Genomic DNA, 56,401 nt, shown 5'->3' with positions numbered 1-56,401 from the left:
GGACTACCTGACCCTGCGCAAGCTGATCGAGGCTGGCGCCCTGGGTACTATCACCCGCTTTGAATCCAGGGTAGAGCGCTACAGCCCGCAAGCGGTGGGCAACGCCAGCGGCGGCGGGTTCCTGCGGGATCTGGGCAGCCATCTGGTGGACCAGGCCTTGCAGCTGTTCGGTCCGGTAGAGCTGGTGTATGCGCAATTGCAGTACAGCGCCGAGCATCCCACGGTCGATCATGGCTTCTTTGTCTGCCTGACCCACGCCAACGGGGTGATTTCCCACCTGTGGGGCAGCGCCCTGCAAAACAGCCAGGCCCCGCGTTTTCGAGTGAACGGCACGGCGGGCTGCTACACCGTCGAAGGCCTGGATGGCCAGGAACAGGCGCTGCTGGCCGGCAAGAATCCGAAGACCGAAGGTGAACACTGGGGCGCCGAAGACCATCGCCGCTGGGGCTGGTTCGAACAAGGCGCGGAACGCGAGCGGATCCCTTCGCAAAAGGGCGCCTGGAACCAGTTCTATCGCCAATTGCAAAGCGCAGTCCAGGGCCAGGGCGAACTGCCGGTGCAGGCCAGGGATGCCTGGGAAGCCACCTGCGTGCTGGATGCCGCCAGGCTCAGCGCCGAGCGCCGGCAAGTGGTGGAGATGGCCACGCTGGAAGGGGTAGAGTGGAAATAGAATAAAATTCTAAAATGAGTTGATATGGAAATTATTTTCCAATAAAGTCATTTCCAGGTTGCTGAAAGTCTGTCCCGGCCTTCCTTTATAAAGGACGCGGTGGGCTCAACAAAAACAAGATAAAAAAACAACCAGGTACCGTCAGATGAAAATCTTCAACGCTGTACTGCGAGTGTTACGTACTGCCTTCCCGCCCCGCGCACGGCCCTTCTATTTCTCTTTTCTCAATGTCCTTTGCATCGAAAGCAAGGGCGCCCTGGTGTGCTGCATTCCGGGGGCGCCCGTGGTACGGCTGCCTGCTGCCAACTCATCGCTCTGATAAACGCTACGTCCAGAAAACCAACAAGAAAGTGGAGACAGACCGTTCATGAAGACCCAGATCCGTTTCGCCTCGCTGGCCTTGTCGATGCTGCTTGCCAGCGGCGTGGCCGCGGCCGCCGATATCAAGATTGGCGTCAGCATGTCGCAGTTCGACGACACCTTCCTCACCTACCTGCGTGAGGATATGGACAAGCAAGCCAAGTCCTACCCCAAGGGCGACGGCGTGCAACTGCAGTTCGAAGATGCCCGCGCCGACGTGGTCAAGCAACTGAGCCAGGTCGAGAACTTTATCAGCCAGAAAGTCGATGCCATGGTGGTCAACCCGGTGGACACCGCCTCCACCGCACGCATTACCAAGGCCGCGGTGGCAGCCGGTATCCCGCTGGTCTACGTCAACCGCCGCCCGGATCAGACCGACCTGCCCAAAGGGGTGGTGACGGTGACGTCCAATGACGTCGAGGCCGGCAAACTGCAAATGCAGTACCTGGCCGAGAAACTGGGCGGCAAAGGCAAAATCGTGATTCTGCTGGGTGACCTGGCCAACAACTCGACGACCAATCGCACCAAGGGCGTCAAGGAGGTCCTCGGCAAATACCCGGACATCAAGATTGAACAGGAGCAGACCGGGATCTGGCTGCGGGACAAGGGCATGACCCTGGTGAACGATTGGCTGACCCAGGGCCGCGAGTTCAATGCGGTCGTGGCCAACAATGACGAAATGGCGATTGGCGCGGCCATGGCCTTGAAAACCGCGGGCGTCAAACCGGGCAGCGTGTTGATTGGCGGCGTCGATGGCACGCCCGACGGCTTGAATGCGATTACCAAGGGCGAGATGGCGCTCTCGGTGTTCCAGGATGCCAAGGGGCAGGCGGTCGGTTCGGTGGAGGCGGCGGTGAAAATGGCCAGGGGCGAGGCGGTCGAGCAAAACGTCGTGGTGCCGTTCCAGTTGATCACCCCGGACAATGTCGCGTCGTTCAAGTAGCGTTCAATAACAACAATAAGCCCGCAGGGCGGTCGCAATCGCCCTGCCGATGGAGCCCCGATATGCTCGCTCAAGCGACTGCTTTGCAGCCCGCAGGTCTAGAAGAGCCTTACCTGCTGGAAATCGCCCATATCAGCAAAGGTTTTCCCGGCGTCGTGGCCCTGGACGATGTGCAACTGCGGGTGCGCCCCGGCTCGGTCCTGGCGCTGATGGGAGAGAACGGTGCCGGCAAGTCGACGCTGATGAAAATCATCGCCGGCATCTACCAGCCCGACGCCGGCCAAATCCGCCTGCGGGGCAAGCCGGTGGTGTTTGATACCCCCCTGGCCGCCTTGCAGTCGGGCATCGCGATGATCCACCAGGAACTCAACCTGATGCCCCATATGAGCATCGCCGAGAACATCTGGATCGGCCGCGAGCAGCTCAATGGCCTGCGCCTGGTCAATCACCGGGCCATGCACCGTTGCACTGCGCAGTTGCTGGCGCGGCTGCGGATCAACCTCGACCCCGAGGAGCAGGTTGGCAACTTGAGCATTGCCGAGCGGCAGATGGTGGAGATTGCCAAGGCGGTGTCCTACGACTCCGACATCCTGATCATGGATGAGCCGACGTCGGCGATTACCGACAAGGAAGTGGCCCACCTGTTTTCGATCATTGCCGACCTCAAGGCCCAGGGCAAAGGCATCATCTATATCACCCATAAAATGAATGAAGTGTTTGCCATTGCCGATGAGGTGGCGGTGTTTCGCGATGGCGCCTATATCGGCCTGCAACGCGCCGACAGCATGGACAGCGACAGCCTGATCTCGATGATGGTCGGGCGCGAATTGAGCCAACTGTTCCCGGTGCGCGACAAACCCATCGGCGAGTTGCTGCTGTCGGTGCGCGACCTGCGCCTGGACGGGGTGTTCCAGGGCGTGTCCTTTGACCTGCATGCCGGCGAGATCCTCGGCATTGCCGGGCTGATGGGCTCGGGCCGCACCAATGTGGCGGAAACGATTTTCGGCATTACCCCAAGCGACGGCGGCGAGATCCGCCTCGACGGCCAGGTGCTGCGCATCAGCGACCCGCACATGGCGATCAAGCAGGGTTTTGCGCTGTTGACCGAGGACCGCAAGCTCAGTGGCCTGTTCCCGTGCCTGTCAGTCCTGGAAAACATGGAAATGGCCGTGCTGCCCCATTACTCGGGCAAGGGCTTTATCCAGCAAAAAGCCCTGCGGGCCTTGTGCGAGGACATGTGCAAGAAGCTGCGGGTAAAAACCCCCTCCCTTGAGCAGTGCATCGACACCCTGTCGGGCGGCAATCAGCAAAAGGCCCTGTTGGCCCGTTGGTTGATGACCCAGCCACGGCTGTTGATCCTCGATGAGCCGACCCGTGGCATCGATGTCGGGGCCAAGGCCGAGATCTATCGCCTGATTGCCTTCCTGGCCAGCGAGGGCATGGCGGTGATCATGATTTCTTCGGAACTGCCGGAAGTGCTGGGCATGAGTGACCGGGTGATGGTGATGCACGAAGGCGAGTTGATGGGCACCCTGGACCGGGCCGAGGCCACCCAGGAAAAAGTCATGCAGTTGGCTTCCGGTATGACGGCAGTCCACTAACGAATAAAAAAGGTGACGGGTAATGAACGCAATACTGGAAAGCAAACCCGAGGAAAAAAAGCCCGCTGCGGCACCGGTCAAGAGCCGGCGGCGGTTTCCTACCGAGCTGAGCATTTTCCTGGTGCTGATCGGTATCGGCCTGGTGTTCGAAGTGTTTGGCTGGATCGTGCGTGACCAGAGCTTTTTGATGAACTCCCAGCGCCTGGTGCTGATGATCCTGCAGGTGTCGATCATCGGCTTGCTGGCGATTGGCGTGACCCAGGTGATCATTACCACGGGGATCGACCTGTCGTCGGGCTCGGTGCTGGCGTTGTCGGCAATGATTGCCGCGAGCCTGGCGCAAACCTCGGACTTTTCCCGCGCGGTGTTTCCATCGCTGACGGACTTGCCAGTGTGGATCCCGGTGGTGGCCGGCCTGGGCGTGGGCCTGCTGGCGGGGGCGATCAACGGCAGCATCATCGCCATTACCGGCATCCCGCCGTTTATTGCGACCTTGGGCATGATGGTCTCGGCCCGTGGCCTGGCGCGTTATTACACCGAAGGCCAGCCGGTGAGCATGTTGTCGGATTCCTACACGGCCATCGGCCATGGCGCGATGCCGGTGATCATCTTTCTGGTGGTGGCGGTGATCTTCCACATTGCCTTGCGCTACACCAAGTACGGCAAGTACACCTACGCCATCGGCGGCAATATGCAGGCGGCGCGTACCTCGGGGATCAACGTCAAGCGGCACCTGATCATTGTCTACAGCATTGCCGGGCTGCTGGCCGGGTTGGCGGGTGTGGTTGCCTCGGCTCGGGCGGCTACCGGGCAGGCGGGGATGGGCATGTCTTATGAGCTGGACGCGATTGCCGCTGCGGTGATCGGCGGCACCAGCCTGGCGGGCGGGGTAGGGCGCATCACCGGCACGGTGATTGGCGCGCTGATCCTCGGGGTGATGGCCAGCGGGTTTACCTTCGTGGGGGTGGACGCGTACATCCAGGACATCATCAAGGGCCTGATCATCGTGGTGGCGGTGGTGATCGACCAGTATCGCAATAAACGCAAGCTCAAGCGCTGAGCGAGATTTGAATCAAAAAGTGGGGCTTGTTTGTGTGGGAGCGGGCAAGCCCGCTCCTACATTTATGCACCGCCAACCGTTTGTCTTCTATATAGCTCCACAACACTGAATTTCTTGCTATAAACGCACTCCGATAACCACCTGCCGAGCCCGTCCTGGTGCCTTTTGGGGGAATGTCGGACAAATTGCCTGTCATTTCAGTTGCTGCGCCCTCAAGTCAGCCGTAGACTGCCGCCCCTCGTAAATTGAGTGCCGGGTGGCGCTTGGAATGGACGGCGTCTTTCCCCGACCTGCAGAGGTTGGCCGGAACGCTCCCTTATTCGCCTTAATGCACGTATTTTTTATAGAGAAATCAATGACAAAGGAAAAGTTGCTGGCCATGCCGGCGGATGACTACATGAATGCCGAGCAGCACGCTTTTTTCGAGCAGTTGTTGCAAGACATGAAAGTCGAGCACCACGAGCGCATTGAGCAGAACCGCATCGCCATTGAAAGCCTGGACACCCCGGCTGACCCTGCTGACGCTGCTTCGGTAGAAGAAGAGCGCACCTGGCTGGTCAACGCCATCGACCGCGACCAGCGCATGCTGCCGCAACTTGAACAGGCCCTGGGCCGTATCAAGGAAGATTCCTTTGGCTGGTGTGATGACAGCGGCGAGCCTATCGGCCTCAAGCGCCTGCTGATCAGCCCGACCACCAAGTACTGCATCGAAGCGCAAGAGCGCCACGAGCAAATCGACAAGCATCAGCGCCAAGCCTGATCTGTTTGATTGTGTAGGGAGCTGGCTTGGCGAAGGCGGTCGATCAACACCGCTATCGCCAGCAAGCTGGCTCCTGCAGTGATCCTGCGCGTGTCATCCCCCCGTCTATTGATCTGCTGCAAGCCCTAACACCAAAGGCCCATAGATAATGGCCAATTAGTGGCGTTTAATGCAGAGACAATAATGACAAGCAGTGGGGTAACAAGCATGGCTGGGGATGGATCTCTGATGGGCGCCGCCGTGGTGCCGCACGCGGTGAGCCGCCAACTGCCTGGCTGGGTCACACCGTTCCTGCAAAGCATCGCCCTGGTGCTGGTATTGTCGGGCCTGGCGTTTGCCGACCTGTCGATGTACCTCTGCGTGCCCGTGGCCCTGTTGCTGGTCTGGCTACCGCTGCTGAAAAAGCCGGCCCGCAGCCTTGCGCCGGCTGTCGTCGAGGATGCCATTGGCGCGTTGACCCGCGATCTGTCCTACACCACCAGCCATAACGCGCTGTCAGCCGCCGGCGTGGCCTATTCGGTCAAGCAACTGGCGGCCCGCCTGCAATCGCAATTGGGCGCCGCCCAGCAAATCGTCAGCAGTGCCGAAGTGATGATTGGCACTGAGCAACTGACGTCCCAGCTCAGTCGTGAAGCCCTCGGCGCGGCGGGCCAGGCCCATCAGCGCAGCACCGAGGGGCGCGCGGTGCTCGGAGAGTCCATCAGCCGCATGCATCAACTCAGCCAGCGCGCCAGCGACAGCCGGCAATTGATCGAGGCCCTGAGCCAGCGCAGCGAAGAGATCCAGCGCGTGACCCTGGTGATTCAGTCGATTGCCAGCCAGACCAACCTGCTGGCCTTGAATGCCGCCATTGAAGCCGCCCGGGCCGGTGAGCATGGGCGCGGGTTCGCCGTGGTGGCCGATGAGGTGCGCGGCCTGGCCGGCCGTACGGCGACTGCCACCGACGAAGTCGGGGTGATGGTGGCGGACATCCAGCAGCGCACCGCCCAGGTGGTGGAGCAAATCCGCCAGTTGTCCGTGGATCTGCAGGCCGGTGTCGAGCAAGTGGAGCACGCCGGCGAGCAACTGGAGAGCATTGCCACGTTGGCGGCGGGGGTGGAAGGCCAGGTCAACGCGATTGCCCAGGGCACCGAGACCAATCGGGTGCAGCTCGACAGCCTGTTCCATGCGGTGGAGCAGATGCGCAGCGACCTGACCGTCAGCGACCAGCAGACCCAGCAGTTGGCCGAGGCCGCCATACAAATGGAAGGGCAGGCCGAAACGATCAGCGAGCGCCTGGCCGAAGTCGGCCTGGACGATTATCACCAGCGCATCTACGACCTCGCCCGCGAAGGCGCGAGCCGCATCGCCGCGCAGTTCGAGGCGGATGTCCAGCAGAACCGCATCAGCCTCGATGACTTGTTCAATCGCAGCTACACACCGATTGCCAACAGCCAGCCGACCAAGTACCACAGCCGTTTCGACGGCTACACCGACCAGGTATTGCCCGCTATCCAGGAAGCCTTGCTGCCCCGGCACGAAGGCCTGGTGTTCGCGATTGCCTGCACGCCACAGGGCTATGTGCCGACGCACAACAAGGTGTTTTCCCAGGCGCTTACCGGAGATGTTCAGGTGGACGCGGTGAACAATCGCACCAAGCGCAAGTTTGAAGACCGCACCGGCATCCGCTGCGGCAGCCACCAGCAGGCTGTGCTGTTGCAGACCTATACCCGTGATACCGGCGAGTTGATGCACGATCTGTCCGTGCCGATCATGGTCAGCGGCCGGCATTGGGGCGGCTTGCGCCTGGGCTATAAGCCTGAGGGGCAGGCTGGCGCGCACTAGGCCCAGGCACGGATTGTTGCGTGTTATGCAAGGAAGCTTTTACGCCGATAGCTTTTTCCGGCGTGAGGAACAGCTTAAGATGCTGCACATTGTTAGCTAGCTAACTAATCCTGCGGAGAACTTCCATGCAAAGCAAAGTCGATGTAGCGGTGATGATTGGCAGCGGTGTGCCACAGACCCTGCGTGCGCTGGGCCTGAGGGCCTGCTGGGTGGTGTTGCTCAACGGTGAACAGCGCGGCACGGCCTTCGCCAGTCGCGACGAAGCCCAGGAATGCCGCGCGGCCTGGCAGGCGCTGCTGGACCTGGAGCGCTCAGACCGCCTGCACTGACTGCAGGTTATACGCTCTGGTGCAGGCGCTGGTTCAGCTCATCCACGGCAATCGCCCAGTCCGCGTCTTCGCGCAGTTCTTCCTTGAGGAACTGCGCCTGTTGCGGGGTCCAGAAGGGCGCGTCGATCAGCTTCACAGTCTCTGCCAGGGGATGTTCACCGATAAACGTGTCGATAGCAGCAGGCGAGGCCTCCAACCCCAACTGTTCGAACAGGTCTTGCAAGGTATGCGTTGGCGCGTCCATGTCATTCTCCACGATAGTTAAGTCTCTACTCCCATGGGAGGCGTGCCAGCGCGCATAGTTCGATTTTGCTTGAGTCACGTGTCAACGGGCATTGATGCAGAGGAGGGCTTCCAACTCCTTGGCCAGGGCGCAGGCCTTGTTATGGTCACTGCGAAAGCCCTTGATCCGACCGCTGGGCACTTCCAGGATATGGAAAAAATTCTTGCCCGCCGGGACGACCCGATACAGGGCGAAATCCGGGCACGCGTTGTGGGCATACACGCTGTAGAATAGCGCGCTATCCTTGCGCGATAAGGTGTCGCGAGTCAGTGTCGGTTCGCGATGAAGTCTTTGCATGGCGAGCTCCTGTTGATCTGTTGACCTGCTTGCAGCATTTCGGGTGGTTTTAAGCCGCGTTGCTGTTCTAATATTGTTGTCGGCAGCCCGCGTTCGGTTCCATCCAACGTTTTTCCTTGGTTTTTGGCTGTCGGAAAACCACCCTTTCAAATGGGGTATTCTCTGAAGTGGGGCGTCCAGTATTCTCTGGCCGATAAACCTGTGATTTCCTGCACCGCCTGACGACCTTGTACAAGGGCTGTCAGGCACGGCTGTACGAGTCTGGCGGGAATCAACTTCAGTTTTTTAATGTACCGTGCCGTATCGGCCTTTTTTGTGCTGTCTGCCCTGGGCGGGCGGCGCTTTTTTAGATGTGGGGGCGTTTCCTTGGCAGTTAGTAATCTGGATATGCACGCATTGTTCGTGCTGGGTGATTTGCGCGCGAAGTTGGTTAAGCAGTTTCAGTCGCGGTTTGTTTACATCACGGAACAAACCCCGGAAGGCATTTACATTGCTGAAATCGATACCGAAACAGCGTTGGTGGTGGATGACAAACCTCGCCTGGAGCTCAAGGTCGGCGATCACTTTCGCGCCGCAGTCCTGCCCAGCCGTGAAGGTGGCAAGTTCGAGCTGAAGTTTCGCGATATCAAGTTGACGGTCTATGGCCTGGGTGACTACGCGTTTGTTTCCACGGCGCAGGGCGAGGGCATTGTGTTCAAGGAAGGTCACAGCGTGATGCTGGTGTTCGCCGCCAATGAACAACTGCAAGAAGGCCTGAGCAAGACCCTCAAGGCCGTGACCGGCAAGGCCGCCAAGTGGCGCAAGGGTGAACTGGTGACTTTCAAGGCCAGCGAGTAATAAGCGAGCGCACCGGCAATCGGTTGAACCTCTACTACAGTTGGGTGGACTTAATTATTCAGGGCTTTCGCATGACAGCAAAGCCATCCGCCATGGCTGTGTAAACGCGAGGTGCAAAGGCATGAAAGCAATACGAGCGCTGTTGGCAGCATCCCTTACCGCCGCGGGCCTGTCGATGGCGGCCGCACCGGTAGCGGCTGCCCAGGCGCCCATTCATTTTGCCGACCTGAATTGGGAAAGTGGCAGCCTGATCACCGAAGTACTGCGCTTTATTGTCGAGAAGGGCTACGACTTGCCCACCGATACCCTGCCCGGTACCACCATCACCCTGGAAACCGCCCTGGCCAAGAATGATATCCAGGTGATCGGCGAGGAATGGGCGGGCCGCAGCCCGGTGTGGGTCAAGGCTGAGGCTGAAGGCAAGGTGGTTGGCCTGGGCGATACCGTCAAGGGCGCGACCGAAGGCTGGTGGGTCCCGGAATACGTGATCAAGGGCGACCCGGACAAAGGGATCAAGCCACTGGCCCCTGAGCTGCGCAGCGTACAGGACCTGGCGCGCTATAAAGATGTGTTCAAGGAGCCGGAGGCCCCCGGCAAGGGACGGTTCCTCAACAGCCCTATCGGCTGGACTTCGGAGGTGGTCAATAAGCAGAAGCTCAAGGCTTATGGCCTGGAGGACAGCTACGTCAACTTTCGTAGCGGTTCGGGCGCGGCGCTGGATGCCGAGATAGCCTCGTCGATCCGCCGTGGCAAGCCAATCCTGTTTTACTACTGGTCGCCGACCCCACTGATGGGGCGCTACAAGTTGATCCAGTTGGAGGAACCTGCCTTCGACGCCGAGGCCTGGAAGACCCTGACGGATGCCGACAACCCCAACCCCAAGCCGACGCGTTCGTTGGCGTCCAAACTGAGCATTGGCGTGTCCACGCCGTTCCAGAAGGAATATCCGCAGATTGCCGGGTTCTTCGAAAAGGTCGAGTTTCCAATTGGACCGTTGAACGAAGCCCTGGCAACCATGAGCGAAAAGCACACCTCGCCGCGCGAAGTGGCACAGGCGTTTCTCAAAGAGCATCCGCAAGTGTGGAAGGCCTGGTTGACGGAGGATGTGGCTACAAAGGTCCAAGCCAGCCTGAAATAGCCACGCCGTCACTGCAAACGACGATCCAACTGTGGGAGCGGGCTTGCCCGCGATAGCGGTGTGTCAGTCAAGTATTTCTAACCTGATACACCGCCATCGCGGGCAAGCCCGCTCCCACAGTTTTGATTGCGCTCCCCTTAAAACTTGGTTTGCACCGCCAATTCAAAGGTACGCGGCGACCCCAGGTAATACGCCGGCGACACATGGGCAAACTGCGCATATACCTCGTTGGTCAGGTTACGCACCCGGCCCGTGACCGAGGTGTGTTGATCGACCTTGTAGGTCAGGAACGTGCCAAACAAGGTGTACGCCGGCACTGTCAGCGTGTTGGCATTATCGGCGTACACCTGCGCCACATACCGCGCATCCACGCCACCTTGCCAGGCCGGGGCGATGTCATAAGTCAGCCACAGGTTGCCTACGCGCTTGGGCACGTTGGTCGGCGTGTTGCCCTTGCGCGATACCACTGCGCCGCTGGCGATTTTCTCGTTGAAATCATCGTATTGCGCATCGACCCAGGCGAAATTGCCTTCGGCCAACAGCCTGGGGGTAATGCGCAACGAGCTGGCCAGCTCGATGCCCTTGGACGACTGCGCACCCACCGCAATACTGCGGGTGGGGTCTTGTGGGTCGGTCACGGCAAAGTCCTTGCGCTCGATGTGGTAGGCGGCCACGGTGGCTGAACCGCGCCCGTCCAGGTAATCGAACTTGCTGCCCACTTCCCATTGCTTGCCGGTGGAGACATCAAACACCTGGGTGGTGCTGGTGGGCTGTTCGGCTGCGGTGCTGTATTGCACATAGACATTGGCCGCCGGGATGAACTGATAGGTCAGGCCCACGCGCCCGGTCACCGGCTCCCAACGGCGCTTGACGTTACCCAGGTTGTCGCGGTGGCTGGTCACGTCCAGGTCGATGGCGTCATAACGCAGGCCGCTCAGCAGCGACAGCTTGTCGGTCAGGCCCAGGCGGTTCTCGACAAACAGCGCCTTGGTCGTCACTTCGGTGGTCTTGTCCTTGATAAATCCCGGCTTGGTGCCTGGCAGGTCGTAGAAATGCCCCGGATCGTAGTGGTTGGGGTCCACTGCGTTCTTGGCCGACACGTTCAGCGGGCTGGCGGTGGTGCTGTTGACCTTGTATTCGAAACCGCCGGACCAGGTGCTGGCCAGGCCGAACACGCTGCTGTCATGGCGCAGCTCGAACTGGTTGCCGTCCTGCTCGCCCTGATGGCGCACCTGATAGGCCGTCGAACGGTTCACCAGGCTGTTATCGGCGTTGTACTGGTAGGTCTCCAGGTTGCGGTAGTCGCGCTGGCTGTCCAGGTGATAGAGGGTGTTGCGCAGGGTGGTGCTGTCGTTGATCCGGTAATCGATGATCGACCGGGCCCAGATCGTGCGTTGTTCGTAGCGGCCATCGGCGACGTTGTAGTTGTTGAAGCGGTTGTGCCTGTCGATTTTCAGCTCGCCGGCCTTGGGATTGAGCACCGGGGTGCCCCAGTATGGGCTGTCCTCGTGTTCGTCCTGGTACTCCAGGGCCAGGGTATGGGACAGGTTGGGCGTGAGGTCGCTGAGCAGGGAAAAGGCCACGCTCCAGGCATCGCGTTGCTGGCGGTCGATATGGGTATGGTTGGTGTTGCGGCTGACATCCAGGCGCGCGTAGTGCTGGACCTCGGCACCGGGCTCGGTCAGGGCGTGGTTGAGGCCCAGGGCGATGCCGGTGGTGTCGTAGCTGCCGTAGTTGATCTGGCCTTCGACGGCCTGCTCCTCGCGGGTGGCCAGCTTGGTCACGTAGTTCAGCGAGCCGCCCACGGAGCCGGCGCCGTTGATCAACGAGGAGGGACCGCCCACCAGCTCCACCCGGTCATAAATCCATGCGTCCACGGGCCGTGCCAGGCCACCGGCGACGTTGATGCCATTGAACATCTGGGTGATCTGGCTGCTGGTAAAGCCCCGATAGGAAATAAACCCGCCAAACCCCGGCGGCGCACTGGCGTTGACCCCGGGCAGGGTGTTGGCCGCATCCTGGAAGGTCTTGGCGCCACGGCGCTCGATATCGTGGCGGTCGGCGATGCTGACCGAGGCCGGGGTTTCCCGCACGCTCAGGCCCAGGCGCGAGGCCATGCCGCTGGATTGGTCCAGGGCCAGGCCCGGCTCGTTGGCGGCGGCGCCGTCGATGGTGGTGGGGGCCAGCTCAAGGGCCCAGGCGCAAAAAGGCAGGCAGCCGAACAGGCCCGCCAATAGAGGTAAATGTTTCATCGATAAATCCTGAAAAGCAGGGCTTGAAAGCAACGCACAGCCGCCCGCGCTTCCCTGGGGAAGCCGCGCGGTGTGCGGATCAAAAAGCGCAGGTATCAGGCGTAGGTAGGCGGGGCGCGCGGATTAGCCGCAGGCCAGGTGAAGCGGGTGGGAATGTCAGCGGTGAGTACCACCGCCGGCGGTGGTGCGTGAGGCTGGGGCAGTACCGCAACGTTAAGGCTGGAGTTGAGCGCCGGGCCCATGCCGCCGGTGGAGCACAGCGGGCAACCGAAGGCCTTGGACAGCGTGGGCAGCGACTGATCGCCGGTGTTTACGGGGGCTGGCGCCTGGGTGCGGGGGTCTACGGTACAGAACTGGCCGCCAATGCCGTTGAGCTGCATGCCGACCATTTGCCCATGGCCAATACTGCAGGCGAACACGTTGAACAGGACGCAGCCATAGAGCATCCAGGCAATCAACGAGCGGTCGGCACGGGCGAGTTTCATGGGGCGGCACTTTATCACCAGACGACTAAATGCCTGCAAAAAATCTGAAAAGGACTATCCTCTTTCGCACTTTTCCAGGGGTATCCAACCATGAGCTTTGTCATTGCGAGGTGGGTCGTCGGGGTATTTGCGTTTATCAGCATGATCCATGTGTACTGGGCCGCAGGCGGCAAGCTGGGCAGCAGCGTAGCGATCCCGCAACTGCCCGGCGAATTCGCCAGCGGGCCACGGCCGGCGTTCAAGGCGTCGGCGCTGGGTACGTTCCTGGTGGCCGTGGGGCTGGTGCTGATTGCCGTGTTGGTGTGCCTGCGGGCGGGGCTGTTCTTCCAGCCGGTGGGGCATCAGGCCCTGCAATGGGGGATCAGCGCGATTGCCCTGATCATGTTTGGGCGGGCGATTGGTGATTCGGAGCTGGTGGGGTTTTTCAAGAAAGTCGGCGGGTCACGGTTCGCGCGGTTGGATACGTTTTTCTATTCGCCACTGTGCCTGGTGTTGGGGACGGGGTTGCTGGTCGTCGCCTGGACCTGACTGACGGTATGCAGGGCCAAATGTGGGAGCGGGCTTGTCGGATCGCCGCATCGCCGCGAAGACGTCGACCCAGCAAACATTGATGTTGACTGACCCACGGCTTTCGCGAGCAAGCCCGCTCCCACATTGTTTACCGCGTACATTCAGAGGGATCAGCTACCGCTGTCAGCCCTGCGGCTGCTGACCTCGGCCGGTACATTTTCCCCCGCCATGCGCTTGCGAAACAACGACGTGCGCGCCAGCAACAGGGTGGTTACCGGCACGGTGATCGACAGCAAAATCGGGATCAACCAGCCATGCAGCACCGGCCCGGACTTGAGGGTCGAGAAGTAGATAATCGACGCCAGCGCCACGCACCACGCGCCGAGGGTCGAAGCCAGCGCCGGTGGGTGCATGCGCTGGAAAAAATCCTTCATCCGCAACAGCCCGAGCGCACCAATCAACGCAAACAGGCTGCTGAGCAGCAGCAGGATCGCCACGATAATTTCCACCCACAGTGGCAGTTCACTGACATTGATCATTCGATCACCTCACCACGCAGCAGGAATTTGGCCAAGGCAAACGAGCCGACAAAGCCGAACAGCGCAATCAGCAGCGCCGCCTCGAAGTAGGTATCACTGGCATAGCGAATGCCCAGCACCAGCATCATCAGCATCGCCAGGATATACAGGTAGTCCAGGGCCAGGACCCGGTCCTGGGCCGAGGGGCCCTTGAACAGGCGCACCAGGGTCAGGACCATGGCCAGGGAAAACAGGAACAGGCTCAACAGGATCGCATTGGCGAGCAGGGCACTCATTCGAAGATCTCCATCAGGGGCCGTTCGTAGGCCTGCTTGAAGTGCTCGATAAACTGCGCTTCGTCATCCAGGTCGAACACGTGCAGCAACAGGATGCTGCGGTCCAGGGCCAGTTCCGACCACACGGTGCCGGGGGTCACGCTGGTGATCATCGACAGCACCGCCAGGCCGTTGGCGTCACGCAGGTCCAGGGGGATTTTGACAAAGCGCGAGCGCGGCGGCCGTGTACCGCAGGTCAAGACGCCCCACGCCACGTGCAGGTTGGAGATGATCACATCGCGCCCGACCAGGAAAAACAGGCCAATGATCACCCCTGGGCGGCGGATACGCACCGGCAGTGGGCGCAGCGGCGCCATCATCAGCGGCGCGAGCAGGCCCAGGAGCGCCCCCAGCAGCAGGTTGCCGGGGCTGATCGACAGGTTCAGCACCAGCCACAGCACCCACAACGCCAATGACAGTAACGGGGCAGGGAACAGGCGCTTCATGGCTGCACCTCCACGGCGGCGGCCTGGGCTTGCGGGCTGAGCACCGGGCGCGTGGCCATGACGGCCATGACGTAGTGCTCGGGGTTATTCAGGCTGGCGGCAGTGTCCTGGGTAAAGCGCATGAGCATTTCTGCCTTGAAGGTCAGGCCAATCGCCAGGCCAAGCAAGACGAAGATCGGGATGCACTCAAAGCGGCGCAGCAGCGGCGAGGGCCGCTCTTCTGGGGTCCAGAAGCGCTGGATGCCCAGGCGCGCAAAAGCGATCAGCGAGGCCAGGCCCGAGAATATCAACAACGCCACCAGGCCCCAGGCTGCCGGGCGAATCGGCGCATCCACGGCCTGGCCCAGGCCCAGCGGGTTGATCAGCGCGCTGAGCAGGCTGAGCTTGCCGATAAACCCCGACAGCGGCGGCATGCCGATGATCAGCAGGGCGCAGGCAATAAAGCTCAGGCCCAGGAACGCCATGGTCCACGGGATGACCTGGCCGACCACGGCCTTTTGCTCATCGTCCAGGTTGGTGCCCTTGGGCGGGTGCAGGGATTCGACTGGCCGTGGCAACACTTCGATTTCATCGTCCAGGGGCAGCTCGTTGGCCGAGCGCGAGCGTTCGACCAGTTCGGCCAGCAGGAACAGCGCGCTCAACGCCAGGGTCGAGCTGACCAGGTAGAACAGCGCGCCGGCCGTCAGGCTGGGCTGGGCGAAGCCTACCGCCGACAGCAGGATGCCCGCCGAGACCAGGATGCTCAGGCTGGCCATGCGCTCCAGGCGCTGGGCGGCGAGCATCGCCAGGGCGGCGCAGAGGATGGTGGCCATGCCGCCGTACACCAGCCAGTCGCCGCCAAACAGCGCCGAGGCGCCGGCTTGCCCGGAAAACAGTAGGGTCCACAGGCGCAACACGGTGTACACGCCGACCTTGGTCATGATCGCAAACATCGCCGCTACCGGCGCGCTGGCCGAGGAGTAGGCCGGCGCCAGCCAGAAGTTCAAAGGCCACATGCCGGCCTTGGCCAGGAACGCGGTGGCGAGGATCGCCGCGCCGGCATGCAGCAGGCCGCGATCGGCTTGCGGGACCAGCGGGATCTTGAGCGCCAGGTCAGCGAAATTCAGGGTGCCGGTGACCCCGTAGATCAGCGCCGCACCAATCAGGAACAGCGACGAAGCCAGCAGGTTGATCGAGATGTAATGCAGCCCCGACGACACCCGCGCCCGGCCCGAACCGTGCAACATCAAGCCGTAGGACGCGGCCAGCAGCACCTCGAAGAACACGAACAGGTTGAACAGGTCGGCGGTGAGGAAGGCACCGTAGAGGCCCATCAACTGGATCTGGAACAGCGCATGGAAACTGGTGCCGGCGCGGTCCCAGCGGGCCATGGCGAACAGCAGGGCGCTGACGCCGATGATCCCGGTGAGCACCAGCATCAGGGCCGACAGTTGATCCACCACCAGCACGATGCCGAACGGCACCTGCCAGTTGCCCGGCAGGTAGACGCCGATGGAGGCGGGGCCGCCTTGTTGCGTCCAGTACAGCATCAACATCGCGATGCCCAGGCCGGTCATGCTCGACAGCAGGTTGATCTTGGCCTTGAGCGGGCGGTGTTTCTCGCCCAGCATCATCATCAGCGCAGCGGTCAGCAACGGCAGCAGGATCGGCGCGATGATCAGTTGGTTCATCCAGCTCATTCCTTGGGCTCCCGGCCGTCCACATGGTCAGTGCCGGTCAGGCCCCGGGACGCCAGCAGCACCACCAGGAACAGCGCGGTCATGGCGAAGCTGATCACAATCGCCGTCAGCACCAGGGCCTGGGGCAGGGGATCGGTGTAATTGAGCAGGTCCTGGGGCACGCCGTCCTTGATGATCGGTTCCTTGCCGATAAACAGGCTGCCCATGCTGAAGATGAACAGGTTGACCCCATAGGACAACAGGCACAGGCCCATCACCACCTGGAACGTCCGTGGCCGCAGCACCAGCCAGACGCCGGAGGCCGCCAGGACCCCAATGGCAATTGCGATGACTTCTTCCATCAGGCAGCAGCTCCTTGTGGTGGCGTGGCGGCGGCTTTCGCCTGGTTGCCGGGTTTATGGGCCCGCACCGATTGGTGGCCGAGGGCGGTGAGCATCAGCAGGGTCGAGCCGACCACCATGGCGTACACACCCACGTCAAAAAACAGCGCGCTGGCGATATGGATGTCGCCCAGCACCGGCAAGCTGAGGTGCAGGGTGCTGGTGGTGAGGAACGGGTAGCCGAAGAACAGCGCGCCAAGCCCGGTCAGGGTTGCCGACAACAGTCCGAAGCCCATCCAGCGCATCGGCCGCAGGTTCATCTGCGCCTCGACCCACTGGGTGCCGGCGACCATGTATTGCAGGATAAACGCCACCGACATCACCAGCCCGGCGACAAAACCGCCGCCCGGCTGGTTGTGGCCGCGCATGAACAGGTAGAACGACACCACCAGGGCAATCGGCAGCAGCAGGCGCACCAGCACCGCGGGCACCATCATAAAGCCCAGGGCGGTGTCGCTGGCTTGGCGTGGGTTGACCAGGTCGGTGTCCACGTCCGGCGCCAACAGCCGCTGTTGCGCGGGCAGTTGCTCGCTTTCCTTGGGCGGGCGGAAGCGCCGTAGCAGCGCATACACCGTCAAGGCCACCGCGCCCAGCACGGTGATTTCGCCCAGGGTATCGAAACCCCGGAAGTCCACGAGCATCACATTCACCACATTGCTGCCGCCGCCTTCAGGCAGGGCGCGGCTGAGGTAGAACGAGGAAATATCGTTGGGGGTCTGGCGGGTGAGCATCGCATAGGACAACAGCGCCATGCCGCCACCGACCACGGTCGACAGCAGCAAGTCGCGCAAGCGGCGAATGCGCGCCTTGCGCAACGAACTGGGGAGTGGCGAGACCTCTTCGATCCGCCGTGGCAGCCAGCGCAGGCCCAGCAGGATCAATACCGTCGTCACCACCTCGACCACCAGTTGCGTCAGCGCCAGGTCCGGCGCGGAGAACCAGACAAAAGTCACGCAGGTCATCAGGCCGCACACGCTGACCATGGTCAGGGCCGCCAGCCGGTGGTACTTGGCTTGCCAGGCGGCGCCCAGGGCGCAGGCAATCGCCAGCAGCCACAGGGTGACGAACACGATGGAGCCAGGGATCTTCGGCCGGTCGCCCCAGCTCAGGCTGCTGCCCAGCATAGGGATCATCCCGGCGATCACCGCCACCAGCACCAGCAGGAACAATTGGGTTTGCAGGCGCTTGGTGCTGATGCGTTTCTCGACCTTGCGCACGCCACGCATCATCACCACCAGGCAGCGCTCGAACATGCGCTTGCCGTTGAAGTAGCTGATGATCGGCGGGTACTTGAAGCGCCCGCGCTTGAGTTGCTTGCGCAGCAGCAGGTACAGGACCACGCCGCCGGTCATGGCCACCAGGCTCATGATCATCGGGGCGTTCCAGCCGTGCCAGATCGCCAGGCTGTACTGGGGCAACACGCCGCCGACCACCGGCAGGGCGGCAGCGGCGAGGATCGCACCGACCACCTGGGCCGGGAAGATCCCCACCAGCAGGCAGGTAAACACCAGCAACTCGACCGGTGCGCGCATCCAGCGTGGCGGTTCGTGGGGCGTGTGCGGCAGGTCGGTGGCGGCCGGGCCGAAGAACACATCCACGGTGAAGCGCAAGGCATAGGCCACGCTGAAGGTGCCGGCGATGGTCGCGATCACCGGCAGGGCGATTTCCACCCACTGGGTCGAGGAGATGAATACCGTCTCGGCGAAGAACATTTCCTTGGACAGGAAGCCGTTGAGCAACGGCACCCCGGCCATGGAGGCGCTGGCGACCATGGCCAGGGTCGCGGTAAACGGGATCAGGCGCACCAGGCCGCTGAGCTTGCGGATATCGCGGGTGCCGCTTTCGTGGTCGATGATACCCGCGGCCATGAACAGCGAGGCCTTGAACGTAGCGTGGTTGAGGATATGGAACACGGCGGCGACGGCGGCCAGCGGGCTGTTGAGGCCCAGCAGCAGGGTGATCAGGCCCAGGTGACTGATAGTGGAGTAGGCCAGCAGGCCCTTGAGATCGTTCTGGAACATCGCGCAATACGCGCCGAGCAACAGGGTCAGGGCGCCGGCACCGCCGACCATCCAGAACCACTCTTCGCTGCCCGACAACGAGGGCCACAGGCGGGCCAGCAGGAACACGCCGGCCTTCACCATCGTGGCCGAGTGCAGGTAGGCCGACACGGGTGTCGGTGCGGCCATGGCGTGGGGGAGCCAGAAGTGGAAGGGGAATTGCGCGCTTTTGCTCAGGGCACCGATCAGGATCAGCGTCAGCAGGATGGGGTAGAGGGAGTGGGCACGGATCTGGTCACCGGCGGCGAGCACCTGGTCCAGATCGTAACTGCCGACGACATGGCCGAGCAGCATGACCCCCGCCAGCAGGCACAACCCGCCTGCACCGGTGACCATCAGCGCCATATAGGCCCCCCGGCGCGCATCGGAGCGGTGGTGCCAATAGCCGATCAACAGGAACGAGAACAGGCTGGTCAGTTCCCAGAAAAACACGATCTGGATCAGGTTGCCGGAGATCACCAACCCGAGCATCGCGCCCATGAACGCCAGAAAAAACGCGAAGAAACGCGGCACCGGATCATCCGGCGACATGTAATAGCGGGCGTACAAAGACACCAGGCTACCGATGCCCAGTACCAGCATCGAGAACAGCCAGGCAAAGCCATCCATGCGCAACACAAAGTCCAGGCCCAGGCTGGGCAGCCAGGAAAATTCTTCGCGGATCACGCCACCGTCGGCGATCTGGGGGTAGAGCAGGGCGACTTGTACGGTACCGACCAGAGCCACAAGGCCGGCCAGCAGGGATTCAGTATTACGTGCGTTATGCGGCAGCAAGGCCGCCAGACAGCTGCCGATGAAAGGCAGAAGCAGTAGAACTATCAGGGACATAGGCTTCTAATCTGCGGTGGTTTGGGATGCATCATACGTGCCGGAAACCGGATTACCAAACGGCAACCTGTGGCAGGATCCTACAAGATGGACCGAAAACCCCTATCTGTCGCGCTGTAGGAGCCGGCTCCTATAGGGAAACGGGCTTTTGCTCCCGCGTCTTTATCTCGCTGACAATCACCGCCGCCACAATCAACACCGCGCCGAGCATGGCAATCGGCGGGAAACGCTCGCCGGCAATCCGCCCGATTATCCCGGCCCACACCGGTTCACCGGCATAGATCAGGGTGGCGCGGGTGGGCGAGACGCTTTTCTGCGCCCAGTTCATCGCCAGTTGAATCACCGCGCTGGTCAGGCCCAGGCCCACGGCGCTGAACAGCAGTACCCAGGAAAAGTCCGGCAATGCCTCGCCCGTGGGCACTACCAGCAGGAACGACAGCAACGAGGCGGTGGCCAGTTGCACCACGGTCACCCGGCGCACATCCACCTGGCCGGCATAGGCGCTGATCAGGATGATTTCGGCGGCAATTGCGATAGCACCGATCAAGGTGGCGATTTCGCCGGGGCTGAAATTCAACGATGCGCCGGCCGGTCCGGTCAAAAGCATCAGGCCGGCGAAGGCCAGCATGATGCCAATGCTCGGCATCAACCCCGGGCGCCGTCCCAGCACCAGCCATTGCAGCAGCGGTACAAAGGGCACGTAGAGCGCGGTGATAAACGCCGACTGGCTGCTGAGGATGGTCTGCAGGCCAATGGTTTGCAGGCCGTAGCCAAACATGATCGCGGTGCCGATAAACACGCCGGCCTTGAGCTCAAAACGTGTCAGGCCACGCAGGTTGCGCAGGGAAAACAAGCCGACCACCAGTGCCGCCGCGGCAAAGCGCAAGCCGACGAAGAACATCGGCCCGCTGACGGTCATGGCATGTTGCACCAGGATAAACGTGCCGCCCCAGATCATGGTGATCAGCACCAGCACGCATTCGGCTTTGCTGAAGCGGGAAAACAATGGGGAGGCGGTCGAGGTGGTCATGGCGGCTCTGGTCTTGCACAGGAAGGGCGCGGAACGCACAATGCGCCGCAGCTGGGCAGTATACTGCGCAACCCCACCGAGTGAGCAATATAGTGCACAAAGAAAATCCGCAACGGGCCTCGGTCCTGCAGCACGTCAGCCAGAACGTTCGACGCCTGCGCCACGCCGCCGAACTGAGCCAGACAGCCCTGGCAGAAAAGTCCGGGGTCAGCCGGCGCATGCTGGTGGCCATCGAGGCGGGTGAAAAGAACGTCAGCCTGTCCACCCTCGACCGCGTGGCCGAAGCCCTGGACGTGGCCTTCAGCGACCTGATCCAGGCCCCCGACGCCCGTGACCACAGCCGCATCAACGAACTGGCCTGGGCCGGTGAGATCGATGGCAGCAAGGCCGTATTGCTGGCCAAGGCCACCGCCCGGCGTGAGGTGGAGCTATGGGAATGGCGCCTGGAACCGGGCGATCGCTATTGCCCGGACCCAGACCTGGAAGGCTGGAGCGAGCAGTTGTTCGTGTTCGAGGGCAGCCTGACCCTGGTAGTGGATGACGTCGAAACCACCATCGCCGCCGGCGAGTTCTTTATGTTTCCCAGCCACCAGCCCCATGCCTATCGCAATGAGGGCCCAGTGGCGGTGCGCTTTATCCGCAACGTGGTGATCTAGATCCACACATCATTCTGCTGGGTCCGCTCGCCGCCCTGATTGCCGGTGTTCAACACGCCGCAGGGTTCGACCAGCAGCAACTTCACCTCGCCGTCGGCATACGGTTTGTGCTCGACGCCCCTGGGCACCACAAACATCTCGCCGGTGCCGATCTGTACCGCGCCATCGCGAAAATCAATGCGCAGCGCGCCTTCGAGGACGATAAAGGTCTCGTCGGTGTCCGCGTGGCTGTGCCAGATAAAATCCCCCTCGATCTTCACCACCTTGAATTGGTAGTCGTTCATCTGCGCGATGACCTTGGGTGTCCATTGCTCGCTGAACAGGCTGTATTTTTGCGCAAAGTTGATGGCGGTGTAGGAGGGCATGGCAGTCATCTCAGGTGATCGAAGCCTGACATTAAGTGCCACGTGAGAACGGGTATTGAATGATCGTGCGATTGTCAGGTTAAAAGAAACGTTATATTGTATCCCTTGAGATCGATTCTCAAGTGTTGCCGGGCTTGAGGTCGATACGTTTTTTTTCGGCTCAAGGGATTGCAGATGAACCAGTTGCACGGTGTAGCTCCAGGGTTTTCGACGTTGTTGGCAGTAGGCCTGATGTCCTCGCTCACCGGCTTGCCCGCCGTCGCGGCGCTGGAACGTGAAGAGTCGGTCACCGAGCTTGAAGCCACGCGGGTGAGTGCGCCGCTGAACAAGGCCCTGGAAGTCAACGCCGGTGGCTTCGGCGCCAAGGATGCCATGGAGATCCCCCTGGCCATCCAGAGCTACTCCAGCAAGACCATCGCCGACAGCTCCGCACGCACCGCCGTGGATGTGCTGAGCCTCGACCCTTCGGTGCTCAGTTCGTCGGGCGGCAGCGGCTTTGACAACTTCCGCCTGCGCGGCTTTGCCATGGACAACTTCAACACCATCCGCCGCGATGGCCTGACCCTGGCCCCGCACCACGACGTGCCCCTGGAAAACGTCGAGCGCATCGACGTGCTCAAGGGGCCGTCGGGTTTCCTCTACGGCTTCAACTCGCCGGGCGGCACCATCAACTACATCCTCAAGCGCCCGACCCTGGAGCCGCTGCTCAATGTCAGCGTGCAAGGCTCCTCGTTGCTCGGCCGCTACGTGGCGATTGATACCAGCGATTCGTTCAACGATGGCGCCTTTGGTTATCGCCTGAATGCCGGCTACGAGAAAAACGGCGACTTCGACCATGCCCGCGACATGGAGCGCAAGTTTATCGGCCTGGCCACCGACTTGCGTCTGAGCGATCGCGCACTGTTGCAACTGAATGCCGACTGGTCGCGCAAGTCCACGGTCTCCGACCCGTTGCTGCGTGCCGACCAGAGTGGTCGCGCCAACCCGCTGGACCCGTCCAGCTATGTGCTGCCGCCCAAGGTCAATCGCCGCGATCTGTTGACCGGCTCCTGGTTCCGCCACCAGACCGAAGGCGCCAACCTCGACGCCAAGTTCGAGTACGAACTGGACGACAACTGGACCTCCGTGACCCAGGGCAACTACTCGCGGGTCGAGCGCCACGGCGGCTATAACGACCTGTTCGGGATCAAGCCCAACGGCGATATCGGCTCGGCCGACTTTTACGTGTCCCGTGGCGAAGTGTTCAGCACCTGGTCGCTGCAGTCGTACCTGGCCGGCAAATTCGCCACCGGCAACATCTATCACGACGTGTTCTTCGGCACCGGCTACAAGCAGTTCAAGGACGTCAGCCCGTTCTGGGATTCGGTGGACAGCGGCACTCCCGGCATCGGCATCGGTGATGTATCGGTGGGCAATATCCGCCACCCGGTCAATCCGCCCAAGTGGCATTTCGGCCCGGAACGGCCCACCGATTTTGTGTCTTCCATCAAGGAAACCTCGGTCTTTGCCAGCGACCTGATTTCCCTCACCGAGCAATTCCAGGTGATGCTCGGCGGGCGTTATATCTGGTACCGCGCGGATCAACTCTCGGCCATCGCACCTTCGCAAAGCCATAACGTATTCGTGCCCAGCGCTGCGCTGATCTACCGGCCCTGGGACAGCGTGATGACTTACGTCAGCTACTCCAAAGGCTTTGAAAAAGGTGACTACGCCCCCTATAACGCGACCAACGCCAACCAGCCCACCGACGCCATCGAGTCCCAGCAATACGAGGTGGGCCTGAAGCTGGACCTCAATGATCGCCTGAACCTGGGCCTGGCGGTGTTCGATATCCGGCGCAAGGCCAGTTACCTGAACACCAGCAACACTTATGTGAGCAACGGTGAATTCCACCACCGTGGCGCCGAGCTGACCCTGTCCAACCGCGTCACTAATGCCCTGACTCTCAGCGCCAACGCCGCCTACCTGGCCACGCGCATGGAAGATGTGGATGACGTCACCGTGGACGGCAAACGCACCGAAAGCGTGCCCAAGTGGAAAGGCGCGGTCGGTGCCTTGTACACCGTGGCCGCTGTGCCCGGCCTGTCGTTGGACAGCACCGTCAGCTATGTCGGCAGCCGCCCGGTGGATGCGCAGAACAGCGGCTACATCCCCAGCTACACCTTGCTCGACGCCGGTATCAGCTACCGCTCGAAACTGGCGGATACCCCGGTGATCTACCGCCTGCACGGCAAGAACCTGACCAACAAGTACTACTACGCCAGCGCCTATTACCAGGGCGGGCTGGATGTGGGGCGCGAGCGCGAAGTATTCCTGTCGGCCAAGTTCGAGTTCTAGAACCATGACGTATTCCAGCTCATTGCCCGGCCTGCGCCACCTGTGGGTCGAGCGCCTGCTTGAGCGGCACGCGGGTACCTTGACCGAGTTGGTCGATGGCCTTGGCTCGCCGCTGCACTTGCTGTGCCCGCAGGTATTTCACGCCAATGTCGAAGCCTTCCAGCACAGCTTTACCCAGGCCCAGGTGCGCGGCAGCCTGCTGTTTGCCAAAAAGGCCAACAAGGCCAACTGCTTTACCCAGGCCTGCGCGCACTGTGCGATTGGCTTGGATGTGGCCAGCGTCGGCGAGCTGCAAAAGGCCCTGGCGGGCGGGGTGGCCGGCCGTGAGATCGGCGTGTCCGGGCCGCGTAAAAGCGATCAATTGCTTGGGTTGAGTTTGAGTCACCAGTGCCTGCTGGCGGTGGATTCGCTGGAGGAGTTGCTGCGTATCCAGCAATTGGCGTTATCCCTGCGCCAACGGGCGCGCCTGTTGTTGCGCTATTGCCCTGCCAGCCAGCTCCACAGCCGCTTCGGCCTCAATCCACGGGAGTGTGACCAGGCCCTGGTGTTTTGCCGCAAGCATGTGGCGAACCTGGATCTGCAAGGCTTTTCCTTTCACCTTGGTGGCTATGACACCGCGCAGCGTGCGCACGTCGCCAGCCACTTGGTCGACCTGTGCCAGGCCAGTGAGCTGGACGACTGCCGCACGGTCAACCTGGGCGGTGGCTTTGCCGTGCGCTATGTCGACCCGGCGCAGTGGCAGGCGTTTATGGCCGAGGACTGCGCCGAGCGCTACCACAGCGACAAGGGCTTCGCCGGCTTCTATCCCTATGGTGCGCCACGCGCCGGCGCCGAGGCCCTTGACGATGTCCTCGCCACGCCCGTGGGCCCCGGCCTGAGCCTGGCGCAAAAGGTCATCGAACAGGGCGTGCGGCTGATCATCGAACCCGGCCGCGCCTTGCTCGACCAGGCCGGTATCAGCGTGTTCCGCGTGCAGGGCGTCAAGGACCGCACGGCCTGCGACGGCTATGCCCAGGTCACCGTGCAGGGCAGCAGCTTCAACCTCTCCGAGCAGTGGTTCAACAGCGAGTTCTTGCCCGACCCGCTGCTGGTGCCGGCCTCGCCACGGCCGCGGTCGCCGTTTGTCGCGTGTATTGGCGGGTCCACCTGCCTGGAGTCGGACATGCTGACCTGGCGCAAAGTCGCCTTCGACTACCCGATCCAGGCGGGTGACTTGCTTATCTACCTCAATACCGCCGGCTATCAGATGGATTCCAACGAGTCGCCGTTTCACGAAGCGCCATTGCCACACAAAGTGGTGCTGGAGCTGCGTAACCCCTACCTGCGCTGGAAGCTGGACAGCCTGGCTTGAGCGCATTCAACAAGGAGCCCCGAGTGAACAGTTTGAATAAACCCGCAGCCCCCGCCGACCTATGGGTGCTGCCCCAGGCTGCGCTCGAAGACCTGGGGGTGAGTTACCGTGAAGTGCTGCAGGTGGTCGAGCAGGCGTACAAGGCCTTGCGCAGCGGCGACTCGCAGAACCCGCTCAAGACCATTGTCGAACCTGCGGACCGCCACTCCATCAGCTACTCGATGGTCGGCCGCGATGGCGCCAGCCACACCGTGGGCTTCAAGGTGGTCTACGAGCATGACCCGCAACGCACCCGCGACGCCTATCAGTTCCACTCGTTTATCTTCCTGTGTGATGACCGCACCGGCCGCCCGATTGCCTTGATGGACGTGGTCAAGCTCGGCCCGCTGCGCACCTCGGCCACCTCGGCGCTGATGGCCCGGGCCGCCTGCCCGGATGCCCGCAGTGCCCTGGTGGTCGGTACCGGCGTGCAGGGCCAGGTGGCGTTGCCCATGTTGCTCGCGGCCATGCCGGACCTGGAGCGTTTGTATGTCTACGGGCACTACGCCGAGGGCCTGCGCGCGGTGCAGGACAGCCTGCGCAAACACTATCCGCTGCGCGAGGTGATCGTGGTCGATGACCTGCCGGCGGCGGCGGGCGAGGCCGATATCATCCTTGGCGTGGCCGGGCTTTCGGCACGCCAGCAAGTGCAGCGGGCGTGGCTCAAGCCGGGCGCCGTGGCGGTGCTGGTCGGCTATGGCATCGACGCCGACGTGCTGCACGGCGCCGACTACCTAATCGCCACCGACACCGCGCAGATGCAAGTCACCAGCGCCGACCTGGCCGCCGCCGACGGCAGCCTGCCCGAGGTAGACGCCGAACTGCCGGACATTCTCCTGGGCCTGGCGCCCGCACGTCGCGATCCAAGCGATGTGGTGTTCGCCTACAACAGCGGCATGGTGGTGACTGACGTCGCCCTCGGCCGCCTGATGGCCGACCGCGCCCTGGCGCAGAACCGTGGGCAGAGGGTCCAACTATGGTCGGCCTGACTGCCGCACAACCCGGCGCGTGGCGCGCCGACAGCCGGGCCCTGCTGTTGCTGGCGTTGCCGCTGATCCTGACCAACCTGGCCTACGTGGCCCTGACCACCATCGACATCGTGGTGCTCGGCATGCTGGGTGCCAAGGAGCTGGCCGCCGGTGGCCTGGCCATCGCGCTGTTCAACCAGTTGCGTACCACCGGCACTGGCCTGGTCACCGGCGTCAGCAACCTGGTGGCCCAGGCCAATGCCCAGGGCGATGAAGCCCGGGTGCGGGCGCTGTTGGTGGCGGGGCTGTTCTGGGCGACCGTCAGTGGCCTGGTGTTTATGGGGGTGTTGCTGGGGTTGCGCCAGCCGCTGACCTGGCTGGGCCAGGATGCCAGCGTGGTAGCCAATGCCATGGATTTCCTGCTGATCATTGCTCCCGGCCTGCTGCCTTGCCTGTGGTTCCAGGCGCTGCGCCACTTTACCGTGGGCCTGAAATTCCCCGGGCCGTTGCTGGCGATCACCCTGGTGTCGATCTTCCTCACGGTGGCGCTGAACTACGTGCTGGTGTTCGGCAAGTTCGGCGTCCCGGCCTACGGGCTGGCGGGGGTGGCGATCACCAGCGCCGTGGTGTTCCTGCTGTCGTTCCTGATGTTCTTCGCGGTGGTACTGACCCATCGGCGCCTGGCCGGTTACTTCAAGCTTTCGCACCTGCGTTTTTCGCCGGCGGCGATCAAGGCGGTGTGGAAGCTCGGGCTGCCGATTGCCGGGACCTATGCCAGCGAGGCCGGGTTCTTCAGTGTGCTGACCCTGCTGATCGGCACCCTGGGCATGGAAGCGCTGGCGGCGCAGACCGTGCTCAACCAGATCATCTACATCGTGTTCATGTTTTCGGCGGGTATCTCCCATGCCGCCTCGATCCACATCAGCGAGGCCTGCGGCACCGGGCAGTATCAACGCGCGCGGCAGCTGGGGCGCCTGGGTCTGGGGCTGGGGCTGCTAGTCATGCTGCTGTTTGCCATTCCCTACGCACTGCTGCCCGAACAGGTGATCGGCCTGTTCATCAGTACCGAACACGCCAACAACCTGGATGCGGTGCGTCTGGCGACCACCGGTTTGTTGATCGCCATCGTCCTGCAGGTGTTCGACGCCAGCCAGAACATCGGCAACGGCATCCTGCGCGGCATCGGCGATACGGCGGGGCCACTGCGCATTTCCCTGTTCGGCTACTGGTTGGTGGGGCTGCCCGCTGCCTGGTTGCTGGGCATTGTCAGCCCCTACGGGATCTTTGGCGTGTGGGCCGGTTTGGCGATAGGCCTGGCGGCCACGGCGTTGCTGCTGATTGTTTCGTTTGAACGCCAACTCAACGCGCTGGACCGCGCGGGCGCTATCGCACTGTCATGACCAGGAGGTGTTCCATGCATCAAGACAACCCCGCACAGCGCATCGAGGCGCTGGTGCGGCCCAGTGTGCGGCGCTTGCCCCTGTATGACCCGGGCGCCGACCCACGCCAGATGGGCACGCCAATGGTGACGAAGCTGTCCAACTGCGAAAACCCGCTGGGCATGTCGCCGGCTGCCGCGGCCATGCTCGCACGCCAGGGCGGGGCAGGGCTGGAGCGCTACCCCGACCCCACTGGCCGGGCGCTGCGCCACCTGATCGGCGGGCAGTTGGATGTGGATCCGGCCAGGATCATCCTCGGCAATGGCTCGGAAAATATCCTCGAGCTGTTGTGCCTGGCGCTGCTCGATCCCCAGGACCGGGTGGTCACCCAGCAACCCTGCTTCAGCTTGCATGAAAGCCTGCCGTTGATGATGGGCGCGACGCTGGACAAGGTGCCGCTCAACCCGGATTTCAGCTTCAACCTGCACGCCTGGGCCACGGCCCTCAAGCAACCGGCGAAGCTGTTGATGCTGAGCACCCCCTGCAACCCGGTGGGCACCGCGCTGTCCGGCGCTGAGCTGACGGCACTGATCGCCGCCGCTCACCCCGACACCTTGTTGGTGATCGACGAGGCGTACTTCGAATTCGTCGAGCAGGGCGCCGATGCCCTGGCGATCCTCGGCGCGCAGTCGCGGCCGTGGATCGTCCTGCGCACATTCTCCAAGGCGTATGGGCTGGCGGGGCTGCGGATCGGCTATGGCATTGCCTCGCACCCAAGCCTGATCGATGCGCTGCACCGGGTGCGCACGCCATACAACGTCAATCAACCGGCCCAGGAGGCCGCCAAGGCTGCCTGGCTCGATCAGGAACACGTGGCGCGCAGTCGTGAATTTGTCGCCATCGAGCGCCAACGGCTGACCGAGGGGTTGCAGGCGGCGGGGTTTCGCGTGGCGCCGTCCCAGGCCAATTTCCTGTTTATCGACACCGCGTGCAACGCCCTGGAAGTGGTCGACGAACTGCTCAAGGACGGGATCATCGTCAAGGCCTGGCGCGAGCCGGGGTACACCGGTTTTATCCGCGTGTCCCTGGGCCTGGCCCAACAAAACCAGGCGTTTCTCGCCAGCCTGCAACGCGCCGTCGCGGCCCTGGCCGGGTAAGCGCCGAGCCGGTTTTTCATACTGCCCAGAGGTTGTCATGATCAAGAGTTGCCTGTCCGAGCTGATCGGCGATACGCCGCTGCTCAAATTGTGCGTCACCGAAAACGGCAGTTGCGTGCTGCTCAAGCTGGAACAATTCAACCCCACCGGCACCGCCAAGATCCGCATGGCCCGGCAAATGCTCGACGAGGCGCAGGCCAGCGGGCAGCTCAAGCCGGGTGGGCGGATTGTCGAGTCGACCTCAGGCAACACGGGGTTGGGCCTGGCGTTGCTGGCCGCCGAGCGCGGCTATCGCTTCACCGCCGTGGTCGACGAACACGCCAGCCCCGACAAACTGCGGGCGATGCAAGCCTTTGGTGCGCAACTGGTGCGGGTCGGCGACCCCGGTGGCGGGCTGGCCACCGCCGACCGCGATGCCACCGCCGAGCGTATCGCCACGGAGCAGGGCGCCTACTGGACCCGCCAGCATCACAACCCGGCCAATGCCAACGGCTACACGCAACTGGCCGCAGAACTGCGTGCGGTGCTCGGCGCTGAAATCCACTACCTGGTGGGCGCCGTGGGCACCGGCGGCTCGCTGTGCGGCACCGCGCGTGCGTTGAAACGCCATGCCCACGGCCTGCAAGTGATCGGTGTCGAGCCCTGCGGCTCGGTGATCTTCGGCGGCCCCGGGGCGCCGTATCACCAGTCCGGCACCGGCACCCCGGAGGGCGCGGAAATCGGTGCCGTGGTCGACTACGAACTGATTGATAAAGGCCTCACCGTCAGTGATGCCCAGGCCTTTGAAACCGCGCGCTACCTGGCACGGCATTACGGCCTGCTGCTTGGTGGCTCGGCAGGTGGAGTGGTCTACCAGGCCCTGCGCGAGGCGCGGCACGCGCCGGCCCACAGCGTGATCGTGGCACTGGTGTGCGATGGCGGCGAAAAGTACCTCGACACCGTGTTCAACGACCAATGGATGGCCGACCGGCAACTGCTGGCGCCGCAGGTGCATCGCGAACTGGGACAGTGGTTGGGCGCGCAGCCCTTGCTCAAGCAGCAGGCCTAGCGGCTTGCCTGGGGCGCCACCCTTCGCTACTGTGGCGCCCCGCCCGCGTGAGCCCCGCCATGAGTGACACCACTGTCGAACTGATCCAGACCGGCCCTGAACAGGCCGAACTGATCTGCAATCTCTACCAGTTCTATGCCTATGAATCCTCGGATTGGGAGCAAGAGGACGTCGAACAGGACGGCCGCTTCTACATCCATGACGAACACCTGTCGCGCTACTGGCAAGACCCGCAATGGAGCGCCAATCTACTGCTGGTGGATGGTTACATCGCCGGATTCCTGCTGATCGAGCGCAGCGAACTGCCGGGGATCAATGCCCTGGAACTGGCTGACCTGTTTATCTTGAAACGCTATCGGCGCAAGGGCATAGGCCGAGCACTGGCCACCCAGGTATTGACCAGCGGCGAGGCCGACTGGCTGGTGCGCTTTTATGACCAGGACGAGGTGTCCCAGGCGTTCTGGCGCAGCGTACTGGATAACCTGCCGCGCCCGGTGCAGGCCATTGAGCTGGATGACGAGCCGCAACTGCTGAGCTTTTTGGTGACCCGGGCGATGGTTCACTGACCGTGGCCTTGTGTGTGGGCTTGTGTGGGAGCGGGCTTGCTCGCGAAAGCGGTGGGTCAGTCAACATCAATGTTTGCTGGGCCGACGTCTTCGCGGCGATGCGGCGATCCGACAAGCCCGCTCCCACAGAGGGTCTGTGTCTGTTTGAAGTACCGCTGATTTACTTCGGTTGAACGCTTGGGCGGCTATGCTGGTCAACTGACCTTCAATGTCGACGCAAAGAGGTGACCGCAATGGCCAAGACTTACAGCTACGCCGCCCGTGACGCCAAGGATGCCCTCAAGCCCTATACCTTCGAGCGCCGCGCCCCCGGGGCCGACGATGTACAGATCGATATCCTCTATTGCGGGGTCTGCCACTCCGACCTGCACACCGTGCGCAATGAGTGGCACAACACGCTCTATCCGTCGGTGCCGGGCCATGAAATCGTCGGCCGGGTGACGGCGGTGGGGGCGAATGTCAGCCGCTTCAAGGTCGGTGACCTGGCCGGCGTCGGCTGCATGGTCGACAGCTGCCAGCACTGTGAATCCTGCGCCGAAGGCGAGGAGCAGTACTGCGAGAACGGTTTTACCGGCACCTACAACGGTCCGGTGTTTGGCGGCGAAAACACCTTTGGCGGCTATTCGGACAACATCGTGGTCAAGGAGCAGTTCGTCCTGCGCATCTCCCACGACGAGGCGCAATTGGCGGCCGTGGCACCGCTGTTGTGTGCCGGCATCACCACCTATTCGCCGCTGCACCACTGGAAGGTCGGCCCTGGGCAGAAAGTTGGCGTGGTCGGCCTTGGCGGCCTGGGCCATATGGCGGTGAAGATCGCCCATGCGATGGGCGCCCATGTGGTGTTGTTCACCACCTCGCCCAACAAACGCGAAGACGGCCTGCGCCTGGGGGCCGACGAAGTGGTGGTGTCGAAGAACCCCGACGAAATGGCCAAGGTCGCCAACAGCCTGGACTTCATCCTCAACACCGTGGCCGCGCCCCACGACCTGGATGTGTTCCTCAACCTGCTCAAGCGCGACGGCACCATGACCCTGGTGGGCGCGCCGGACAGCCCGCACCCATCGCCCTCGGTGTTCAACCTGATCTTCAAGCGCCGCAGCCTGGCGGGGTCATTGATTGGCGGCATCCAGGAGACCCAGGACATGCTGGACTTCTGCGCCCGGCACGGGATCGTTTCGCAGATTGAGATGATTGATATCCAGGCCATCAACGAATCTTATGAGCGCATGCTCAAGGGTGATGTGAAGTATCGCTTTGTGATCGACATGGATAGCCTCAAGCGCGAGATCCAGGCGGCCTGATGTGGGGCTGGGTTTTTGGGTGCATATCCGTTGCTGCGGTCATGGCGGCTATTGGTTCCGCCCTTACGGCGGGTCACTTTTGGAAAAGAGCCCGGAGTGCCGGCCCAGCCAAAAGTAACCAAAAGGGCTCTTGCCCCACCACTCGGCACCTCGCCTAGGCTCGGTGTGCCCGTCATCCGACATTGATTTGGGGGGCCGCCGCGATGGGCCATCCCTGGCCCAGCGCGGCTAACCCGGCGTCCTGCCGGGTTACCCCCAAATCAATATCGGATGACGGCCAGCGTGGTTTAACGAGGCGCCTTCACAAGCTAAGCGAGGCGGCCTGACAGCCGACCTGATCATCGAAGCGTACGCGTACCCCTGTAGGAGCGGGCTTGCCCGCGATGGTCGTTAACGATGACGAATGAATACCAGATACTCTGATGTGTTCTTTCGGGCGTCATCGCAGGCAAGCCAGCTCCTACAGGGGAATGCAGCTTCGCGCTCTGGCTCTGCTGTTGCCCTGGTTTTGATCTGGCTTTTGATCTTGGGTGCCCCGTCAAACCACGATGGCCGCAGGCAGGTATTGCGCAGTGGGCACCCCGGCAGGATGCCGGGGTAGCCGCGACACGGCCATGGATGGCCGATCGCGGCGGGCCCACGGAGCAATGCCTGACTGCGGGCATGCCGAGCCTAGGCGAGGCACCGAGTGGTGGGGCAAGAGCGCTTTGGTTACTTTCGCGCTTTTCGAAAGTGACCCGCCGTAAGGGCGGAACCCTAAGTGGCCATGACCGCAGCAACGGATATGTACACAAACCCACCCCCCACAAGTTTTTTTGGGTAATCAACGGGTGCTATACGGCAACAGAAACACCACGCCAAGCCCAGCCAGCGACATCAAGCCGAACCACGCCACCGGCCCCATGGCCCAGCCCCAACCCAGTACGCTGACGGCAAGACTCGCCGCCAGCATCCCCCAGCCCAGCACTCGCAGGCCACGTCGCAGCATCGGCGAGGGCAGGCGCCGCATGAGTTGCTGGTAATGGCGCTCCAACCCAAGGCACAACCCCACCATCCCCGCGCAGGCCAGTAATAACGCGACTATCAACACCATCTCAATTGACCTGCGCCACGGCGTGCTTGGCCACGCGCCGTGCGCTGCGTTCCTTGGGCGCCTGGTACAGCTTCCAGCACGGCCAGGCCAGCAGCAGGCCGAGGCCCACGGTGGTCAATTCCAGGTAGACGTAATCACCCAGGTTTTGCCCCAGCAGATTCAGGGCCGGCAGAGTGATACACAGGGCGGCGGCCAGGCCCAGTTGCTCGCGCCAGGCACTGCGCCAGGGGCGGACAATCGCGTGGCCCAGACTCAGCAGCCACACCAGGAAAAACACCCGCACCTCCCAGCCACCGCGTTGGGCCAGTTCCACCGGCAGCAAGCGGTTGGCCCACAGGAAGGCCACGCACGCCACCATCAGCCCGGCCACCACCGCCACATTCAGCCGCTCGGCGATGTGGTAGAGGAGGGCGCCGACCGCGCCTTCGCCATCGTGGCGCCGGCGGCGCTTGACGGTAAACAGCACCACGCCGGTCGCCAGCATCGCGCAACTGGCCAGGCCGCAGACAAAGTACAACCAGCGCATGGAATAGCCGCCAAACTGCGCAAAGTGCAGGCCGGCCATGACCTTTTGGGTCAGCAGGCTGGGCCGACTGACCGCCGGTTGGCGCAGGACTTCACCGCTGACCCCGTCAAACAGCATGCTCTGGCCCTTGGTCAGCTCGATGCGGTTGCCCAGCACCGGGCGCGCCTCGATCCGTGCGTCGCTGCGTCCGGGATTGTGGATCGACAAGCCGGACACCGGCCCCATGGCGCGCTCGGCCTCGGCCAGCACCGGGCCAAGCGCTGTCAGTTCGGCGGCCTCGCTGTGCTTGGGGCGTTCGCCGCGTACCTGGTGCTCGGCGGGCGCGCCACGCAGGGCGCGGAAGAGGTTGTCGCGGTCGCCGTCAAACAGCGCGTCCACCGCCGCCGGCATGTAGATCAGGTAGAAAATCACCAGCCCGGTGTAGGTAATCATCAAGTGAAAGGGCAACACCAGCACTGCGGTGGCGTTGTGCGCATCCAGCCATGAACGCTGGCCCTTGGCCGGGCGGAAGGTGAAGAATTCCTTGAAGAATTTCTTGTGGATCACGATTCCGCTGAGCAATGCCACCAGCATCGCGATTGCAGCCAGGCCGACCGTCCAGATCCCCAGGTCGCGCGGCAGGTTTAGCGTGAAGTGGAAGCGGAAGAAGAACCCGCCCCCAGCGGTTTCGCGCACGGCCAGCGGCTCGCCGGTGTGCGGGTCGAGCGCGGTGCCGCCGCCACGCCGTTGTTCGCCGGCCGATACGGTCAGGGTGTCGGAGCGTTCGCCGGGCAGGCCGATGTTCCAGGTGCGCGCCTCGGGATGCTGGCGCGCCAGATAGCCGAGGGCCTGTTGCGCAGCAGCGCTTTGCGACAGGGTGGAGGTGGGGATTTCCGGGCGCATCCAGCCGTCGATTTCCTTGTCGAACACCGCCAGGGTGCCGGTGAGGAAGATCGCAAACAGCAGCCAGCCGAACACCAGCCCGCTCCAGGTATGCAGCCAGGCCATGGCCTGGGTCAGGGTCTTGTGTTTCATCCCAGTACCTCACGCCATTGGGGCCAGAAGCCGATGGCGGCCAAGGGCAGTGCCAGGGCCATGCCGGCCCACGCGCGCCAGGCGTTGCGGCAGGCGAAGGCCCAGAGGATCGCCAGGGTGTAGATCAGGAACGAGGGCAGGCTGGCGACCACCAGGGCATCCACCTTGTCCATGGGCAACAGGCGCGCCAGGGCGGCGGTAAACGCATAGGTAAACAGGTAGCCGCCGATCAGCGCGGCGACCATCCGCGAGAGTGTCGGCCAGGCAGGGGATTTGCTTTTCATGGGGACTCATCAGAATCAGGTCAGCAACGAATATCCCCTGTAGGAGCCGGCTTGCCGGCGATCAGGCCTTTGAGCCTTGTGCTGACTTATCAGCCGCCATCGCCGGCAAGCCGGCTCCTACAGAGGGCGACCATGCATAGGGTTGGCTCGAATGCTAGTGATTCTCATATGAGAGTAAACGCAATTTACAACTTATACACTTTGAGTCGCAGATGCAGGCACAGCCCGGGCGTGGTGTTCTGTGCCCATAGCTGGCCGCCTTGCAACTGCACGATGCTGCGGGCAATCGACAGGCCCAGGCCATAACCGTCACCACCCGGGCGGGCGGCATTGAGGCGGGTGAAGGGCAGGAAGATCTGTTCCAGCTTGTCGGGCTCGATCCCCGGGCCCTGGTCCTGGATGCACAGGTGCCAGAAATCGCCCTCAAGCACACCGGTCAAGCGCACCACACCGTGTTCGGGGGAATGGCGGATGGCATTGCGCAGGATATTTTCCAGGGCCTGGGCCAGGCCATTGAGGTTGCCCAGCACCCAGACGCCTGCGGGCAGTTCGCAGGGCAGGCGTTCGCTGGGCCAGCCGCTTTCAAAGCAGGCGTCTTCGCGCAGCAGGTCCCACAAAGGCTCCATCTCGACCGCTTCCACTGGCATGGATGGGCGTTCGGTATCCAGCCAGACCAGCTCCAGGGTGCTGCCGATCAAGCGTTCCATACCTTGCACTTCGCGCTCCAGGCGCTGGCGCAGGGCGCCTGGATCAGGCTCGCGCTCACCGGCCACCCGCAGCCGGCTCAAGGGCGTGCGCAGTTCGTGGGACAAGTCCCGCAGCAAGCGCCGTTGCAGCACCACCGTGCTTTCCAGGCGCTCGGCCATATGATCGAAGGCCCGGGCCAACTCACCCAATTCATCGCGGCGCCGCGTCACCTGCGGCCCGACCCGCGAGGCCAGGTCACCGGCGCTCAGGGCATTGGCCTGGCGCCGCAGGATCACCAGCGGTGAAATCAGCACCCGGTACAACAGCACGCCAAACAACAACGCCAGGCCTGTCGGCAGCACCTGGCGCAGCAAAATGTCCCACAGGCCACGGCCCTGGCGCGGGTCCAGGTGCAGCGGCAACTCCATGACCAGGCGGGCTGCGCCGTCGCTGAACGGCATGTAAAACGTTGGCCGGCCACCAGGGCGGCCCACGGGCCAGTCGATCTGGCGCACAAAGTCCAGCTTGCGCCGTTCGACCGTGGTCAAGGCCTGGGAGGACAGCGAATGGTGGTCGTCCACCACCACCGCCCACACCTGCTCCTGGGCACGCAGGCTTTTGAGGAACTCATCGACCCCTGCCGCACCGCGCTCGCGCCAGGCCATTTCGGCCTGGCGCGCGTATTCGCCGAGGATGTAGCGGGTGGGGGCGGGCAGGCGCGCGGTGGCTTCATAGATACGCTGGCTCACATCCACTTGCAGGCTGACCACCAACAGGCACAGTACCGCCAGCAAGCCGATCAGTTTCCACAACAGCGAATGGCGGTTGGGCAGCCTCATGCTTGCAGCCGGGTCAGCATGTAGCCGGTGCTCCTGACCGTCTCCACGCGCCCGGCGGTGTAGCCGATGGCCTGCAACTTGCGCCGGATGCGGCTGACATGCATGTCCAGGCTGCGATCATGCCTGGAATAGGCACGGTGCATGACCTGTTGGTACAGAAACGCCTTGGTCAGCACCTCATCGACATGGGCCACCAGGGTTTCCAGCACCCGATACTCGGTGGTGGTCAGGTCGGCCCACTGCTCATTGAGGCTGACATCGGTGCGTTGTTCGTCGAATGTCAGTTGCGGGTCCTCATTGCGCGCCGTGCCGGGCACCTCATGTTCATAGGCCACCCGGCGCAGGATCGCGTCGATGCGCACATCCATCTCCAGCATGCTGAACGGCTTGGGCAGGTAATCGTCGGCGCCCTGGCTGAACCCGGTGATGCGGTCCTGCTCGGCACCGAGGGCCGACATCAGGATCACCGGCACCCGTTGATGCCGGCGCAGTTGCGCGAGCACCTCCAGGCCGCTGCTGCCCGGCAGCATGATATCCATCAGGATCAGGTCGAAAGGTTGGGCGCGCACCAACTCGACGATCTCGCCACCGTCCTGGCGCAACGTGACATCGAAGCCACGTTGGCCCAGGTGGCTGTCCAGGTGGGCGGCGAGCACCGGGTCATCCTCGACGGCGAGGATGCGACGCGCAGCGGGGAGCGAAGGGTGGGCGTGCATGGGAATTTCCTGCGAATGCGAATGTTTCTAAGTCGCGCATTCTGGCAAATCTCCCGCCACATTCCTATCGATTGCGGATTATTGCTGCATTTGGAGAAAACGGCCGTATGCAGGTCAATGGCGCCGCCTAACGCTGACAAGGGTCTGTCTTGTTCAACAGATTGCCCGTCGAATACCACACGCGCTGCGCTGCCGGTCCCAGATCCAGGGCCACCGGCGCATCCGCACGCCCCTCCAGCAACGTTGGGTAAACCCCGGGCTTGAGCGGCGACTCGCATACGATCGGCAACGATTGCACGGTGGTGAAATTCAAATCCACCGTAGACACCAACTGCGCCGCCGAAAACGGTGCTGGTGGCCCAGGCAGGGTAATGATTTCCTGGAAGTCCGGATCCTGGGCGATGTAGTGCGTCAAGTGCGCCTCATTGCCCCGGCCAAACAAGGTGTAGACCAGCTGTTTGGGGCGGTCGATGCCCAGGTTGAACGGCCGGTAGATCACCACCGCTTCGACCGTCACCGGCACGTTGTCAAACAACACCGGCCCCGGTGTACCGCCGCCATCATTGGAGTAGCCGTCAAAGATCGTTGCCTTGAACGTGGTCACCTCACCGGCCTTGAGCTGGGGCAGGGTGAAGGTGTCGTTATCGACATTGATCAGGTTATACGGCTTGCTCGGGTTGGCCGCGCGCAGCGCCTGGTATTTGGCCATCACGTCGGCGGGCAGGCTGGCCTGCAGGACGATCTGGTACATGTGCTTTTCCGTGGTGAACATCGGCATGTGCACCAAAAACAGGGTCTGCGAGCCGACCATGAACATGCCGTGGTTGCCCGGTGCATCGGCATCGGCGCCGTTGCTGACTGCATGCAGTTCATGGGGCGAATGGGCCAGGGCCAGGGGGGCCAGGGCCATCGATAATGCGAGCAGGAGAGTGGCGAGGGAGCGTTTCATGGTTGACCGTCCTTGAGGGTTTCGAAGGCATGCACGCGCTTGATCAGGCTTTTTTGCTTGGCCGAATCGGCGTTGTTGAACAGGAACGAAAAGTCCGAGGCCAGGCTCGGGTCGCCGGCAATCGTTGCCTTTTGATGGCAGTCATTGCAGTTCAGGCCCTGGACGTAGGTCTCCATGGTGGTATTGGCCACCGGTACGTTGCTATCGCTGATAAAGGGTCCATAGGACAGGGGCACCTTTGCGCCGGCGCCCGGCTCGGGGTCCGGCGGTGTCGGGGCGGTGATCCACAGCACATTGACCAGCTTGTAGTACTGGAACACCGACTGGCCGCTGGTCTGCTGGGCGAAGCTGGCCTGCACCGCGCCGTTGAGCGCTTGCATGTCCGAAGGCAAGGGGTGTTCGCGGGTGGTCTGCACCGGTTGGTTGCGGGGATAGGGCTCGGTGCATTCGCGATCAGGGTGGTGCTGCTTGCACTGGATACGGGCTACGTTCGGCGTGCACACGTCAGGGCCACCGCTGCAATCGGGGTTGTAGAAGGTATAGCCGTCGGGCGGTGTCTGTTGCGCCGGGTTTTGCCCCGGTTCCTGTACGTTGTCCACTTGCTCGAAGGTGGTCCAGATGAAGTTCGGTGAACTCTGGGTCTTGTTGATGATATGCAGGCCCACCAGGCCTACCACCTGTTGGGTGCATTGCAGGGTGGCGGGGTTCTTGAGCCAGGCCACGGTGGTCAGGTAGCGCCCGTAGAGCTGGGGCTTGCCGGTGAGGATGCGCCAGGCGGCCTTGAGTTCCAGGGCGCCCAATTGTTCCTGGGGCAGCGGCTTGGCCGGCATCGAACGCATCAGCTCGCCGGCCGGCAGCGACAGGCCGGCAGGGTGCTTGCCATCGCTGTTCTGTGCCACGGCCAGTTGATTGGCCGCATCGTACAACCCGTTGTCGACGATGTAGTCAAACTCGGCCTTGCCCACCTTGCGTTCGAAATACACCAGGTTGCCGGTCTGGTCCGTCAGCCAGCCACCGGCGGCCTCCATGATCGGGTCGGGAATCGACGCCAGGGTGCCGCTGGACAAGTGGAAGCGATGCTTGGCGTTGGTCGCGCTTTCCGAGGTGGCGTTCATGAATTTGCGCGCGCCTACCGACAGCGCTTTGAGGCTGCCCTCGCTGCTGCAATTGGACGGCACCAATGTCTGCACGCCCCAGCCTGTGGGCGGTCGGGCGCCGGGCAGGAATATATCGTTAGCGTCTTTAAAGCTTGCCCACACCGGCGCGGTGGTCATGGGTTGCCCGGCGACCTGGGGCACGCCAAATTGCGCCATGCTGATCTTGCGGTTCGGCTCGCCCGCGAGGGCTGCATTGGCTGGCCATCCGGGATCCACGGGCCAGTTCAGGGCAATAAACAGCTGCCAGCCAAAACAGTTCATGAAGCTCTGGCCAGTGGTGTTGAAATTGTTGACGGGTAGAAAACCGCCGCTGTTGGGGTCGAACACCAACTGCTGCTGGACGCAGGTATCGGCATCCGATGCCTGGGCCGTGGGCAGGAGAAACAGCGACAGCAGCGTGCCGGCCAGCAGCACACTTAAGCGAAATTTGTACATCATCGCGCTCCTTGCATGAAGGTGAAGCTTCTAGCCGTTCTGTAGGAGCCGGCTTGCCGGCGAAAAACCTGAGAGCACCGCTGGGCATCAGATACCCCGCGTTATCGTTGAGGATTCTCGCTGGCAAGCCAGCTCCCACAGGGGGGGGTGTTTGCCCTTAAAGGGATGGCACCAGCGCCAGCCCGGATTCCCATGGGTGGTCCGCCGCGCTGACGTTATCCGCTTCGCCCGGGTTGAGCGCGCGGACCGTCACCAGCCCCGGCGCCGCGTTTTTCGCGACGCTGATGGTCATGATGTAACCCTGGGTACCGCCCGCATTGGTCTGGCCGGGAATGGCCGAGGCATCGGGCAAAAACTTCGTGACCTGCGCGGTCACCCCGGGGTTGCTGAACTGGATCCGTGCAGTGGCGGCGGTGGTCTTGAGGTCGGCGCCTTGCACCACCAGCGCGAACTGCCCGCTGCTGCCTGGGGCCAGCCAGGCCGGCAGGTCGGTGGGCGACTGGCCGTAGAACAGGTCCAGCGGCAACAGCTGCACCGGCCAGGGTTGCAGGCCATTGACCCGGTCCTGCACGCAAGGGGACGGCGGCGCCGTGGTGCTTGGGGTGGCGGTCACACTCAGGCCCACCAGCAGTTGCTGGGCAATCACCCACACATAGTCCACGGCCTGGCCGTTGATGGTGATGTCATTGATCGAGAACCCCGCGCTTTGCGGGACCTCGAACACCGCCTGGAGGATCTGGTCGGAGCCGTTGATCGCCGATTTGGCGGTACCACGGGTGATGCGCCAGTACTGGCTCACATCCTGCCCCTGCGGGCCTTTCCAGGCACTGAAGTTGGTGGGTTGTTGCAGGTACAGGGCGATGGGGTTGGTCAGGGAAATACGGCTGCTGATGGCCGCCTCATTGGCCGCAAAGCCGATATGCGGGTCGGAGTTGCGATAGTTCTGCCCATACTGCGCGCAGCAGATCAGTGACTGGGGGTTCTGGCTGCTTTTCAGGGGCCGCATGATCGTGGCCGCTGCCGCCAGGTACACCTCGGCGCTGAGGGTGTTGGGGCCGGAGGTCAGGTGCATTGCGCCGCCGAACTGGCCGGGGGTACAGGCGGTGCCGGCGTTCCATTTGTTGACGGTGTCGTAGGCCGGCAGGCCCGTGGTCGGGTCGATCACCGGGTCACCGGCATTGCCGGTCGGGCAGTTGGCGGTATAGCGCAGGTACAGGTCTTGCAGTTGCACGTTCGGGTCGATGTAGTCGCGATACAGCCCCAGCACTGCATTCGGATCGATGCGCCACATGGCCAGGAAGTACGCCGGGTTTTCGCTGGTGAAGGTGATCTTGCGCATCTTGCCGTTGGTATCGCGCACAATCGACCACTCGCAGTATTCGTCCAGCCAGCCCCGTGGGCCGGAGGGCGAGAAATCCTTGTACTTGCCGTTCCAGTCGATACTCGGGCAACGGGTCACCGGCAGTTGTAGCAGGGTGCCTTTCTTGTCCGGGTCGTACAGGGTGTAGAGGGTGTTGTTGAGGGTGATCTGGCCGTTGTCGGTCAGTTCCATGACCTGTTGCAGGGTCATGGCCTTGCCGCCCAGTTGCGGAATCACGGCCGTGCCGTTGTTGTAGAAAAACGTCCACAGCCGGTTAGGGAAGGGTTGCCAGGTGATTGCCGGCGGGGTGACGTCGCCATAGCCCTCGACCAGCGGGTTGTAATAGCCCGAGCGCGGCGCGTCATTGAGGCCCGACCACGGGTTGCCGATGATCGCCGCTTCGGTCCAGCCGGTGACGTCGTTGTTCCAGTCGGTTTCAAATTGCGGCAACTGGTTTTCCAGGCCCAGCTTGTTGTAGTCCTTTGGTGCTTGCCCAGCGGGGGAGGTGAATTGCTTGAACGGCGTGCTCATGACAGATCTCCATGGGGTGTGGGGGTAGAAGCTGCGCAGCAACCGGCACTCGGGGGAGGGTCGGCAACGGTCTGGCGCGGGTCGTCCCACACCAGTTGGGCGATAAAGCCAGGCAGCGGCGCGTACTCTTGCGGCGCCAATACCCGGCCACTATCGAGATGGGTGACCAGCAGGCTCAACTGCACGGCGTCCGTGGGGCCCAGGTGCAACGCCGTGGCACTGCGCGCCGCATTCAGTGCGCGGCAGACGCCGTGGGTGATGCAGCGCCCCTTGTCATCCACCAGCCCCATGCCGATGCGGCTGAAGCGCCCGACGTAGTGCGGGTTATCCGCGTTGACCTGCTGGGGCGTGGCGTCGGGCTGGTTGAGGAACACGTCGATCAAATAGGTGTCATGGGTGCAGCGCACATGGTCGAACACCACCCATGGGCCGCTGGCCTGGGCCTGCTCCTGGACCGGCGCGGCACTGTGGGGGCAGCACGCACTGGCGCTGGCGCGGCGGGCGCCGAACGGCGGCGCCACCGGGGTGGCATAGTCGTAGCCGATGTGCCGGCTGTCCTGGGCCATATCGCCCAGGGTGGTGTAGCGCCAGGCATCGGCACTGGTGAACGTGACCGCGTCGGCCTGGCTGCCGGCAAACGGCTGGAGCAGGCATTGGGTGGTGTATTGCGCCGCCGGGTTGGCGCGGATCCAGACCTCCAGCACGCGGTCGATATTGGCGTGATAGGAGCAGAACAGCGGGTCAAAGGCGGTGTAGGCGTTGTCGGCCATATCGCCGCCGATCCAGCCGTGATAGTTGTCGTGGGGCTGTTCGTACAGGCCATCGAAATTCAGCGTGCGGTTGGGGTACAGCGCGTCCTTTTGCGGTGGATCAAACACGGTGATATTGGCCCAGGGATACCCCGGCACGCCCTGGGGCTGGCTGAAGGTCTTGAATTTCAAGGCGTCCACCACCTGCTGCTGGAAAATCCGGCTCATGCCGTACAGCTGGGTACGTTTGAACCGCTGTTGGTCGCCCTGGGTGTAGAACAGCGGGTTGCGCTGCACGAAGCCGCAGTCCACCCCCTCGACATTGCCCGAGGCGCAGACTTTCGAGCGGCCATCCTTGGCCGCCGCATACCGCAACGGGTTGCGCCGCACCTCGCCGCTGTGCGGGTGCACATAGGTCTCATCGAGAAAGGCCTGGGGCAGGCCGGCCTGGGGGCTGCCGTCGACACTGGCGTCCTCGGCCATCCAGTCCCAGTAGGGGATCGGATAGTCAATCAAGGCTTCCAGGTACAGCAGGTAAGCGCGATGCCACAGGGCAAAGGCTTCCTGGTAATGCAGGCACCAGTTGGTGTGGATATAGGCATAGCGCTGCCAGGGTGAGCCACTGTCCGGATTGCCGATCTGCATCACGTCGTCGAGCCGTGCGCGGTACAGGTCCAGCTGTTCCTGGCTCAATGCGCGGATGTCCTGGCGCACGCGCTTGACCGGGTGCGGCAGGTCTGGAGGCGGGATGCGCTCGGCGATATCGAACGGCGAAAAGCTGTTCAGGCGCCAGCCCTGGTTGACCCACAACCGGAAGGTTTCCAGGGCGTCGATAGGCCAGAACTGCCGGTCATCCAGGGTCAGCGGCATATTGCGCGACGCCAGGTGCTGGTAGATGGTTTCGGACCAGGTCTTGACCGAATCGGGGTCTTGCAGGAACACATCGTAGGCATTCATGCAGCGCATCCACGAGCCTGCGACGTTGGCGCGATCTGCCGCCGGGATCCAGTAAGGCGCGGTGAAAAGCCCTTGGATATCAGCGGTCCATGTCGGTTTCGCGACTATCATAAGATCCCTCTCATGCAGCCCCCATGCTGGATCTGCCGGGGCTGCTAAGCTGGATTTGATAGTAACGGGCCACTGTGCAGAGAATTGTGCAAATTGGCCCGCTTTTACGGCGGATTCATTGCAGTTTTCTCAAGGAAGAAGTGGAAATAATGACAGACGCCATGGATTTGAAAATTCTCGGCAAGTTGCAGAAAGACTGCACCCAAAGCCTGGACCTGCTCAGCGACAGCGTGGGGCTGTCCTCGACCAGTTGTTACCGGCGCATCCGGCGCCTGGAGAGCGTGGGCATCATCAAGGCGAAAGTCGCGGTGCTGGATGAAAAAAAGCTGGGGATCCAGGTCACTGCGTTCTTTTTGATCAAACTCGACAAAGACAGCAACGACATTGATCGCAAGATGCAGCACATCCTCGCCAATCACCCGGAGATCCAGGACTGCTACCTGATGACCGGAGAGTTTGATTTTGTGATGGTGGCCAAGTTTCGCGATGCCACGGAGTACACCGAATACATCTATCGGTTTCTCGACACTTACCGGGATATTCCGATTCGTACGTATTCTTCGACGTTGGTGGTGCGCACCGTGAAGAAGTCTTATGAGTTGCCGTTGCAGGGCGTGCAACATCTGTAGACGCCCATGAGACGCATCACCCTGTGGGAGCGGGCTTGCTCCCACAGGGTGATGCGTTCGCTGTAATGATTCGGTTGTCTATCAGGCCGCCACAGCCTGAAGCTGCAACCCACCCTCGACATCCTTGACCAACCCACTGGCCAGCAACAGCGGCAGCAAGCGCTTGTGCAACTGCGGCTCGACGAACTCCTTGACCGTCTCCAGCGCCAAGTCGCCACTGCCAGGCAGCTCGGCCTTGGTGTACGACAGCCAGGCCTTTTTCAGCATCTGCAGCACATCGCTGCCAGCGGTCAACGCAAAGCGCCGGTGGGCCACCTGGCCCAGGAAGTTGAAGCTGTGCTGATACTCGTAACCTTTCTCGTCACCCGCACTGGCAACACAGCGCACACAGGTGCAAGGGCCATCGCCGAAGGCCGCCTGCAGGTAGCTATTGAAATCCACCACAGGCTTGAGCGACAGGCGCTTGTCTACTTCGAACAGGTCGCCGGTCATTTTTGCGTCGTTACTCAAGGTGCGTTTCCTCGCAGGTCTACAGCTGGTTCTTCAAAGCGCGGCATCATACCCCATCTGTAGGAGCCGGCTTGCCGGCGAAAACCCTGAGAAGGCACGCCGCGGCATCGTTAACCACTGTTCCTACAGGGGGCTGTGGCCCAGGCGGCCCTTGATCCAGTCGTACAGGTTGTTGCCTTCGCTCGACAACTCGCTGTTGGCCCGGCGGCACAGGTAGTACTGGCGCCCGTCATCTGCCTGCACGTCAAACAGTTGCACCAGTTCCCCCCTGGCCACCAGCGGCGCCACCAACGGCGCACGCAACAGCGAGCAGCCCAGGCCGGTGAGGGTGGCGACCAGGGTCAACTGGCCGTCCTCCAGCAGCAGGCCATTGTGCGAGTGGGTGTGCGGCACCTGGGCTGCGTCGAACCATTGGCCCCAGGTACCACGCTCTTCGTCGTGCAGCAGTGGCAGTTCGCTGAGGGCTTGCGGCGTGGCGATGGGGCCGTGGCGCTGGAGGAACTCGCGGCTGCAGAACGGCGTGACCGCGCCGCTGATCAGTGGCTCGCTGTGATACCCCGGCCAGTGCCCGGTGCCGAAGCGAATCGACAGGTCGGCGGCATCGCTGGGGTAGCTGCGGTGGTTGGCGTAGGTGATGTTGATATCCAGCGCCGGGTTGGCGCTCAAAAACTGCGGCAGGCGCGGGATGAACAGGTGGGTCGCGAACATCGGGATCAGGCTGATGGTGACCTGGCGCGTCGCGCTTTTTTCCCGCACGTGCTCGGTGGCACTGCGCAGCACCGCGAATGCCGAGCGAATCGCCCGGTAGTACTCGCGGCCTTCGTCGGTCAACCCCAGGTTGCGGCCCTGGCGCAGGGTCAGGGGTTGTTGCAGGAAGCTTTCGAGCAAGTGCAACTGATGGCTGACAGCCGAGGGCGACACCCCCAGTTCGCGGGCGGCGGCATTCACCCCACCATGGCGGGCAAAGGCTTCGAACGTGCGCACGGCACGCAAGGGTGGATCGTTGGCTAACTGTTCTAAATTATTCATGTGTTGAATTAAATACCAAGTGAAAAGATAAATAAAGCAGCATCAGTGTGGAAAATGTGCCGCATATAGGGCGTTTGGTATTGGGTATAAACATATTCCTTTCAGATATTTGATAAAAACAGAATAAATAACTAGTGTTCCGCGCTCGGACTTTTAGTCGGTGCGCCCTGGCACCGATGTTTTCTGTGTATGGAGTTGATGGTTCTCATGGATGCGTTTATCCAGCAACTGCTCAACGGCTTGCTGTCGGGCAGTCTCTACGCCTTAGTGGCCTTGGGTTACACCATGGTCTACGGCATTTTGCGGATCATCAACTTCGCCCACGGCGATGTGTTGATGATCGGCGCGCTGGTGGGCCTGTCGGTGATCCGGGTGTTGCAGGCGGCCTGGCCGGATATGCCGCCGGTGCTGTTGCTGCTGGTGGCGGCAATGATCGCCATGGCTTTCTGTGCGGTGCTGGCGGTGGTGATCGAGCGCGTGGCCTACCGGCGCTTGCGTAACGCCCCGCGCCTGGCGCCATTGATCAGTGGTATCGGCGTGTCGTTGTTGTTGCAGACCGTGGCGATGCTGGTCTGGACCCGTAACCCGCAGATGTTCCCGCAATTGCTGCCCCTGGAGCCCATCGAAGTGCTGGCCGGCGATGCCACCCACGCCGCCGTGACCAATGCCACCGCCCTGACCACCATTGGCGTGGCCTTGAGCCTGATGGTCGGGCTGTTGCTGCTGGTCGAGCGCACGCGTTTTGGCCGGGCCATGCGCGCCGTGGCCGAGAACCCGCAAGTGGCGAGCCTGATGGGCATCAACCCCAACCGCATCATCGTCATGACCTTCGCCATCGGCGGCGCCCTGGCCGCGCTGGCGGGCATCATGATGGCCAGCAACTATGGCAGCGCGCATTTCTATATGGGCTTTTTGCCCGGCATCAAGGCGTTTACCGCGGCGGTGCTGGGCGGCATCGGCAACCTCAAGGGCGCCATGCTTGGCGGCTTGTTGCTGGGGCTGATCGAAGCCCTCGGCACCGGGTACCTGGGGGCCGCCACCAACGGCGTGTTCGGCAGCAACTACCAGGACGTGTTCGCCTTCATCGTGTTGATCGCGGTGCTGGTGTTCCGGCCCCAGGGGTTGTTGGGCGAACGACTGGCGACCCGCGCATGAGCCTGGCAACCGCTGTGAGCCCTTCGAGCAAACGCGCCAGCCTTGGGCTGTTGCTGTTCGCCCTGGCCCTGGTATTGGCCCCGTGGATTGTCGGGCATGCCGGCGGCAATACCTGGGTGCGCACCCTGGACTTTGCCCTGCTGTACATCATGTTGGCCCTGGGCCTGAACATCGTGGTGGGCTATGCCGGCCTGCTGGACATGGGCTTTATCGCGTTCTACGCGGTGGGCGCCTACCTGGCGGCCTTGCTGTCATCGCCCCATTTGTTGCAACAGTTCCCGGCCTTGCTGGCGCTGATGCCGCAGGGCATGCACACCTCGATCTGGCTGATTTTGCCGCTGGCGGCGCTGCTGGCGGCGGGGTTCGGGGTGATTCTGGGGGCGCCGACCCTGCGCCTGCGCGGCGACTACCTGGCCATCGTCACCCTGGGCTTTGGCGAAATCATCCGCATCCTGCTGCGCAACCTCGACCGCCCGGTGAACCTCACCAACGGCCCCAAGGGCATCGCCCAGGTCGATCCGGTGACGCTGCTGGGGGTCAACCTGGGGCGTACCCAGGAACTGTTCGGCCTGCGCTTGCCCTCGGTCTACCTCTATTACTACCTGTTCGCCGCACTGGTGGTGCTGATCCTGTTTGCCTGCATCCGCCTTCAGCGCTCGCGTATCGGCCGCGCCTGGATGGCGATCCGCGAGGACGAAGAGGCGGCCCAGGCCATGGGCCTGAACACCCTGCGCCTGAAGCTGCTGGCATTTGCCATCGGCGCGGCGTTCGGCGGGATCAGCGGGGCGCTGTTTGCCTCATTCCAGGGCTTTGTTTCACCCGAATCCTTCACCCTCAATGAGTCCATCGCCGTGCTGGCCATGGTGGTGCTCGGCGGCATGGGGCATATCCCCGGGGTGATTCTGGGCTGCGTGTTGCTCGCCGCCCTGCCCGAAGCGTTGCGCGCCAGTATGGGCCCCTTGCAGCAGGCGCTGTTTGGCCAAGTGCTGGTGGACCCGGAGATTATCCGCCAGCTGTTCTACGGCCTGGCGCTGATTCTGGCGATGCTGTATCGACCCGCCGGCCTCTGGCCGAGCCGCACAGGAGGTGCACCTTGAACCATCCGTTATTGCAGATCGAGAAGGTCAATAAACAGTTTGGCGGCGTGGCTGCGCTCGATGACGTGAGCTTGAGTATCGAGGCCGGGGAAATCTACGGCCTGATCGGGCCCAATGGCGCCGGCAAGACCACCTTCTTCAATGTGATGACGGGGCTGTACACCCCGGATTCCGGGCGCTTCCAGCTCGACGGCGAGGAGTACCAGCCCACGGCCGTGCACCAGGTGGCCCGTGCCGGCATTGCGCGCACGTTCCAGAACATCCGCCTGTTCAACGCCATGAGCGCCCTGGAAAACGTCATGGTCGGGCGCCACGTGCGCACCCATAACGGCGTGTGGGCGGCCTTGAGCGGGCACTCGCGCGGGCGCGAGGAAGAAGCGCAGACCCGCGCCCACGCCCACCGCCTGCTGGCCTATGTCGGCCTCGCCGGGTTTGCCCACTACCGTGCCGACAGCCTGTCCTACGGCCACCAGCGGCGCCTGGAAATTGCCCGCGCCCTGGCCACCGAACCGCGCCTGCTGGCCCTCGACGAGCCGGCCGCCGGGATGAATGCCAGCGAGAAAGTGCAACTGCGCAGCCTGCTGGAAAAAATCCGCGACGACGGCCACACCCTGTTGCTGATCGAACACGACGTGAAGCTGGTGATGGGCGTGTGCGACCGCATCAGCGTGCTGGACTACGGCCGCGTGATCGCCGTGGGCGCGCCGGCCGAAGTGCGCCGCCACCCGCAAGTGATCCAGGCCTACCTGGGAGCCGGCGCCCATGTCTGAAGCGTTGTTGCAGATTGACGGCCTGAAGGTGCGCTACGGTGCCATCGAGGCGGTCAAGTCCCTGGACCTGCATATTAATGAAGGCGAACGGGTGACGCTGATCGGCGCCAATGGCGCCGGCAAAAGCTCCAGCCTCAAGGCCCTGACCGGGTTGCTGCCGGCCGCTGCGGGGCAGATCCGCTTTGCCGGCCGCTCGATCCTCAGCCTGGCGCCCCATGAGCGCCTGACCCTGGGCATCGCCATGGTGCCCGAAGGGCGCGGCATTTTTGCGCGCATGAGCGTGCTGGAAAACCTCCAGGCCGGGGCGTTCCTGCGCCGCGACCCGCACCAGGTGAGCCTGGAAATCCGCCAATTGTTCGAGCACTTCCCACGCCTGGAAGAGCGCTTGCAGCAATCGGCCGGCCTGCTCTCCGGCGGCGAGCAGCAGATGCTCGCCCTGGCCCGTGCGCTGCTGTCCAAGCCGCGGTTGCTGGTGCTTGATGAGCCCTCCATGGGCCTGGCGCCGATCATGGTCGAAAAGCTGTTCCAGGTGATTGATGATGTGTGCCGCCAGGGCATGACCCTGCTGCTGGTGGAGCAGAATGCGCGCCTTGCGCTGCAAGTGACTGACCGCGCCTACGTGATGGACACCGGGCGCATCAGCCTCAGCGGCGCCAGCGCGCAATTGCTCGACCACCCCGAGGTGCGCAGTGCCTACCTCGGTGAATAACCCATGACAAACGCCACCGGACGCCCGGCGTGTTTCGCCCACCCCACAGGCCATGAGGGCCTGATGAGAAACAGGAAAAACTGATGAACAAGACTGCCCCCTTCAAACGCGTACTGTTGTTGAGCCTGGCCCTGAGCGGTGTGGCCCAGGCCGACCAGACGGTCCTGATCGGCCTGGCCGGGCCCCTGACCGGCCCGTCGGCGCGGATCGGCAAAGACCTGGAAAACGGTGCGCAACTGGCCATTGACCAGGCCAACGCCAAGCACCTGAAAATCAACGGCCAGGCCGTGACGTTCAAGCTGGTTTCCGAGGATGACCAGTCCGACCCACGCACCGCCGTCACCGTGGCCCAGCGCCTGGTGGACGAAGGCGTGGTCGGCGTGGTCGGCCACTGGAACACCGGCACCAGCATCCCGGCCGCGCGGGTCTACCATGACGCCGGGATTGCGCAGGTCGCACCGGTCGCCACCGGTCACGCCTACACCCAGCAAGGTTTCGACACCAGCTTCCGGATCATGGGCCATGACGATGACGGCGGCCAGGTCGCCGGCGACTACGCGCTCAAGACCCTCAAGGCGCAGCGCATCGCCGTGATCGACGACCGCACCGCGTTCGGCCAGGGCCTGGCGGACCAGTTCGTCAAATCCATCGAGGCCGGTGGCGCTAAGGTGGTTGCCCGTGAATACGTGGACGACAAGACTATCGATTTCAGTGCGGTGCTGACCAATATTCGCGGGCAGAACCCGGACCTGATCTTCTTCGGCGGCGTCGACTCCCAGGCTGCACCGCTGGCCCGACGCATCAAGCAGTTGGGGATCAAGGCGCCGTTGATGGGCGCGGGCGGCTTTGTCAGCCAGACCTTCCTGCAACTGGCACAGAACGAAGGCGAGGGCGTGATCGCCCTGGAGCCGGGCCTGGCCGTGGCGCAGATGCCGGGTGGCAAGGCCTTCGAAGAGGCCTACAAGGCGCGCTTCAAGAGCAACATCGAGCTGCACGCACCCTTCGCCTATGACGGCGTGGGCGTGCTGATCGCCGCTATCGAGCAGGCCAACTCCACCGATCCGCAGAAGTACCTGCCCGTGCTGCGCGCCATCAGCTATCCAGGCGTGACCGGGACCATAGCGTTCGATGCCCAGGGCAATCTGCAGAACCCGTCGTTCACCGTTTACCAGGTCAAGGCCAATCAATGGCAACCGGTGAGCGTGGCTGGCGGTAAAAAGTAACGCGTCAGCTCCCCATGTAGGAGCTGGCTTGCCAGCGATGCGGTGCACTCGGTGTTTCAGGTCTACCGAGGCGATACCATCGCTGGCAAGCCAGCTCCTACGGGGGGCTTCGCAGCCATTTGAATGAGGCACGCAATGAGCAAACTCGAAGGTGAACTGGGCATCCTGGCCCGCCGGCGTATCGAAGCCGAGATCATCAAGCCGATCTACGAAATCCTCGTGCGCGAGCAGGGCAAGGCCTTTGCCGCCGCGGTGATTGGCGAGGCGGTGGGCAATGCCGCGATCCAGGCCGGCAAGCATTTTGCTGCCCAGGAAGAGCAGGGCGCCGACCTCAAGAGCTTCGTTGAGCTGCAAGTGCTGTGGGAAAAAGACGACGCGCTGAAAGTCGAGATCATCGCCAGCGACGCCGAGCATTACGACTACGACGTCAAGCGTTGCCGCTACGCCGAGATGTACCACGAGATGGGCCTGGGCGAGATCGGCCACCTGTTGTCGTGCAACCGCGACGAACTGTTTATCGTCGGCTACAACCCCAATATTGAATTGACGCGCACCCAGACCATCATGGGCGGCGCGCCAAGCTGTGACTTCCGCTACCACGCCAAGCCCCGGGAGCCGCGCTCGTGAGCGCCCTGGCGCGGGTCAACGGCGAGCGTCTGTGGGACTCGCTGATGGAAATGGCGCAGATCGGCGGCACGCCCAAGGGCGGCGTGTCGCGCCTGGCCCTGACCGACGAAGACCGGCGCGGCCGCGATCTGTTCGTGGGCTGGTGCACGACGGCCGGGTGCAGCATCCGCGTGGACGCCATGGGCAACATCTTCGCCCGCCGCGCCGGCCGCCATGACCACCTGGCCCCGGTGCTGACCGGCTCCCACGGTGACTCGCAGCCAGCGGGCGGCAAGTTCGATGGCATCTACGGCGTACTCGCCGGCCTGGAAGTGCTGCGCACCTTGAACGACCTGGGCATCGAGACCGACCGGCCGATCGAGGTGGTCAACTGGACCAACGAAGAAGGCTCGCGTTTTGCCCCGGCGATGATTTCCTCGGGGGTGTATGCCGGGGTGTTCGACCTGGAATACGGCTTGTCCCGCGAAGACAAGGCCGGCGTGACCATTGGCCAGGCGCTGCAACAGATCGGCTACGCCGGCCCGCATCCGGTGGGTGGCCAGGCGGTGCATGCGGCGTATGAGCTGCATATCGAACAGGGCCCGATCCTTGAGGCCCAGGACCTGACCATCGGCGTGGTCACCGGCGCCCAGGGCCAGCGCTGGTATGAAGTCGAGCTTTGCGGGCGCAGCGCCCATGCCGGCACCACGCCCATGGATCACCGCCTGGATGCACTGCTGGGCTTTGCCCGGGTGGTGGAGGCGGTCAACCAGATCGGCCTGGCCCAAGGCGCCGAAGGGCGGGCGACGGTGGGCATGGCCAATATCTTCCCCAACTCGCGCAATGTGGTGCCGGGACGGGTGTTTTTCAGCGTCGAGTTCCGCCATCCCGATGAAGCGGTGCTGGCCGTGCAGGACCAGCAACTGCACGAAGCGGTGGCACGGATCGCCGAGGGCATTGGCTTGCAGGCCAGCGTCAAGCAGATCTTCCAGTACGCGCCGATTGCCTTCGACAAAGACTGCGTGGACGTGGTGCAGGCTGCGGCGCAGGCCCTGGGTTATAGCCATCGGCGCATGATTTCCGGGGCAGGGCATGATGCCTGCTACCTGAACCAGGTCGCGCCGACGGCGATGATCTTTGTGCCGTGCGTGGATGGCTTGAGCCATAACGAGGCGGAAGAAATCCACCCGCACTGGTCCACAGCGGGGGCGGATGTGTTGTTGCAGGCGATTCTGGCTTCGTCAGGCGAATAGGCTGAAGTCATCGGAGCTGTCTGTGCGGTGTGGCCCTTCCCCCCGCACAAACAGCCTGCTCATCACCTGCAACAGCCGATCATCCGTGCCGGCTGCGCCTATCACCTGCAACCCCACCGGCATGCCCCTCACGTGCCCCACCGGCAGGCTGATCGCGGGGAGGCCGGTGAGGTTCCAGGCACTGGTATGGCTGAGCACGGCGGCGCGTACGTCAATCTCCTGTTCGCCCACCCGCACTTCGCGCGCATTCACCTCGGTGGCGGTAATCGGCACGCTGGGCGACACCAGCAAGTCATAGTGTTCGAACAAACGCGCCATCGCCGCTTGGTACTGCGCCTGGCTTGCCTGTGCGCGAATGTATTGCCAGCCTTTGACGTCCCTCGACACCTCGAGGCGCTCGCGTACCTCCTGGTCAAACTTGTGCGGCGCATCCTGCATGCGCTCGGCATGTACCTCAAAGGCCTCGGCACGTTGCAGGGTCAGCAGGGTGTCCTTCATGCCCGGCGCCATTTTTTGCAGCGCGTCGGTGTGCTCAAGCGTGTCGCCAAACAGCTGCTGCGCCGCCTGGTACACCTGCTGATTCACGTCGGCATCCACCGGGCCGAAGCTGCCACAGGTGAGCCAGCCAACCCGCAGCGGCCGCGCAGTGGCCGCAGGCGCACACGGGCGGGCGGCGAGCACCTCGAACAGCAGGCGCGCATCTTCGACGTGATTGGCGATGGGGCCGACATGGTCGAGGCTCGAGGCCAGCGGGAACACGCCGTCCACCGGCACGCAGGCAAACGAAGGCTTGAAGCCGACCGCGCCGCACAAGGCCGAAGGGATGCGGATCGAGCCGCCGGTGTCCGTCCCCAGCGCCAGCGGTACCATGCCGCTGGCTACCGCCGCCGCACTGCCTGCGCTGGAGCCGCCCGTGATGCAACGGGCATCCCACGGGTTGCGTGCCGCGCCCTGCAACGAGCGATCGCCGGTCGGGCCGTAGGCGAATTCGTGGGTCAAGGTCTTGCCGACAATCACCGCCCCGGCCTCGCGCACACGTTGCACGCACAGCGCATCGCGCTCCGGCAGGAAACCGTCGAAATGCGCGGAGCCGTAGGTGGTGATGTAGTCAAACGTGTCGATGTTGTCTTTGACCGCTACCGGTATGCCGTGCAGCGGGCCCAGGTCCAGGCCCTGGGCCAACAGTGCGTCGGCCTTGCGCGCCTGGGCCAGGGCGACGCAGGCATCGACTTGCACGAACGCATTCAATAGCGGATTCAAACGCTCGATGCTGTCCAGGGCCGCTTGCGTCAACTCGACACTGGTCACGCTGCCGGCACGCAGGCGCGCGGCCAGCGTGACGATCGACAGGCCAAAGAAATATCCAGCGTGGGCAGGCTTCACCAGGCTCATGTAAACAACTCCATCAAACAGCGGCGGGTATAGAGGGTGCGGCGACCTGGCGACCGCCTGGGCGCACCATCAGCATGGCGCTCATGCCCAGCGCGGTGGCCACTGCGGCAGCCACGAACATCGACGAGTAGCCGTAACGAACGGTCAGGTAGCCGGTGAGCATCGGGGCGATGAACGACGCGGTGTTGGCAATAAAGTGCGTCATGCCGCTGTAGGCACCCACCCGATTGGACGGCGCAGTGTCGATCACCACGGCCCAGTACACGGAGTTGGGCAGGGCGTTGAGCGCGTTGGCCAGCGTCATCAGGGCTATCACGCCCCACACGGTCTGGGCCTGGGACACCATGATGAAGCACAAGGTGGTCAGCAGCAGGCAGGTTGCTGCCAGCCAACTGCGGGCGACTTTCAGGTTGCCGGTGCGGCGCAGCAGCAGGTCCGATATTTTGCCGCCCAGCAGTACGGTGAAGCAGGCGCCGGTCCACGGGATCATGCCCATGTACCACAGCGACGACAGGTTGTAGTGGAACTCATCCTGCAGGTACTTGGGGGTCCAGGTCAGCAGCAGGAAGGTCACGTACACAAACGAGAAGTAACCGACGGCGTTGAGCAACAGGTCCTTGTTCTTGAAGAAGTGCCAGACCGGCGCAACGCTGGTGGTGGGGGTCGATGCGTTAGCGGCTTCGGCGCGCTCTTTACGCAAAAAGTCGAGTTCGGCCTTGGACACGCGCGGGTTTTCATCCGGGGTGTTGGTGAAGCGGGTCATGAAATAGATCAGCAGCGCCAGGCTGGCCACGCCCAGCACCACGAACATGCTGCGCCAGCTGCCGGTCAGGGTTTGCAGGCCCACGGCCACCGGTGCGGTCAGCAGTGCACCCAGTGGGGTGCTCAGCAGGCCCACCGACACCACGAAACCGCGCTCCTTGGGCGTGGCCCAGTTGGCCACGCTTTTGTTGATCACGGAGTACGCCGGACCTTCGGCAAACCCGAACATCACACGGATGGTGGCGAAGCCGGCCATGGCCGAGCCACCGAGGAACGCCAGTCCGAAATCGCCGGCAAATGCCGTGGCAATCTCGAAGATCGACCACGTGGCACCGGCGATCAGCCAGATGCGCCTGGCACCAAAACGGTCGGCCAGAATGCCACCGACCAGTGCCCCCAGGATGTAGCCGTAACCGAAGTAACCCAGCACGTTGCCCCAGTCGGCCTTGTCGAAACCGTACTCGGGAAGAATGCTCGCCGAGGCATAGGCAATCGCGCCTCGGTCGATGTAGTTGAGCAATGCCATCAGCATGATCAGGAAGAAAATCTGGTAGCGGAAAGACGGGATAGCGGGGCTATTCATAGGGATCTGACTCTTCAAAATGATGGCAGAAGTCAAAAAGTCGGCCGCGTCCGGCGTATTTTTATTGTTTGCCCAAACGTTTGGGTTGGCGAAATGTAAGGCGCGGAAAATTTTTAGTCAAACGTTTGGGTAAAGATTTATCTGCGGCTGCGACACGCCCGTTCGGGTAGACTCTGCGCGCTAAATATCAGACAGTCGGAAGCCCCACCACCATGCCGAGCCCCTCTCGCCCAGCCACCTTGAAGTCCATGGCGACTGCACTTGGCGTGCATGTCTCCACGGTGTCCCGGGTACTCAATGGCGACCCGGCGGGGGTCGAGCGAGCGGCGTCGGCCGAAGTGGTGGCGCGCATTCGTGCATTGGCCAAAGAACTCGATTACCGGCCAAACACCCAGGCATCGAGCCTGAAGCTGCGCAAAAGCCAGGAAATCTGTGTGCTCATGCCAAGGCTCACTGACCTGGTGATGGCAACCATTTATGACAGCATCGACAGTGCGGCCGAGCAGGCCGGCTACCTGACGTTCGTTTCCAATACCGACGACCAGCAACCTCGCCAGATGGCGCGGGCCGAGCACGCCCTGCGCCGTTCGGTGGCGGGGTTGATCGTCGGCGACTCCCATGTGGGCGAAAGCCAGCCGCTACTCGACCTGTTGACGCGCAAGCACATCCCCTACGTGCTGGTCAGCCGGCAGATTGCCGGGCATCTGGCGGCGTGCAGCGACGATGAACTGGGCGGCTGGCTGGCGGCAGAGCACTTGTACCAGTTGGGCTGTCGCGATGTGGCGATCCTGGCGGGTGAACGGCATGCCTCCACCGGTGCGGATCGCACCCGTGGGTTTACCCGTTACTACCGTGAGCAGGGCATCATCCTGCGCCCGGAGTGGACGCTCAATGGTCCTTTTGACAGCCTCACCGGGCACCGCCAGGGCGAATACCTGTTGGGGCTCAACCCACGGCCCCAGGCGTTTTTCGCGGTCAATGACTTCCTGGCCATCGGCCTGATGGGCGCCGCACGGGACAAGGGCTTGATGCCGGGCAAGGACATTGCGGTGGTGGGCTTCAACGACATACCGCTGGCCAATGAGTTGATGGTCCCCCTGACCAGCGTGCGCCTGCCGCTGGCAGAGATGGGCCGCCATGCGGTTGAGTTGTTGCTCAAACGCATCGAGGGCGAGGCTGTCGAGTCGATCATGGTGGCGCCGCAGTTGCAGGTGCGGGCGAGTTCGTCTTTGTTGCGCTGACTGAGGGCGGGTCAGTGGCGGTCGAACATGTGGGAGCTGGCTTGCCCGCGATCGCGGCATAGGTATCTACACAGCTCTCGTCTGGGGTTGTGTACATATCCGTTGCTGCGGTAATGGCCACTTAGGGTTCCGCCCTTACGGCGGGTCACTTTCGAAAAGCGCGAAAGTAACCAAAGCGCTTTTGCCCCACCACTCGGTGCCTCGCCTAGGCTCGGCATGCCCGCAGTCAGGCATTGCTCCGT

General features: G+C 62.8%; 53 protein-coding genes (1 of these 53 cut by a window edge). 28 read left to right on the top strand and 25 right to left on the bottom strand.

Annotated features, from left to right (window positions below; genetic code table 11):
* The 7 genes from AC19YY_RS19860 to AC19YY_RS19830 all read left to right on the top strand — a co-directional run.
* Positions 1-670, top strand: partial view of a Gfo/Idh/MocA family protein gene (locus tag AC19YY_RS19860; RefSeq protein WP_172314512.1) — the 3' portion only. 377 nt of this gene lie to the left of the window's left edge; 670 of the gene's 1,047 nt are visible here — the last part of the coding sequence; the start codon falls outside the window, past its left edge; the stop codon is at positions 668-670.
* A gap of 367 nt (positions 671-1,037) precedes the next feature.
* Positions 1,038-1,973 (top strand): sugar ABC transporter substrate-binding protein, encoded by a 936-nt coding sequence (locus AC19YY_RS19855; protein WP_169954726.1) that lies wholly within the window; start codon positions 1,038-1,040, stop codon positions 1,971-1,973.
* Positions 1,974-2,035: 62 nt separating this feature from the next.
* Entirely contained in the window at positions 2,036-3,574 is a 1,539-nt protein-coding gene (locus tag AC19YY_RS19850) for a sugar ABC transporter ATP-binding protein (RefSeq protein WP_169954725.1), read from the top strand.
* Positions 3,575-3,596: 22 nt separating this feature from the next.
* Entirely contained in the window at positions 3,597-4,634 is a 1,038-nt protein-coding gene (locus tag AC19YY_RS19845) for an ABC transporter permease (protein ID WP_169954724.1), read from the top strand.
* 355 nt (positions 4,635-4,989) lie between these two features.
* Positions 4,990-5,394 (top strand): TraR/DksA family transcriptional regulator, encoded by a 405-nt coding sequence (locus tag AC19YY_RS19840; protein ID WP_010173153.1) that lies wholly within the window; start codon positions 4,990-4,992, stop codon positions 5,392-5,394.
* Between the two features lie 183 nt (positions 5,395-5,577).
* Entirely contained in the window at positions 5,578-7,218 is a 1,641-nt protein-coding gene (locus AC19YY_RS19835) for a methyl-accepting chemotaxis protein (protein ID WP_492633443.1), read from the top strand.
* A 125-nt stretch (positions 7,219-7,343) separates the two neighbouring features.
* Complete coding sequence (locus AC19YY_RS19830; RefSeq protein WP_032861075.1) at positions 7,344-7,547, top strand: hypothetical protein; 204 nt, start codon at positions 7,344-7,346, stop codon at positions 7,545-7,547.
* Between the two features lie 7 nt (positions 7,548-7,554).
* On the opposite strand, the gene AC19YY_RS19825 is transcribed toward AC19YY_RS19830, so the two are convergent.
* Positions 7,555-7,791, bottom strand: coding sequence for a DUF2789 domain-containing protein (locus AC19YY_RS19825; RefSeq protein ID WP_169954722.1), 237 nt, complete (start codon positions 7,789-7,791; stop codon positions 7,555-7,557).
* An 81-nt stretch (positions 7,792-7,872) separates the two neighbouring features.
* The gene (locus tag AC19YY_RS19820) at positions 7,873-8,127 is read right to left on the bottom strand and encodes a hypothetical protein (protein ID WP_169954704.1); all 255 of its coding nucleotides are present in this window, start codon (positions 8,125-8,127) and stop codon (positions 7,873-7,875) included.
* A 366-nt stretch (positions 8,128-8,493) separates the two neighbouring features.
* On the opposite strand from AC19YY_RS19820, the gene AC19YY_RS19815 reads away from it, so the two are divergent.
* A complete protein-coding gene (locus AC19YY_RS19815; protein ID WP_076964285.1) occupies positions 8,494-8,964 on the top strand; it encodes a hypothetical protein in 471 nt (156 codons plus the stop codon).
* 121 nt (positions 8,965-9,085) lie between these two features.
* On the top strand, positions 9,086-10,102 hold the full coding sequence (locus tag AC19YY_RS19810; protein ID WP_500604714.1) for an ABC transporter substrate-binding protein: 1,017 nt from the start codon (positions 9,086-9,088) through the stop codon (positions 10,100-10,102).
* A gap of 137 nt (positions 10,103-10,239) precedes the next feature.
* Here the strand turns inward: AC19YY_RS19810 and AC19YY_RS19805 are convergent, their stop codons facing one another.
* Complete coding sequence (locus AC19YY_RS19805) at positions 10,240-12,354, bottom strand: TonB-dependent receptor (protein WP_500604713.1); 2,115 nt, start codon at positions 12,352-12,354, stop codon at positions 10,240-10,242.
* A gap of 95 nt (positions 12,355-12,449) precedes the next feature.
* Complete coding sequence (locus tag AC19YY_RS19800; RefSeq protein ID WP_170043739.1) at positions 12,450-12,839, bottom strand: DUF2946 domain-containing protein; 390 nt, start codon at positions 12,837-12,839, stop codon at positions 12,450-12,452.
* Between the two features lie 90 nt (positions 12,840-12,929).
* On the opposite strand from AC19YY_RS19800, the gene AC19YY_RS19795 reads away from it, so the two are divergent.
* Positions 12,930-13,367 (top strand): DUF3995 domain-containing protein, encoded by a 438-nt coding sequence (locus tag AC19YY_RS19795; protein WP_169954718.1) that lies wholly within the window; start codon positions 12,930-12,932, stop codon positions 13,365-13,367.
* Between the two features lie 152 nt (positions 13,368-13,519).
* Here AC19YY_RS19795 and AC19YY_RS19790 read toward each other — a convergent pair whose 3' ends face one another.
* The 7 genes from AC19YY_RS19790 to AC19YY_RS19760 all read right to left on the bottom strand — a co-directional run bounded on the left by AC19YY_RS19790 (position 13,520) and on the right by AC19YY_RS19760 (position 20,625).
* Entirely contained in the window at positions 13,520-13,888 is a 369-nt protein-coding gene (locus AC19YY_RS19790) for a Na+/H+ antiporter subunit G (RefSeq protein ID WP_169954717.1), read from the bottom strand.
* Complete coding sequence (locus tag AC19YY_RS19785) at positions 13,885-14,163, bottom strand: K+/H+ antiporter subunit F (RefSeq protein ID WP_038440496.1); 279 nt, start codon at positions 14,161-14,163, stop codon at positions 13,885-13,887. The genes AC19YY_RS19790 and AC19YY_RS19785 overlap by 4 nt, the downstream gene beginning before the upstream one ends.
* Positions 14,160-14,648, bottom strand: coding sequence for a Na+/H+ antiporter subunit E (locus AC19YY_RS19780; protein WP_170043741.1), 489 nt, complete (start codon positions 14,646-14,648; stop codon positions 14,160-14,162). Before AC19YY_RS19780 ends, AC19YY_RS19785 begins: the two co-directional genes overlap by 4 nt.
* Positions 14,645-16,327 carry a monovalent cation/H+ antiporter subunit D gene (locus tag AC19YY_RS19775; RefSeq protein ID WP_169954715.1) on the bottom strand — a complete coding sequence of 561 codons (1,683 nt, stop codon included), beginning with the start codon at positions 16,325-16,327 and terminating at the stop codon, positions 14,645-14,647. Before AC19YY_RS19775 ends, AC19YY_RS19780 begins: the two co-directional genes overlap by 4 nt.
* Positions 16,324-16,668, bottom strand: a complete 345-nt coding sequence (locus AC19YY_RS19770) for a Na+/H+ antiporter subunit C (RefSeq protein ID WP_005789164.1) — start codon at positions 16,666-16,668, stop codon at positions 16,324-16,326. Before AC19YY_RS19770 ends, AC19YY_RS19775 begins: the two co-directional genes overlap by 4 nt.
* Positions 16,668-19,595 (bottom strand): monovalent cation/H+ antiporter subunit A, encoded by a 2,928-nt coding sequence (locus AC19YY_RS19765; RefSeq protein WP_432754350.1) that lies wholly within the window; start codon positions 19,593-19,595, stop codon positions 16,668-16,670. Before AC19YY_RS19765 ends, AC19YY_RS19770 begins: the two co-directional genes overlap by 1 nt.
* Before the next feature lie 130 nt (positions 19,596-19,725).
* A complete protein-coding gene (locus tag AC19YY_RS19760; protein ID WP_169954713.1) occupies positions 19,726-20,625 on the bottom strand; it encodes a DMT family transporter in 900 nt (299 codons plus the stop codon).
* Positions 20,626-20,717: 92 nt separating this feature from the next.
* Between AC19YY_RS19760 and AC19YY_RS19755 the strand changes: the two genes are divergently transcribed.
* Positions 20,718-21,281 carry a cupin domain-containing protein gene (locus AC19YY_RS19755; protein WP_169954712.1) on the top strand — a complete coding sequence of 188 codons (564 nt, stop codon included), beginning with the start codon at positions 20,718-20,720 and terminating at the stop codon, positions 21,279-21,281.
* Here AC19YY_RS19755 and AC19YY_RS19750 read toward each other — a convergent pair.
* Positions 21,278-21,646: a cupin domain-containing protein gene (locus AC19YY_RS19750; RefSeq protein WP_169954798.1), complete on the bottom strand. Its 369-nt coding sequence runs from the start codon at positions 21,644-21,646 to the stop codon at positions 21,278-21,280. The genes AC19YY_RS19755 and AC19YY_RS19750 overlap by 4 nt on opposite strands.
* Positions 21,647-21,820: 174 nt before the next feature.
* Between AC19YY_RS19750 and AC19YY_RS19745 the strand changes: the two genes are divergently transcribed.
* The 8 genes from AC19YY_RS19745 (at position 21,821) to AC19YY_RS19710 (ending at position 31,792) form a co-directional block, all read left to right on the top strand.
* Positions 21,821-23,983: a TonB-dependent siderophore receptor gene (locus AC19YY_RS19745; RefSeq protein ID WP_500604712.1), complete on the top strand. Its 2,163-nt coding sequence runs from the start codon at positions 21,821-21,823 to the stop codon at positions 23,981-23,983.
* Between the two features lie 4 nt (positions 23,984-23,987).
* A complete protein-coding gene (locus tag AC19YY_RS19740) occupies positions 23,988-25,334 on the top strand; it encodes an alanine racemase (protein ID WP_500604711.1) in 1,347 nt (448 codons plus the stop codon).
* A 23-nt stretch (positions 25,335-25,357) separates the two neighbouring features.
* Positions 25,358-26,362 carry a hypothetical protein gene (locus AC19YY_RS19735; protein ID WP_500604710.1) on the top strand — a complete coding sequence of 335 codons (1,005 nt, stop codon included), beginning with the start codon at positions 25,358-25,360 and terminating at the stop codon, positions 26,360-26,362.
* The gene (locus AC19YY_RS19730; RefSeq protein WP_500604709.1) at positions 26,350-27,741 is read left to right on the top strand and encodes an MATE family efflux transporter; all 1,392 of its coding nucleotides are present in this window, start codon (positions 26,350-26,352) and stop codon (positions 27,739-27,741) included. The genes AC19YY_RS19735 and AC19YY_RS19730 overlap by 13 nt, the downstream gene beginning before the upstream one ends.
* A gap of 14 nt (positions 27,742-27,755) precedes the next feature.
* The gene (gene hisC / locus AC19YY_RS19725) at positions 27,756-28,877 is read left to right on the top strand and encodes a histidinol-phosphate transaminase (protein ID WP_500604708.1); all 1,122 of its coding nucleotides are present in this window, start codon (positions 27,756-27,758) and stop codon (positions 28,875-28,877) included.
* 37 nt (positions 28,878-28,914) lie between these two features.
* Entirely contained in the window at positions 28,915-29,925 is a 1,011-nt protein-coding gene (locus AC19YY_RS19720) for a PLP-dependent cysteine synthase family protein (protein WP_170058435.1), read from the top strand.
* 59 nt (positions 29,926-29,984) lie between these two features.
* The gene (locus tag AC19YY_RS19715) at positions 29,985-30,491 is read left to right on the top strand and encodes a GNAT family N-acetyltransferase (protein WP_500604707.1); all 507 of its coding nucleotides are present in this window, start codon (positions 29,985-29,987) and stop codon (positions 30,489-30,491) included.
* A 233-nt stretch (positions 30,492-30,724) separates the two neighbouring features.
* Entirely contained in the window at positions 30,725-31,792 is a 1,068-nt protein-coding gene (locus AC19YY_RS19710; protein ID WP_172314527.1) for an NAD(P)-dependent alcohol dehydrogenase, read from the top strand.
* 823 nt (positions 31,793-32,615) lie between these two features.
* On the opposite strand, the gene AC19YY_RS19705 is transcribed toward AC19YY_RS19710, so the two are convergent.
* The 9 genes from AC19YY_RS19705 to AC19YY_RS19665 all read right to left on the bottom strand — a co-directional run bounded on the left by AC19YY_RS19705 (position 32,616) and on the right by AC19YY_RS19665 (position 43,200).
* Positions 32,616-32,885, bottom strand: a complete 270-nt coding sequence (locus AC19YY_RS19705) for a DUF3325 domain-containing protein (RefSeq protein ID WP_169957351.1) — start codon at positions 32,883-32,885, stop codon at positions 32,616-32,618.
* Between the two features lies 1 nt (position 32,886).
* On the bottom strand, positions 32,887-34,425 hold the full coding sequence (locus AC19YY_RS19700; protein ID WP_500604706.1) for a PepSY-associated TM helix domain-containing protein: 1,539 nt from the start codon (positions 34,423-34,425) through the stop codon (positions 32,887-32,889).
* On the bottom strand, positions 34,422-34,709 hold the full coding sequence (locus AC19YY_RS19695; protein ID WP_169957354.1) for a DUF3649 domain-containing protein: 288 nt from the start codon (positions 34,707-34,709) through the stop codon (positions 34,422-34,424). The genes AC19YY_RS19700 and AC19YY_RS19695 overlap by 4 nt, the downstream gene beginning before the upstream one ends.
* Before the next feature lie 185 nt (positions 34,710-34,894).
* Positions 34,895-36,235, bottom strand: a complete 1,341-nt coding sequence (locus AC19YY_RS19690) for a sensor histidine kinase (protein WP_170058438.1) — start codon at positions 36,233-36,235, stop codon at positions 34,895-34,897.
* Entirely contained in the window at positions 36,232-36,951 is a 720-nt protein-coding gene (locus tag AC19YY_RS19685) for a response regulator transcription factor (RefSeq protein WP_169957357.1), read from the bottom strand. The genes AC19YY_RS19690 and AC19YY_RS19685 overlap by 4 nt, the downstream gene beginning before the upstream one ends.
* Positions 36,952-37,078: 127 nt before the next feature.
* The gene (locus AC19YY_RS19680; RefSeq protein WP_500604705.1) at positions 37,079-37,900 is read right to left on the bottom strand and encodes a hypothetical protein; all 822 of its coding nucleotides are present in this window, start codon (positions 37,898-37,900) and stop codon (positions 37,079-37,081) included.
* Positions 37,897-39,492: a hypothetical protein gene (locus AC19YY_RS19675; protein WP_500604704.1), complete on the bottom strand. Its 1,596-nt coding sequence runs from the start codon at positions 39,490-39,492 to the stop codon at positions 37,897-37,899. The genes AC19YY_RS19680 and AC19YY_RS19675 overlap by 4 nt, the downstream gene beginning before the upstream one ends.
* A 157-nt stretch (positions 39,493-39,649) precedes the next feature.
* Entirely contained in the window at positions 39,650-41,383 is a 1,734-nt protein-coding gene (locus tag AC19YY_RS19670) for a DUF8225 domain-containing protein (RefSeq protein WP_169957241.1), read from the bottom strand.
* Positions 41,380-43,200, bottom strand: a complete 1,821-nt coding sequence (locus tag AC19YY_RS19665) for a tyrosinase family protein (RefSeq protein WP_500604703.1) — start codon at positions 43,198-43,200, stop codon at positions 41,380-41,382. Before AC19YY_RS19665 ends, AC19YY_RS19670 begins: the two co-directional genes overlap by 4 nt.
* Positions 43,201-43,361: 161 nt before the next feature.
* Here AC19YY_RS19665 and AC19YY_RS19660 point away from each other — a divergent pair, with 161 nt between their 5' ends.
* On the top strand, positions 43,362-43,829 hold the full coding sequence (locus AC19YY_RS19660) for an Lrp/AsnC ligand binding domain-containing protein (protein WP_169957257.1): 468 nt from the start codon (positions 43,362-43,364) through the stop codon (positions 43,827-43,829).
* Positions 43,830-43,910: 81 nt separating this feature from the next.
* On the opposite strand, the gene AC19YY_RS19655 is transcribed toward AC19YY_RS19660, so the two are convergent.
* Together AC19YY_RS19655 and AC19YY_RS19650 are read right to left on the bottom strand one after the other, a co-directional pair.
* Complete coding sequence (locus AC19YY_RS19655) at positions 43,911-44,339, bottom strand: hypothetical protein (RefSeq protein WP_170058441.1); 429 nt, start codon at positions 44,337-44,339, stop codon at positions 43,911-43,913.
* A gap of 123 nt (positions 44,340-44,462) precedes the next feature.
* Positions 44,463-45,368, bottom strand: a complete 906-nt coding sequence (locus tag AC19YY_RS19650; RefSeq protein ID WP_500604702.1) for a LysR substrate-binding domain-containing protein — start codon at positions 45,366-45,368, stop codon at positions 44,463-44,465.
* Positions 45,369-45,575: 207 nt separating this feature from the next.
* Here AC19YY_RS19650 and AC19YY_RS19645 point away from each other — a divergent pair, with 207 nt between their 5' ends.
* The 7 genes from AC19YY_RS19645 to AC19YY_RS19615 all read left to right on the top strand — a co-directional run bounded on the left by AC19YY_RS19645 (position 45,576) and on the right by AC19YY_RS19615 (position 52,181).
* The gene (locus AC19YY_RS19645) at positions 45,576-46,523 is read left to right on the top strand and encodes a branched-chain amino acid ABC transporter permease (protein ID WP_170041592.1); all 948 of its coding nucleotides are present in this window, start codon (positions 45,576-45,578) and stop codon (positions 46,521-46,523) included.
* Positions 46,520-47,620 (top strand): ABC transporter permease subunit, encoded by a 1,101-nt coding sequence (locus AC19YY_RS19640; RefSeq protein WP_169957247.1) that lies wholly within the window; start codon positions 46,520-46,522, stop codon positions 47,618-47,620. Before AC19YY_RS19645 ends, AC19YY_RS19640 begins: the two co-directional genes overlap by 4 nt.
* Positions 47,617-48,390: an ABC transporter ATP-binding protein gene (locus tag AC19YY_RS19635; protein WP_099168260.1), complete on the top strand. Its 774-nt coding sequence runs from the start codon at positions 47,617-47,619 to the stop codon at positions 48,388-48,390. Before AC19YY_RS19640 ends, AC19YY_RS19635 begins: the two co-directional genes overlap by 4 nt.
* The gene (locus tag AC19YY_RS19630; protein WP_169957249.1) at positions 48,383-49,099 is read left to right on the top strand and encodes an ABC transporter ATP-binding protein; all 717 of its coding nucleotides are present in this window, start codon (positions 48,383-48,385) and stop codon (positions 49,097-49,099) included. The genes AC19YY_RS19635 and AC19YY_RS19630 overlap by 8 nt, the downstream gene beginning before the upstream one ends.
* 83 nt (positions 49,100-49,182) lie before the next feature.
* Positions 49,183-50,322: a branched-chain amino acid ABC transporter substrate-binding protein gene (locus AC19YY_RS19625; protein ID WP_169957250.1), complete on the top strand. Its 1,140-nt coding sequence runs from the start codon at positions 49,183-49,185 to the stop codon at positions 50,320-50,322.
* A 135-nt stretch (positions 50,323-50,457) separates the two neighbouring features.
* The gene (locus tag AC19YY_RS19620) at positions 50,458-50,949 is read left to right on the top strand and encodes an L-2-amino-thiazoline-4-carboxylic acid hydrolase (protein ID WP_057438692.1); all 492 of its coding nucleotides are present in this window, start codon (positions 50,458-50,460) and stop codon (positions 50,947-50,949) included.
* On the top strand, positions 50,946-52,181 hold the full coding sequence (locus tag AC19YY_RS19615; RefSeq protein ID WP_500604701.1) for a Zn-dependent hydrolase: 1,236 nt from the start codon (positions 50,946-50,948) through the stop codon (positions 52,179-52,181). The genes AC19YY_RS19620 and AC19YY_RS19615 overlap by 4 nt, the downstream gene beginning before the upstream one ends.
* On the opposite strand, the gene AC19YY_RS19610 is transcribed toward AC19YY_RS19615, so the two are convergent.
* Both AC19YY_RS19610 and AC19YY_RS19605 read right to left on the bottom strand, forming a co-directional pair.
* A complete protein-coding gene (locus tag AC19YY_RS19610; protein WP_500604700.1) occupies positions 52,170-53,573 on the bottom strand; it encodes an amidase in 1,404 nt (467 codons plus the stop codon). The genes AC19YY_RS19615 and AC19YY_RS19610 overlap by 12 nt on opposite strands.
* A gap of 13 nt (positions 53,574-53,586) precedes the next feature.
* Positions 53,587-54,918, bottom strand: coding sequence for an MFS transporter (locus AC19YY_RS19605; protein WP_169957254.1), 1,332 nt, complete (start codon positions 54,916-54,918; stop codon positions 53,587-53,589).
* A gap of 212 nt (positions 54,919-55,130) precedes the next feature.
* On the opposite strand from AC19YY_RS19605, the gene AC19YY_RS19600 reads away from it, so the two are divergent.
* Positions 55,131-56,159: a LacI family DNA-binding transcriptional regulator gene (locus AC19YY_RS19600; RefSeq protein WP_500604699.1), complete on the top strand. Its 1,029-nt coding sequence runs from the start codon at positions 55,131-55,133 to the stop codon at positions 56,157-56,159.
* Positions 56,160-56,401 lie beyond the last annotated feature (242 nt).

Source organism: Pseudomonas sp. MF09156, assembly GCF_059862305.1.
This window is presented reverse-complemented; position numbering and strand designations above follow the sequence as displayed.

What these genes read in the sequence shown, in the direction of transcription:
- AC19YY_RS19705 (WP_169957351.1), bottom strand. Translation starts at nt 32,885, where the DNA reads ATGGTGTTGATAGTCGCGTTATTACTGGCCTGCGCGGGGATGGTGGGG.
- AC19YY_RS19785 (WP_038440496.1), bottom strand. Translation starts at nt 14,163, where the DNA reads ATGAGTGCCCTGCTCGCCAATGCGATCCTGTTGAGCCTGTTCCTGTTT.
- AC19YY_RS19810 (WP_500604714.1), top strand. Translation starts at nt 9,086, where the DNA reads ATGAAAGCAATACGAGCGCTGTTGGCAGCATCCCTTACCGCCGCGGGC.
- AC19YY_RS19650 (WP_500604702.1), bottom strand. Translation starts at nt 45,368, where the DNA reads ATGAATAATTTAGAACAGTTAGCCAACGATCCACCCTTGCGTGCCGTG.
- AC19YY_RS19805 (WP_500604713.1), bottom strand. Translation starts at nt 12,354, where the DNA reads ATGAAACATTTACCTCTATTGGCGGGCCTGTTCGGCTGCCTGCCTTTT.
- AC19YY_RS19640 (WP_169957247.1), top strand. Translation starts at nt 46,520, where the DNA reads ATGAGCCTGGCAACCGCTGTGAGCCCTTCGAGCAAACGCGCCAGCCTT.
- AC19YY_RS19630 (WP_169957249.1), top strand. Translation starts at nt 48,383, where the DNA reads ATGTCTGAAGCGTTGTTGCAGATTGACGGCCTGAAGGTGCGCTACGGT.
- AC19YY_RS19680 (WP_500604705.1), bottom strand. Translation starts at nt 37,900, where the DNA reads ATGAAACGCTCCCTCGCCACTCTCCTGCTCGCATTATCGATGGCCCTG.
- AC19YY_RS19795 (WP_169954718.1), top strand. Translation starts at nt 12,930, where the DNA reads ATGAGCTTTGTCATTGCGAGGTGGGTCGTCGGGGTATTTGCGTTTATC.
- AC19YY_RS19835 (WP_492633443.1), top strand. Translation starts at nt 5,578, where the DNA reads ATGACAAGCAGTGGGGTAACAAGCATGGCTGGGGATGGATCTCTGATG.
- AC19YY_RS19690 (WP_170058438.1), bottom strand. Translation starts at nt 36,235, where the DNA reads ATGAGGCTGCCCAACCGCCATTCGCTGTTGTGGAAACTGATCGGCTTG.
- AC19YY_RS19730 (WP_500604709.1), top strand. Translation starts at nt 26,350, where the DNA reads ATGGTCGGCCTGACTGCCGCACAACCCGGCGCGTGGCGCGCCGACAGC.
- AC19YY_RS19695 (WP_169957354.1), bottom strand. Translation starts at nt 34,709, where the DNA reads ATGAAAAGCAAATCCCCTGCCTGGCCGACACTCTCGCGGATGGTCGCC.
- AC19YY_RS19780 (WP_170043741.1), bottom strand. Translation starts at nt 14,648, where the DNA reads ATGAAGCGCCTGTTCCCTGCCCCGTTACTGTCATTGGCGTTGTGGGTG.
- AC19YY_RS19720 (WP_170058435.1), top strand. Translation starts at nt 28,915, where the DNA reads ATGATCAAGAGTTGCCTGTCCGAGCTGATCGGCGATACGCCGCTGCTC.
- AC19YY_RS19840 (WP_010173153.1), top strand. Translation starts at nt 4,990, where the DNA reads ATGACAAAGGAAAAGTTGCTGGCCATGCCGGCGGATGACTACATGAAT.
- AC19YY_RS19800 (WP_170043739.1), bottom strand. Translation starts at nt 12,839, where the DNA reads ATGAAACTCGCCCGTGCCGACCGCTCGTTGATTGCCTGGATGCTCTAT.
- AC19YY_RS19825 (WP_169954722.1), bottom strand. Translation starts at nt 7,791, where the DNA reads ATGGACGCGCCAACGCATACCTTGCAAGACCTGTTCGAACAGTTGGGG.
- AC19YY_RS19710 (WP_172314527.1), top strand. Translation starts at nt 30,725, where the DNA reads ATGGCCAAGACTTACAGCTACGCCGCCCGTGACGCCAAGGATGCCCTC.
- AC19YY_RS19740 (WP_500604711.1), top strand. Translation starts at nt 23,988, where the DNA reads ATGACGTATTCCAGCTCATTGCCCGGCCTGCGCCACCTGTGGGTCGAG.
- AC19YY_RS19790 (WP_169954717.1), bottom strand. Translation starts at nt 13,888, where the DNA reads ATGATCAATGTCAGTGAACTGCCACTGTGGGTGGAAATTATCGTGGCG.
- AC19YY_RS19765 (WP_432754350.1), bottom strand. Translation starts at nt 19,595, where the DNA reads ATGTCCCTGATAGTTCTACTGCTTCTGCCTTTCATCGGCAGCTGTCTG.
- AC19YY_RS19600 (WP_500604699.1), top strand. Translation starts at nt 55,131, where the DNA reads ATGCCGAGCCCCTCTCGCCCAGCCACCTTGAAGTCCATGGCGACTGCA.
- AC19YY_RS19745 (WP_500604712.1), top strand. Translation starts at nt 21,821, where the DNA reads ATGAACCAGTTGCACGGTGTAGCTCCAGGGTTTTCGACGTTGTTGGCA.
- AC19YY_RS19750 (WP_169954798.1), bottom strand. Translation starts at nt 21,646, where the DNA reads ATGCCCTCCTACACCGCCATCAACTTTGCGCAAAAATACAGCCTGTTC.
- AC19YY_RS19670 (WP_169957241.1), bottom strand. Translation starts at nt 41,383, where the DNA reads ATGAGCACGCCGTTCAAGCAATTCACCTCCCCCGCTGGGCAAGCACCA.
- AC19YY_RS19620 (WP_057438692.1), top strand. Translation starts at nt 50,458, where the DNA reads ATGAGCAAACTCGAAGGTGAACTGGGCATCCTGGCCCGCCGGCGTATC.
- AC19YY_RS19830 (WP_032861075.1), top strand. Translation starts at nt 7,344, where the DNA reads ATGCAAAGCAAAGTCGATGTAGCGGTGATGATTGGCAGCGGTGTGCCA.
- AC19YY_RS19700 (WP_500604706.1), bottom strand. Translation starts at nt 34,425, where the DNA reads ATGAAACACAAGACCCTGACCCAGGCCATGGCCTGGCTGCATACCTGG.
- AC19YY_RS19610 (WP_500604700.1), bottom strand. Translation starts at nt 53,573, where the DNA reads ATGAGCCTGGTGAAGCCTGCCCACGCTGGATATTTCTTTGGCCTGTCG.
- AC19YY_RS19665 (WP_500604703.1), bottom strand. Translation starts at nt 43,200, where the DNA reads ATGATAGTCGCGAAACCGACATGGACCGCTGATATCCAAGGGCTTTTC.
- AC19YY_RS19770 (WP_005789164.1), bottom strand. Translation starts at nt 16,668, where the DNA reads ATGGAAGAAGTCATCGCAATTGCCATTGGGGTCCTGGCGGCCTCCGGC.
- AC19YY_RS19605 (WP_169957254.1), bottom strand. Translation starts at nt 54,918, where the DNA reads ATGAATAGCCCCGCTATCCCGTCTTTCCGCTACCAGATTTTCTTCCTG.
- AC19YY_RS19685 (WP_169957357.1), bottom strand. Translation starts at nt 36,951, where the DNA reads ATGCACGCCCACCCTTCGCTCCCCGCTGCGCGTCGCATCCTCGCCGTC.
- AC19YY_RS19760 (WP_169954713.1), bottom strand. Translation starts at nt 20,625, where the DNA reads ATGACCACCTCGACCGCCTCCCCATTGTTTTCCCGCTTCAGCAAAGCC.
- AC19YY_RS19625 (WP_169957250.1), top strand. Translation starts at nt 49,183, where the DNA reads ATGAACAAGACTGCCCCCTTCAAACGCGTACTGTTGTTGAGCCTGGCC.
- AC19YY_RS19845 (WP_169954724.1), top strand. Translation starts at nt 3,597, where the DNA reads ATGAACGCAATACTGGAAAGCAAACCCGAGGAAAAAAAGCCCGCTGCG.
- AC19YY_RS19850 (WP_169954725.1), top strand. Translation starts at nt 2,036, where the DNA reads ATGCTCGCTCAAGCGACTGCTTTGCAGCCCGCAGGTCTAGAAGAGCCT.
- AC19YY_RS19660 (WP_169957257.1), top strand. Translation starts at nt 43,362, where the DNA reads ATGGATTTGAAAATTCTCGGCAAGTTGCAGAAAGACTGCACCCAAAGC.
- hisC (WP_500604708.1), top strand. Translation starts at nt 27,756, where the DNA reads ATGCATCAAGACAACCCCGCACAGCGCATCGAGGCGCTGGTGCGGCCC.
- AC19YY_RS19820 (WP_169954704.1), bottom strand. Translation starts at nt 8,127, where the DNA reads ATGCAAAGACTTCATCGCGAACCGACACTGACTCGCGACACCTTATCG.
- AC19YY_RS19775 (WP_169954715.1), bottom strand. Translation starts at nt 16,327, where the DNA reads ATGAGCTGGATGAACCAACTGATCATCGCGCCGATCCTGCTGCCGTTG.
- AC19YY_RS19715 (WP_500604707.1), top strand. Translation starts at nt 29,985, where the DNA reads ATGAGTGACACCACTGTCGAACTGATCCAGACCGGCCCTGAACAGGCC.
- AC19YY_RS19855 (WP_169954726.1), top strand. Translation starts at nt 1,038, where the DNA reads ATGAAGACCCAGATCCGTTTCGCCTCGCTGGCCTTGTCGATGCTGCTT.
- AC19YY_RS19645 (WP_170041592.1), top strand. Translation starts at nt 45,576, where the DNA reads ATGGATGCGTTTATCCAGCAACTGCTCAACGGCTTGCTGTCGGGCAGT.
- AC19YY_RS19675 (WP_500604704.1), bottom strand. Translation starts at nt 39,492, where the DNA reads ATGTACAAATTTCGCTTAAGTGTGCTGCTGGCCGGCACGCTGCTGTCG.